The sequence below is a fragment of the Paraburkholderia sp. BR14312 genome, assembly GCF_040948675.1.
Taxonomy (GTDB): domain Bacteria; phylum Pseudomonadota; class Gammaproteobacteria; order Burkholderiales; family Burkholderiaceae; genus Paraburkholderia; species Paraburkholderia nodosa_A.
This window is the reverse complement of the sequence record NZ_JBFPKI010000006.1, coordinates 56,006-112,709: the sequence shown is the minus strand read 5'-3', so window position 1 is coordinate 112,709 and position 56,704 is coordinate 56,006. Positions and strand designations below refer to the sequence as shown.

52 protein-coding genes (2 of these 52 cut by a window edge) are annotated in these 56,704 nt (G+C 65.6%); 29 read left to right on the top strand and 23 right to left on the bottom strand.

Annotated elements, in window-relative coordinates; translation table 11 throughout:
- Together AB3X98_RS18140 and AB3X98_RS18135 are read left to right on the top strand one after the other, a co-directional pair.
- A protein-coding gene (locus AB3X98_RS18140) for a diguanylate cyclase (protein ID WP_368602401.1) crosses the window boundary here: on the top strand, positions 1–734 show its end. Its footprint begins 997 nt before the window's first position; the window shows 734 of its 1,731 coding nt (coding positions 998–1,731); the start codon falls outside the window, past its left edge; it ends in the stop codon at positions 732–734.
- A gap of 193 nt (positions 735–927) precedes the next feature.
- Positions 928–2,499: an EAL domain-containing protein gene (locus AB3X98_RS18135; RefSeq protein ID WP_368602400.1), complete on the top strand. Its 1,572-nt coding sequence runs from the start codon at positions 928–930 to the stop codon at positions 2,497–2,499.
- A 13-nt stretch (positions 2,500–2,512) separates the two neighbouring features.
- Here the strand turns inward: AB3X98_RS18135 and AB3X98_RS18130 are convergent, their stop codons facing one another.
- Both AB3X98_RS18130 and AB3X98_RS18125 read right to left on the bottom strand, forming a co-directional pair.
- Entirely contained in the window at positions 2,513–3,154 is a 642-nt protein-coding gene (locus AB3X98_RS18130; RefSeq protein ID WP_368602399.1) for a GNAT family N-acetyltransferase, read from the bottom strand.
- A 111-nt stretch (positions 3,155–3,265) separates the two neighbouring features.
- Positions 3,266–3,919, bottom strand: a complete 654-nt coding sequence (locus tag AB3X98_RS18125) for a GntR family transcriptional regulator (RefSeq protein ID WP_176732910.1) — start codon at positions 3,917–3,919, stop codon at positions 3,266–3,268.
- Between the two features lie 119 nt (positions 3,920–4,038).
- Between AB3X98_RS18125 and AB3X98_RS18120 the strand changes: the two genes are divergently transcribed.
- The 6 genes from AB3X98_RS18120 to AB3X98_RS18095 all read left to right on the top strand — a co-directional run bounded on the left by AB3X98_RS18120 (position 4,039) and on the right by AB3X98_RS18095 (position 9,218).
- Positions 4,039–4,512: an OsmC family protein gene (locus AB3X98_RS18120; RefSeq protein WP_266229397.1), complete on the top strand. Its 474-nt coding sequence runs from the start codon at positions 4,039–4,041 to the stop codon at positions 4,510–4,512.
- Between the two features lie 269 nt (positions 4,513–4,781).
- On the top strand, positions 4,782–5,228 hold the full coding sequence (locus AB3X98_RS18115) for an Ohr family peroxiredoxin (RefSeq protein WP_368602398.1): 447 nt from the start codon (positions 4,782–4,784) through the stop codon (positions 5,226–5,228).
- A 68-nt stretch (positions 5,229–5,296) separates the two neighbouring features.
- A complete protein-coding gene (locus tag AB3X98_RS18110; RefSeq protein WP_368602397.1) occupies positions 5,297–5,566 on the top strand; it encodes a hypothetical protein in 270 nt (89 codons plus the stop codon).
- A 139-nt stretch (positions 5,567–5,705) separates the two neighbouring features.
- Complete coding sequence (locus tag AB3X98_RS18105) at positions 5,706–6,173, top strand: MarR family winged helix-turn-helix transcriptional regulator (protein ID WP_254315907.1); 468 nt, start codon at positions 5,706–5,708, stop codon at positions 6,171–6,173.
- Between the two features lie 145 nt (positions 6,174–6,318).
- Positions 6,319–7,653: an epoxide hydrolase family protein gene (locus AB3X98_RS18100; RefSeq protein WP_368602396.1), complete on the top strand. Its 1,335-nt coding sequence runs from the start codon at positions 6,319–6,321 to the stop codon at positions 7,651–7,653.
- A gap of 323 nt (positions 7,654–7,976) precedes the next feature.
- Complete coding sequence (locus AB3X98_RS18095) at positions 7,977–9,218, top strand: sensor histidine kinase (protein ID WP_368602395.1); 1,242 nt, start codon at positions 7,977–7,979, stop codon at positions 9,216–9,218.
- A 15-nt stretch (positions 9,219–9,233) separates the two neighbouring features.
- Here the strand turns inward: AB3X98_RS18095 and AB3X98_RS18090 are convergent, their stop codons facing one another.
- Both AB3X98_RS18090 and AB3X98_RS18085 read right to left on the bottom strand, forming a co-directional pair.
- Positions 9,234–10,352 (bottom strand): succinylglutamate desuccinylase/aspartoacylase family protein, encoded by a 1,119-nt coding sequence (locus AB3X98_RS18090; RefSeq protein WP_368602394.1) that lies wholly within the window; start codon positions 10,350–10,352, stop codon positions 9,234–9,236.
- 46 nt (positions 10,353–10,398) lie between these two features.
- Complete coding sequence (locus AB3X98_RS18085) at positions 10,399–11,169, bottom strand: transporter substrate-binding domain-containing protein (protein WP_368602393.1); 771 nt, start codon at positions 11,167–11,169, stop codon at positions 10,399–10,401.
- A 133-nt stretch (positions 11,170–11,302) separates the two neighbouring features.
- Between AB3X98_RS18085 and AB3X98_RS18080 the strand changes: the two genes are divergently transcribed.
- Positions 11,303–12,226: a LysR family transcriptional regulator gene (locus AB3X98_RS18080; RefSeq protein WP_368602593.1), complete on the top strand. Its 924-nt coding sequence runs from the start codon at positions 11,303–11,305 to the stop codon at positions 12,224–12,226.
- Between the two features lie 8 nt (positions 12,227–12,234).
- Here AB3X98_RS18080 and AB3X98_RS18075 read toward each other — a convergent pair whose 3' ends face one another.
- Positions 12,235–13,131: a LysR family transcriptional regulator gene (locus tag AB3X98_RS18075; RefSeq protein ID WP_368602392.1), complete on the bottom strand. Its 897-nt coding sequence runs from the start codon at positions 13,129–13,131 to the stop codon at positions 12,235–12,237.
- Between the two features lie 130 nt (positions 13,132–13,261).
- On the opposite strand from AB3X98_RS18075, the gene AB3X98_RS18070 reads away from it, so the two are divergent.
- Positions 13,262–14,269 carry an NAD-dependent epimerase/dehydratase family protein gene (locus tag AB3X98_RS18070; protein WP_368602391.1) on the top strand — a complete coding sequence of 336 codons (1,008 nt, stop codon included), beginning with the start codon at positions 13,262–13,264 and terminating at the stop codon, positions 14,267–14,269.
- 46 nt (positions 14,270–14,315) lie between these two features.
- On the opposite strand, the gene AB3X98_RS18065 is transcribed toward AB3X98_RS18070, so the two are convergent.
- Complete coding sequence (locus AB3X98_RS18065; RefSeq protein ID WP_368602390.1) at positions 14,316–16,058, bottom strand: IlvD/Edd family dehydratase; 1,743 nt, start codon at positions 16,056–16,058, stop codon at positions 14,316–14,318.
- Positions 16,059–16,326: 268 nt separating this feature from the next.
- Here AB3X98_RS18065 and AB3X98_RS18060 point away from each other — a divergent pair, with 268 nt between their 5' ends.
- The 8 genes from AB3X98_RS18060 (at position 16,327) to AB3X98_RS18025 (ending at position 25,088) form a co-directional block, all read left to right on the top strand.
- Entirely contained in the window at positions 16,327–17,295 is a 969-nt protein-coding gene (locus AB3X98_RS18060; protein ID WP_069265841.1) for an ABC transporter substrate-binding protein, read from the top strand.
- Positions 17,296–17,390: 95 nt separating this feature from the next.
- The gene (locus tag AB3X98_RS18055; protein ID WP_069265840.1) at positions 17,391–18,914 is read left to right on the top strand and encodes a sugar ABC transporter ATP-binding protein; all 1,524 of its coding nucleotides are present in this window, start codon (positions 17,391–17,393) and stop codon (positions 18,912–18,914) included.
- Positions 18,911–19,948: an ABC transporter permease gene (locus AB3X98_RS18050; protein WP_342949028.1), complete on the top strand. Its 1,038-nt coding sequence runs from the start codon at positions 18,911–18,913 to the stop codon at positions 19,946–19,948. Before AB3X98_RS18055 ends, AB3X98_RS18050 begins: the two co-directional genes overlap by 4 nt.
- A 32-nt stretch (positions 19,949–19,980) precedes the next feature.
- On the top strand, positions 19,981–21,120 hold the full coding sequence (yjfF, locus tag AB3X98_RS18045; protein WP_083245333.1) for a galactofuranose ABC transporter, permease protein YjfF: 1,140 nt from the start codon (positions 19,981–19,983) through the stop codon (positions 21,118–21,120).
- 233 nt (positions 21,121–21,353) lie between these two features.
- Positions 21,354–22,457 carry a sugar ABC transporter substrate-binding protein gene (locus tag AB3X98_RS18040; RefSeq protein ID WP_342949029.1) on the top strand — a complete coding sequence of 368 codons (1,104 nt, stop codon included), beginning with the start codon at positions 21,354–21,356 and terminating at the stop codon, positions 22,455–22,457.
- Between the two features lie 27 nt (positions 22,458–22,484).
- Positions 22,485–23,498 carry an ABC transporter permease gene (locus tag AB3X98_RS18035; protein WP_069265837.1) on the top strand — a complete coding sequence of 338 codons (1,014 nt, stop codon included), beginning with the start codon at positions 22,485–22,487 and terminating at the stop codon, positions 23,496–23,498.
- On the top strand, positions 23,498–24,307 hold the full coding sequence (locus tag AB3X98_RS18030) for an ATP-binding cassette domain-containing protein (protein ID WP_368602592.1): 810 nt from the start codon (positions 23,498–23,500) through the stop codon (positions 24,305–24,307). Before AB3X98_RS18035 ends, AB3X98_RS18030 begins: the two co-directional genes overlap by 1 nt.
- 55 nt (positions 24,308–24,362) lie before the next feature.
- The gene (locus AB3X98_RS18025; protein ID WP_069265835.1) at positions 24,363–25,088 is read left to right on the top strand and encodes a FadR/GntR family transcriptional regulator; all 726 of its coding nucleotides are present in this window, start codon (positions 24,363–24,365) and stop codon (positions 25,086–25,088) included.
- Positions 25,089–25,153: 65 nt separating this feature from the next.
- Here AB3X98_RS18025 and araH read toward each other — a convergent pair whose 3' ends face one another.
- The 7 genes from araH to AB3X98_RS17990 form a co-directional block, all read right to left on the bottom strand.
- Positions 25,154–26,164 (bottom strand): L-arabinose ABC transporter permease AraH, encoded by a 1,011-nt coding sequence (gene araH, locus AB3X98_RS18020; protein ID WP_069265834.1) that lies wholly within the window; start codon positions 26,162–26,164, stop codon positions 25,154–25,156.
- A 27-nt stretch (positions 26,165–26,191) separates the two neighbouring features.
- A complete protein-coding gene (araG, locus tag AB3X98_RS18015) occupies positions 26,192–27,730 on the bottom strand; it encodes an L-arabinose ABC transporter ATP-binding protein AraG (protein WP_368602389.1) in 1,539 nt (512 codons plus the stop codon).
- A gap of 55 nt (positions 27,731–27,785) precedes the next feature.
- A complete protein-coding gene (locus AB3X98_RS18010) occupies positions 27,786–28,790 on the bottom strand; it encodes an arabinose ABC transporter substrate-binding protein (RefSeq protein WP_069265832.1) in 1,005 nt (334 codons plus the stop codon).
- Positions 28,791–28,846: 56 nt separating this feature from the next.
- Positions 28,847–29,776, bottom strand: a complete 930-nt coding sequence (locus tag AB3X98_RS18005; RefSeq protein ID WP_069265831.1) for a Gfo/Idh/MocA family protein — start codon at positions 29,774–29,776, stop codon at positions 28,847–28,849.
- Between the two features lie 56 nt (positions 29,777–29,832).
- Positions 29,833–30,762 carry a dihydrodipicolinate synthase family protein gene (locus AB3X98_RS18000; RefSeq protein WP_069265830.1) on the bottom strand — a complete coding sequence of 310 codons (930 nt, stop codon included), beginning with the start codon at positions 30,760–30,762 and terminating at the stop codon, positions 29,833–29,835.
- Between the two features lie 40 nt (positions 30,763–30,802).
- A complete protein-coding gene (locus AB3X98_RS17995; protein ID WP_368602388.1) occupies positions 30,803–32,158 on the bottom strand; it encodes an MFS transporter in 1,356 nt (451 codons plus the stop codon).
- A gap of 75 nt (positions 32,159–32,233) precedes the next feature.
- On the bottom strand, positions 32,234–33,985 hold the full coding sequence (locus tag AB3X98_RS17990; RefSeq protein WP_069265828.1) for an IlvD/Edd family dehydratase: 1,752 nt from the start codon (positions 33,983–33,985) through the stop codon (positions 32,234–32,236).
- Between the two features lie 166 nt (positions 33,986–34,151).
- On the opposite strand from AB3X98_RS17990, the gene AB3X98_RS17985 reads away from it, so the two are divergent.
- A complete protein-coding gene (locus tag AB3X98_RS17985) occupies positions 34,152–35,135 on the top strand; it encodes a LysR substrate-binding domain-containing protein (protein WP_069265827.1) in 984 nt (327 codons plus the stop codon).
- Positions 35,136–35,169: 34 nt separating this feature from the next.
- Positions 35,170–36,030, top strand: coding sequence for a class I SAM-dependent methyltransferase (locus tag AB3X98_RS17980; protein WP_368602387.1), 861 nt, complete (start codon positions 35,170–35,172; stop codon positions 36,028–36,030).
- A gap of 79 nt (positions 36,031–36,109) precedes the next feature.
- Here the strand turns inward: AB3X98_RS17980 and AB3X98_RS17975 are convergent, their stop codons facing one another.
- From AB3X98_RS17975 to AB3X98_RS17945, 7 genes are all read right to left on the bottom strand, one after another.
- Positions 36,110–36,949 (bottom strand): tetratricopeptide repeat protein, encoded by an 840-nt coding sequence (locus AB3X98_RS17975; protein ID WP_368602386.1) that lies wholly within the window; start codon positions 36,947–36,949, stop codon positions 36,110–36,112.
- A complete protein-coding gene (locus tag AB3X98_RS17970) occupies positions 36,946–37,872 on the bottom strand; it encodes a Ku protein (protein ID WP_342949034.1) in 927 nt (308 codons plus the stop codon). Before AB3X98_RS17970 ends, AB3X98_RS17975 begins: the two co-directional genes overlap by 4 nt.
- Before the next feature lie 76 nt (positions 37,873–37,948).
- Positions 37,949–40,465, bottom strand: a complete 2,517-nt coding sequence (gene ligD / locus AB3X98_RS17965) for a DNA ligase D (protein WP_368602385.1) — start codon at positions 40,463–40,465, stop codon at positions 37,949–37,951.
- Between the two features lie 221 nt (positions 40,466–40,686).
- Positions 40,687–41,427 carry a 3-ketoacyl-ACP reductase gene (locus AB3X98_RS17960; protein WP_069265823.1) on the bottom strand — a complete coding sequence of 247 codons (741 nt, stop codon included), beginning with the start codon at positions 41,425–41,427 and terminating at the stop codon, positions 40,687–40,689.
- A gap of 364 nt (positions 41,428–41,791) precedes the next feature.
- A complete protein-coding gene (locus tag AB3X98_RS17955; RefSeq protein WP_256094801.1) occupies positions 41,792–42,043 on the bottom strand; it encodes a hypothetical protein in 252 nt (83 codons plus the stop codon).
- Positions 42,044–42,127: 84 nt separating this feature from the next.
- On the bottom strand, positions 42,128–44,083 hold the full coding sequence (locus AB3X98_RS17950) for an AI-2E family transporter (protein ID WP_342949036.1): 1,956 nt from the start codon (positions 44,081–44,083) through the stop codon (positions 42,128–42,130).
- A 170-nt stretch (positions 44,084–44,253) separates the two neighbouring features.
- The gene (locus AB3X98_RS17945) at positions 44,254–44,904 is read right to left on the bottom strand and encodes a phospholipid-binding protein MlaC (RefSeq protein WP_069265821.1); all 651 of its coding nucleotides are present in this window, start codon (positions 44,902–44,904) and stop codon (positions 44,254–44,256) included.
- Positions 44,905–45,437: 533 nt separating this feature from the next.
- Between AB3X98_RS17945 and AB3X98_RS17940 the strand changes: the two genes are divergently transcribed.
- From AB3X98_RS17940 to AB3X98_RS17900, 9 genes are all read left to right on the top strand, one after another.
- A complete protein-coding gene (locus AB3X98_RS17940; protein WP_342949037.1) occupies positions 45,438–46,304 on the top strand; it encodes an STAS domain-containing protein in 867 nt (288 codons plus the stop codon).
- A gap of 40 nt (positions 46,305–46,344) precedes the next feature.
- Positions 46,345–46,704, top strand: coding sequence for an STAS domain-containing protein (locus tag AB3X98_RS17935; protein ID WP_069265819.1), 360 nt, complete (start codon positions 46,345–46,347; stop codon positions 46,702–46,704).
- A 42-nt stretch (positions 46,705–46,746) separates the two neighbouring features.
- The gene (locus AB3X98_RS17930) at positions 46,747–47,172 is read left to right on the top strand and encodes an ATP-binding protein (protein WP_069265818.1); all 426 of its coding nucleotides are present in this window, start codon (positions 46,747–46,749) and stop codon (positions 47,170–47,172) included.
- Positions 47,157–48,284 carry an ATP-binding protein gene (locus AB3X98_RS17925; RefSeq protein ID WP_069265817.1) on the top strand — a complete coding sequence of 376 codons (1,128 nt, stop codon included), beginning with the start codon at positions 47,157–47,159 and terminating at the stop codon, positions 48,282–48,284. The genes AB3X98_RS17930 and AB3X98_RS17925 overlap by 16 nt, the downstream gene beginning before the upstream one ends.
- Positions 48,277–49,686: a sensor histidine kinase gene (locus AB3X98_RS17920; protein WP_368602384.1), complete on the top strand. Its 1,410-nt coding sequence runs from the start codon at positions 48,277–48,279 to the stop codon at positions 49,684–49,686. Before AB3X98_RS17925 ends, AB3X98_RS17920 begins: the two co-directional genes overlap by 8 nt.
- Positions 49,683–51,206 carry a response regulator gene (locus AB3X98_RS17915; protein WP_368602383.1) on the top strand — a complete coding sequence of 508 codons (1,524 nt, stop codon included), beginning with the start codon at positions 49,683–49,685 and terminating at the stop codon, positions 51,204–51,206. Before AB3X98_RS17920 ends, AB3X98_RS17915 begins: the two co-directional genes overlap by 4 nt.
- Before the next feature lie 154 nt (positions 51,207–51,360).
- On the top strand, positions 51,361–51,738 hold the full coding sequence (locus AB3X98_RS17910) for a DUF2306 domain-containing protein (protein ID WP_069265814.1): 378 nt from the start codon (positions 51,361–51,363) through the stop codon (positions 51,736–51,738).
- Positions 51,735–52,877, top strand: coding sequence for a histidine kinase (locus AB3X98_RS17905; RefSeq protein ID WP_342949042.1), 1,143 nt, complete (start codon positions 51,735–51,737; stop codon positions 52,875–52,877). The genes AB3X98_RS17910 and AB3X98_RS17905 overlap by 4 nt, the downstream gene beginning before the upstream one ends.
- Positions 52,874–53,773, top strand: a complete 900-nt coding sequence (locus tag AB3X98_RS17900) for a LytR/AlgR family response regulator transcription factor (protein ID WP_368602382.1) — start codon at positions 52,874–52,876, stop codon at positions 53,771–53,773. The genes AB3X98_RS17905 and AB3X98_RS17900 overlap by 4 nt, the downstream gene beginning before the upstream one ends.
- Positions 53,774–53,800: 27 nt before the next feature.
- Here AB3X98_RS17900 and AB3X98_RS17895 read toward each other — a convergent pair whose 3' ends face one another.
- The 3 genes from AB3X98_RS17895 to AB3X98_RS17885 form a co-directional block, all read right to left on the bottom strand.
- Complete coding sequence (locus AB3X98_RS17895) at positions 53,801–54,589, bottom strand: helix-turn-helix domain-containing protein (RefSeq protein ID WP_368602381.1); 789 nt, start codon at positions 54,587–54,589, stop codon at positions 53,801–53,803.
- A gap of 176 nt (positions 54,590–54,765) precedes the next feature.
- On the bottom strand, positions 54,766–55,527 hold the full coding sequence (locus tag AB3X98_RS17890; protein ID WP_342949045.1) for an ABC transporter ATP-binding protein: 762 nt from the start codon (positions 55,525–55,527) through the stop codon (positions 54,766–54,768).
- Positions 55,518–56,704: the 3' portion of an ATP-binding cassette domain-containing protein gene (locus AB3X98_RS17885; protein WP_069265810.1), read on the bottom strand. Its footprint extends 673 nt past the window's final position; 1,187 of the gene's 1,860 nt are visible here — the last part of the coding sequence; its start codon lies off the right edge, out of view — the gene reads right to left on this strand; its stop codon occupies positions 55,518–55,520. Before AB3X98_RS17885 ends, AB3X98_RS17890 begins: the two co-directional genes overlap by 10 nt.

Below are 56,704 nucleotides of genomic sequence, written 5' to 3'. Positions count from 1 at the left end.
ACACGGACGACTCAGAACTCACGCTCGCAGCAGCGCGCCGCGTGTTCAACAGCCCGCTGATCGTCGCCTGGCTGGCGATCGCGGTGCTGCTCGTCGGCACGCTGCGCATCGTCAAGCACATATTCGGCCAGTACGTCGAAGCGAGTACGCGGCTTGAAACGCTCGCGCGCAGCGATCCGCTCACCGGCCTCGCGAACCGCCGGCGCTTCCAGGAAGTATTCGACGAAACACTGGAACGCGTCGCCCGCGAGGGCGGTGAAACGGCGGCGCCCGCCGTGGCGATGCTGATGCTCGATATCGACTACTTCAAGCGCGTGAACGACCGCTTCGGCCACGCGGCCGGCGACCGCGTGCTGGTGATCTTCGCGGACATCCTGCGCAACAACCTGCGCAGCGCGGAAATGCCTGCGCGCGTGGGCGGCGAGGAATTCGCGGCGCTGCTTCCCGGCGCCGATCTCACGACGGCCGCGAGCGTTGCCGAGCGCATCCGCCGGGCGGTCGAAGCGCACGCGGCAGACTCGGCGCATGGCGCCAGTGTGCCGGGCGAAGCCGTGAACCCGGATGCGATTGCGTTCACCGTCTCGATTGGAGTGGCGGCCAGTCCCGCCGACTGCCCCGCCCACTACGAAGCACTCATGCAGGTCGCCGACCGGCGGCTCTATGCCGCGAAGACAGGCGGCCGCAATCGCGTCGTTGCAGAGGATTCCCGATCGATCGATCCAGCGCGTGCCTGACGTGGGTTTGCCGATCCCGGTGGCCGCATTCATGCGCCACGCATGAGCCGGAACCCCGTCGGCCGCTGCGATTGCGCTTGCGCGCCGGACAGCAGCGCGTCGCCGCCAGCGGAAAGACGCTACCATCGGCAGCGGCGATCGACGAAGGCCGCGCGTCGCCTTCGTCCGCGACGCCGGAGCCCGACCGTACGCCATGAGCAGCCGACTCACCGCCCTGACGACCTATTGTGTCGTGGCGTTCGCCGTCCTGGCAACGCTCACGGCGGCAGTGTATGCGTCGGACGCCGTCAACGAACGCCAGCAGCGCCAACAGGTGGACGTCTTTTCGAATCGCGCGCTGCTGCGCGCCGAACTGGTCACCTCCGAAGCCGACTCCGCGCTGCGCCAGCTCATGTCGTACCCCGACACGCCGTGCACGAACGACCACATGCAGCGCCTGCGGCAGGTCGAGGAGCAGTTTCGATACATTCGCGAAGTCGCCTCGACCCATGACATGCGGCTGCGCTGCAGTTCGCTGCACGGCGCTGTCGACATCGCGTTGCCGCCGCCCGAATGGACCTATGCAGGCGGCTTCACCGCCTGGCATACCGAAGTCGGCAAGCGCGGCAACGAGCGGCAGATGCTCAACGTGCGCCTGGGCAACCACGTCGTGGTGATCGATCCGCGCTTCTACCTCGACATCGTGCCGCTCGACGACACCATCAAGCTCACCGTGCTCGAAACGCAGCACGGCGCCGTGATTTCAAGCTGGCCGCACACGGACGACGCCCTCGTACGCGCCGCGCTCCAGCGCACCGGCAGCCCGTATTTCGAAGGCCGCTATTACGTCGTCGAGCGCTCGAGCCGTTATCCCATTGCGGTGGTCGCATACGAGCCCGAGGACCGCATGCGCCGCGACGTGCCGGCGCAGCTCAGAACGCTGCTACCGCCCGCGCTCGTCCTGAGCGCCATCGGCACGTGGCTCGTCCTGCGCTGGCGCCGCACGCTGCGCACGCCGCGCAACGCGATGCTGCAGGGCATCCGTCGGCGCCAGTTCGTGGCGTGGCTGCAGCCGCTCGTCTCGCTGGAGAGCGGGCGCTGCGTCGGCGCCGAAGCGCTCGTGCGCTGGAAGCTCGAAGACGGCACCCTTGTCGCGCCCGACACGTTCATTCCGATGGCGGAGTCGCTCGATCTCATCGAGCCCATCACCGATCAGGTCATACGGTCCGTGTTCGAGGGCGTCGGCGCGATGCTCGCGCGTCGCCGCGATCTGCACGTCTCGCTCAATCTTGCCGGCAAGGATCTCGCCGGCACACGCGTGCTCCAAACCCTCAAGGCGAGCCTCGCGAAATATGGCGTGCGCCCCGAACAAATCTGGTTCGAAGCGATCGAGCGCACGCTCATGGATACGGCCAGCTCCGCACCCGTTCTCGAAGCGTTTCGCGCAGCCGGTCACCGCATCTTCATCGACGATTTCGGCACGGGATATTCGAGTCTCTCGTATCTGCAGGCATTGCCCGTGGATGGCATCAAGATCGACCGCTCGTTCCTCCTCTCGCTGGCGAGCGGCGAGGAAACGAACAAGATCGTGCCGCACATCATCGAAATGGCGCGCAGCCTCGACCTGCTGATGGTCGCCGAGGGGGTGGAAACCGAGGCGCAAGCGCAATATCTGCGCGAGCGCGGCGTGCAGTTCGCGCAGGGCTGGCTCTATGCGAAGGCCATGCCCGCCGACGAATTCCTGCGCTACCTGGAGCGTGAAGCGGCGCGCACGCGCGAGACGTGAGCGTGGCGCACGCTCAGGCGAACTGACCCGGCGACGCGGCGTGCGGCACCTCGCCAGGCGAATGCGGGAGTGCCACGCCGCCGCACCGTGCCGCAGCCGCCTTGCTGAGCACGGCGCTGTCGTAGCCACGGCCGGCAAAACGCACGACATCGACGAGACTGAAGCCTTGTGCGCGATAGAACGCGATGAGGTGGTCGGCGGGAAACGGCGTGTCGAGCGCGAGCTGCGTGTAGCCGCGCGCAGCCGCCCAACGCCCCGCGAAAGCAAGCAGCGCGCGGCCGATACCGCGGCTTTGCCATTTTGGCTCGATGCCGAACTGATGGACCGAAGCCACACTGCGCTGGCGATAATGTTCGCACTGCGAATGGCTATCGTGACCTTCCACCGTGAGCGTGCCGATGATCCTGCCATTGCAGACAGCGACGAAACAATCTCCAGCCAGCGCGCGTTCACGCGTGAGGCTCGCCGCCTGATCGGCACATGAGCAGTGCAATCCAAGCGACGCGAGCCGCGAAAACGCGCGATGCAGCAGACCCGTCAGCGCTTCCCATGAGTCGTGGCGTGGATCGAAGCGCCTCAGCACGAGCCGGCCGAGGCCGGGCTGCACGGAACTGATCTGCTCTTGCGGGCGCTGGGTTGCACGCGAGATCGACATGGCGTCTCCAGTCGTTTCGATGCCTCCAGTCTAGGGTTGCCCGGTAAGGGCCACAAGAAAAAATCTCGTAAAAACCGGCGCGATGGTTGTGAATGCAGTGGTGTATGCGCGCTAGCCTTGCTCGGCCATACGCTCCACCACGGCGAGCACGATGCGTCGTGCCGAGTCGATATGCGCCACGGTCAAGGCGCGCGCGCCGCGTGCGTTGCGCGCGAGGCACGCTTCCAGGATGGCCTCGTGTTCGTGCTGAAACGAGGGTGTATCGGCAAGGAGCGTATTTTGCAGCCGCTCATAGCGCTCCACCTGAGCGCGCAGTTCGCGTATCGCCGCCAGTTGCCTGGCGTTGCCGCAGGCGCCGTAAATCAGTTCGTGAAATTCACGGTTGAGTTCGCCCTGCTTCTGCGTGGTGACTGCTTCGCCCAGCAGCCGGTGAACGAGTTCCGCGCGTGCAAGCGTTTCGTCGTCGATGCGCTTGACCCCGCGAAAGACCGCGTCGCCTTCGAGCAGCGCGCGCAGGCCGTAGATCTCCTCCACGTCCTGCACCGTGAGCATGCGCACGACCGCGCCGCGATTGCGGAAAATCTCGACGAGCCCCTCGCGCGCGAGCCGCTGGATCGCTTCGCGCAACGGAATGCGGCTCACCTCGAAACGCTCCGCGAGATCGCGCTCGACAAGGCGCTCGCCGCTGCCCAGTTCACCGCTGACGATCAGGTCGCGCAACCCGGACGCAACCGCGTCCGCCGTGGAGTCGAATTTTGTTTCCATGCATGTCATGCCCGGTTAGTGCCCGGTTCGTTTTCGGGCCCGTTCGGCATAATGGTATACCAAAATTCCGAATGCGGTCATAATGGCGTATCCCCTTTTCGATCGAACGGAGACTCAGCATGGCGCATGGCGAACACACCTACCGAGTTTCGGTGCAATGGACGGGCAATCGCGGCAGCGGCACCTCGGGTTATCGCGACTACGACCGCGATCACGTGATCCGCGCGAACGGTAAGCCGGACATTCCGGGCTCTTCGGATCCGGCCTTTCGCGGCGACGCTTCGCGCTGGAATCCGGAAGATCTGCTCGTGGCCTCGGCTTGTGCGTGCCACAAGCTCTGGTATCTGCACCTGTGCGCCGAGGCGGGCATCGCCGTGCTCGCCTATGAAGACGAGGCCGAAGGCACGATGGCCGATACGCCGCAGCGCGGCGCCTTCACGAAGATCGTGCTGCGCCCGCGCGTCACGATCCGCGCGAGCGACAACCGCAGCCTCGCCGAGCGGCTGCATCACGCAGCGCACGAGCAGTGCTATATCGCCAATTCGGTGAACTTCCCCATCGTGTGCGAGCCGGCCATCGAATTGGCTGCGTAACGCTCGCGAACGCCCCAGGCGGCTCGGGCCGACGTCCCGGCACTCCCGCGAGTGCCGGAAACAAAAGGGCTCGATCCCAAATTCCCGCTGCAACGTTCGTGAACGTCGTCACGACTGACTGCTCCCTCCGAAACAGCCCCATATAAATCGTATGCGATTTAATCTTATGCGCTTGACACGGGGAAATTTCTTGCCCATTATGCATCGCATGCGATTCGATCTTACGCGACGCATATGACCCACCCCTGAATTCCATCAAGGAGCGCAACATGGCAACGATCGACAAAGTGCTGTTCTCGGGCAACACCCACACCACCTTCAATCACGACCCCGCGGCCCAACGCGGTGAATTCGGCGTCGTCGACCTCCACCTGTCGTCTTCGAGCGGCGAAACCCTCGACATCGTCGCGACCGAACCGCATCCGCGCGCCGAGCAGCTGTTCGCCGGCGCATGGTCGGCCTGCTACATCTCCGCGCTCGCCATCGCGGCCTCGCTGAAGAAGGTCGCCCTGCCGGAGGACGCTTCGGTCGACATTCAGGTCGATGCCGGCCAGACCGGCGCCGCCTGGTTCCTGGGCGCGCACTTCACGGTCACGCTGCCGGGCATCGAGCAAAACGTGGCCGAGGCCATCGCGCGCAGCGCCCATCAGATCTGCCCGTACTCGAAGGCCGTGCACGGCAACATCGACGTGAGCCTCACCGTCGTCACCGCATAACCGGCAACCGCAATTCACGCTTTCACCCGAATTCACTGCAATTCACATTTACCTAGCGAGATCCCATCATGAAGACCCAATTCATCGCCAAGCTCCTCATCGCCCTTTCTGTCAGCGCAGCCGCCCCCGCATTCGCCAGCGGCTACGGACCGGCGCCGTCGTATCGGCCCGAAGTCGGCGCACCGGCATCGCAACGCGGCCAGAGCGTGCAAACGCTCGCCGCCGAGCGCGCCGGAAGCGGCACCGCAGCGACGGCATACGGCGGCATGGCCGACGCCACCTCGGGCGCGGGCAGCCGCGTCTCGATGGAGCGAAACAACCTCTTCGCCCACCATTGATTGCACCACCGCGTCGTGGCTGTTTCGGCGGACATCGCAATGGCGAGGTGCGGCGGAACCGGTGTCGGCCTGCGATATAATCGCAAGCGATTTATTCAAGTTTGCGAGCCATTGAGGCCTTTGCCCGAAGAGGATGACCATGAAATCGACGGACCACCCGGCGCAGGGCGCCACGCCCGCGCCGCTCGCAGACTACCTTTGCTTCGCGGTTTACTCGACGAATCTGGCGTTCGGCAAGGCCTACAAGCCGATCCTGGACGAACTCGGGCTGACCTATCCGCAGTACATAGCGATCATCGCGCTCTGGGAGCAGGACAACCAGACGGTGAGCGGCCTGGGCGAGAAACTCTTTCTCGAATCCAACACGCTGACGCCGATGCTAAAAAAGCTCGAAGCGATGGGGTATGTGCAACGGCGGCGCGATCCGGAAGATGAGCGCCAGGTGCGTGTGAGCCTGACCGCGAGCGGCCGGAAGCTGCGCGAAAAGAGCCTGAAAGCCGCGGATCTCACCGACGCGACCGGGCTGGGCCACGACGAATTCATGAAACTGCAAAAGGCGATCGTGAACCTGCGCGCCAATTTGATTCGTTCACTCGACACCGAATAGCCGTCGCAGCCGCGCCCACGTTTTTTGCGGACCGGCTTCGATCATCAATAGTCAGGACTACGACAAATACCGTGGTTGAAGGAAGGCATACGCACGTCCAATGCGTCCTGCTCGCCACGGCCCAACGTCACCATCAGGAATTGATATGTCAAACGAACTTCGTCCCACCCCGCTTTCGCGCCGGCGTTTCATCGGCGCCGCTGCCGTCACGCTTGCCGGCGCCGCAATGAGCCGTTTCGCCTTCGCTGAATCGAAGCCGTCGGCCGGCGGACTCACGCAGATTGCGGCCGGCGATCCGTCTTCGATTCGTCCGCTGCGCGTGCATGTGCCGGAAGCGGCGCTGACCGATCTGCGGCGCCGTATCGTCGCGACGCAATGGCCCGAGCGCGAAACGGTCGACGACGCCTCGCAAGGCGTGCAACTCGCGACCATGCAACGGCTCGCCAGCTACTGGGCCAACGACTACGACTGGCGCAAGGTGGAGGCGAGGCTCAACTCGCTGCCGCAATACGTCACGGAAATCGACGGGCTCGATATTCACTTCATCCACGTGCGCTCGAAGCACGAGAACGCGCTGCCGATCATCGTCACGCACGGCTGGCCCGGCTCGATCATCGAGCAGCTGAAGATCATCGAACCGCTGACCAACCCGACCGCTCATGGCGGGAGCGCATCCGATGCATTCCACGTCGTCATTCCCTCGCTGCCGGGCTACGGTTTCTCAGGCAAGCCGACGAAGACCGGTTGGGACCCCCAGCGTGTCGCTCGCGCCTGGGTCGTGCTGATGGACCGGCTCGGCTACAAGCGCTACGCCGCGCAAGGGGGCGACTGGGGCAATGCCGTGACGGAACAGTTGGCGCTGCTTAAGCCGCCAGGACTCGTGGGCATTCACACCAACATGCCCGCGACCGTGCCCGACGCTGTCGCCAAGTCGCTCAAGGACGGCACGCCGCCCCCTGCCGGGCTTTCGCCGGAAGAGCAGCACGCATACGACCAGCTCGATTACTTTTACAAGCATGGTCTGGGCTACGCCCTCGAAATGGCGAACCGCCCGCAAACGCTCTACGCGATCCAGGATTCGCCAGTCGGCCTCGCTGCGTGGATGCTCGACCACGATGCGAGCGGTCAGGCGATGATTGCGCGCGTGTTCGCAGGCCAACCCGAAGGCCTGACGAAGGATGACGTGCTCGACAACGTCACGCTCTATTGGCTGACGAAGACGGCGGTCTCCTCCGCGCGCCTGTATTGGGAAAACAAGCTCAACTTTTTCGAGCCCAAACATGTGGAGCTGCCGGTTGGCGTGAGTGTCTTCCCGGATGAAATTTACGCCGCGCCAAAGAGCTGGACGGAACACGCCTACCCCAGGCTGGTTCACTACAATCGCCTTCCGAAAGGCGGCCATTTCGCAGCATGGGAACAGCCTGCCGCGTTCACGGAAGAAGTTCGCGCGACCTTCAGAACGCTGCGTCAGCCGGCCTGACGAAATGCCGCAGGCGTGAGCTTTCGGGTGTCCGACGATTTTATCAAGGACTCCGAAGGCTCGCGTCCACCCCCAACTACAAACGGCCCCGTGCGCCGTCCGATGGACTGCAACAACGGGTGCGCCTCCTTCCCAAATACTGCGCTGCGTGGCTGCCAGGATCGCCCAAGCGGAAAAACGGCGCAAATTCCAGTGCTTTTCCACGAATAGAAGATCGCGCACCTCGCGGACAATGCCGGTCATAGCCCGATTTGCGGCTATTTCAAACGTGCGCCGACCGGCGCAAGTCAAACTTCGATGTCAAAAAAAGAAAGGTGATTGTTGTGTTTGCCCGGATATTCCTGCTGTGGATGGCGTCGCTGATGCTGGTGCAAGTCGGTTTTCGATATCTCGATGCAGAGTCGCTGCTCGATTTCGGCGACACGGCATTCGAACCGGCTTCCGCGACGCAGGTCGCCCAGCAGCAGGACGCCGAACTGGAACTGGAACTGGCCGCACAAGGTGCGAGCGTCCGTGGGATCGCGCCGCTAGTGTCGATCAAACCGGACATCGTCAATCTCGGCGCCGAGGTAACGCCTCATCTGCGCGATGCCATCTGGGCGCCGCATGCCGGGACGGCGTCGAACGCCTCCTATCTGCGCGAAGCCTGTTCGTCTGGCTTCACGCGCCTGAAGATGGCCGCCCGCTGGTTCGATGCGCGATTCGCGGCGCTCATGCTGGCGCTCGGGGTGTTGCTGTTCGCGCTGCGCGCCTGGTGGCTGCGGACGGTGCGCCACGATCTGCTCGCCATGATCGCCACCCTGCGCGCCGCGACGAGCGCAAGCGGCCCGGCACCCGCGCTCGCGCTCGTGGACTGCCCGCGCAAGCTGCATGGGCTTGCCCGCGCGATCGGCGATCTGTTGTGCCGCCGCACCGGCGCAGTCGAAGACCAGTCGGCTACCTTCGCCGCTTTCCTGCGGCAGACTGAATCGCGGGTGGCGCGGTTGCGCGCCTATGCGATGAACGTCACGCGCTGGAACTTGCGCGTGGCCCTCGTCGAGGACATCGATCTCTTCCAGGATCTCGCGCGGCAGTTCGTCGACACGGCCGGCCAGGGCGGCGTGAATCATGCGCCCGTGAACGTGGACGCGTATCTGAAGGACCGCTTCGTCTATGGCGCGAACGCGGACGCGAGCATCGTGCTGCGGCTGGAAGCCGGCGAGGCGTTTGCGCTGCCGCGCTCCGCGCTCGTGCGCCTCGTCGACAATCTCGTGGGCAACGCGCACGCGCACGGCAAACCGCCCATCGAGATCTGCACGGCGCGCGGGCCGCGCTCGTGGACCTTGAGCGTGCGGGACCACGGCGAAGGCGTAGCGGCGAGTCTGCCCGAGGGCGGCGCGCCGGCGTCGCCGTTGCCCGCCTCGCGCGCGGCGAGCCTTCGCCTCGACTCGCATTGGGGCATGGGCCTGTCGATCGTCCGGCGCCTCGCGCGCCTGTGCAACGCGAAGCTCAAGATCGGCAATCATCCCGAGGGCGGGCTCTGGGTGCGCGTCATCGTGCCGATGGACAAAGCGCGGCACGCCTGACGCGACACCCTCCCCTCAAGCCCCCAGCAGCACGCCGCTGCGTATCGGCCGCGTGCCCGTCACGCGACCGAGCGGCGCGCCGGCCGTGACGAAGCGAATCGCCCTGCGCATATAGAAAACGCCTTCCGCCGTGCTATTCACCGTCGTCGTTGCCCCCGTCATCGGATCGACGATATCGAAGAGCGGGTCGTTTTCGCGGATCATGTCGCCGATTTTCGCGCGGTGCACGAGAATGCCGCTGCACGGCGCATAGCATTGCGCGCTGCCGGCGAGCGGCGTGGCAGGCATCAGCAACTCCGGCAGCGGCTTCACGTCGCCGCCGGTGAGCGCACCGCGCCAGCGCAGATAGTCGATCAGCGCGTCGGCGTCCTGCTGGGCGGTTTCCCACGACACGTCGCGCTGGCCGCGGCACTCGATCGTCACCGCGGTGGGTCCGGCGGGCACGGGCTGCGTGGCCGGCATCTGTTGACGCAGTTGCCACCACAGCAGGCTATGCGCCTCGTCGAACGCCTGCGCGCCCGAGTCGGTGGCGAGCAGTTGCGCGCGCGAGCCGAGGTAGCGGGCCAGCGGCTCGACATCGGGCCAGCCGGCCTCGCTCGTGTACACGTGCATGACCGCCTCGAGCGAGCAATGCAGGTCGATGATGAGATCGGCGTCGTGCGAGAGCCTGAGCAGCGCCAACTGGAGCGAATCGAATTCCGTGAGCGGCTCCTGTGCGTCGAGCGCTTCGCGCATCAGTTGCCGGATCAGCTCGCGGTTGCGGTCGACGTCCGCGCCGAGCGTCTCCTTTGCGCGCGCGAGCAGCTTCGGAAACGCGTGGAAGTGGCGGTTGAAGTTCCTGCCGCTCGCAAGATCGAACCGGCCGATGAACTGGCCGAGCACGTGCTGGTTCAGGCCCACGGGATTGGCGAGCGGTACGAGCACCACCTGCGCGGCGAGCGCGCCTTGTGCTTCGAGCTCCGCCAGTTGCGCGCGCAACAACACGGCCGTCAGCATGGCGGGCGTTTCGTCGGCGTGCAGCGACGCCTGGATATAGACCTTCTGGGGCGCGTCGGCGGGGCCGAAATGGAAGCTGGTCAGTTCGCGGTGCGTGCCCGGCGTGGCGCTCAGGAGCGGAATCGTTTGCTGGTTCATGAAGTCAATGCGGTTTCAAAAATGTGTGCAGCGGCCCAGTTGCCGCTCAGTTTCCGTACGGATCGAAGTCGAAATAGCGATGCGCAATCTGCGCGTAGGTGCCGTCCTTGAGCATGGACGCAATCGCGTCGTTCATCTGCGCCTGCAGCGCCGCTTCGTCCTTGCGCATGCCGATGCCCGTGCCGCGGTCGCCCATCGAAATCGGGCCGCCGGCAAACGCGAAACCGTTGCCCTGCGGCGTGCGCAGGAAGCCGTAATCCGCTTCGACGTAGCCCAGCAGCGCGGCGTCGAGCCGCCCGTTGACGAGGTCGGCGAACACTTCGTCCTGGCTCTTGTAGGTGACGACGTGCACGCCCGCCGGCGCCCAGTTCGCGAGCGCATAGGTCTCGAACTGCGTGCCCGCCTGCACCCCGACCGACTTGCCGGCCAGCGACTGCGCGGTGGCGCCGAACGGGGCGCCCTTGCGTGCGACGAGCCGCGACTTGAACTGGAACAGCTTCGATGTGAAGAGAATTTGCTGCTCGCGCTTCGCGGTGATCGCCATCGACGACATGATCGCGTCGATCTTGCGCGCCTGCAGCGCCGGGATCATGCCCGAGAACTCCAGCTCGACCCACTGGCAATGCGCGTGAATCCGGCGGCAGATCTCGTTGCCGAGATCGACGTCGAAGCCTTTGAGCGAGCCGTCGGGTGCCTTGGCGTCCATGGGCGGATAGGTCGGATCGATGCCGAGGCGCACGATGTCGCCCTCGCGCGCAAAGGCACTGCTGCTTAGCGTCAGCGCGAGCGAAAGAAGGATCGACGGGATTTTTTTCATGATGAGCGCACGATGAACGGCGAGAGAAGGTGGGGGTCTCCTGCCCGTCCGATGGTAGGACGACGCTGCGTTCGGGAAAAGCTCGAATTCGTCTATCATGATCACTCTTACCGATCGCAGCCAGTCATCGCCCATGAGTCTCACGCTCTCCCAATTGCGCGTCTTCGTCGCCGTCGCCCAGCGCGGCAGTGTGCGGGCAGCTTCGCGCGCGCTCGGCGTGGCGCAAAGCGGCGTGACGCAGCAGTTGCAGAATCTCGAAGTCGAACTGGGCGGCCCGCTGCTCACACGCACGAATCGCGGCGTGACGCTCACGGTGCTCGGGCAGCGCATGCTGGTACGAGCGGCGTCGATTCTCGGCGAGTGCGAGCGCGCGAGCGAAGAGGCGCAGCAACTGCGCGGCGATTACGCGGGCGAAGTGGCGTTCGGCCTGACCACCGATCCGCTCATGGACGCGCTCGTGCCCGTGCTCGGGCAGTACAGCACGCGGTTTCCACGCGTGGCGCTGCGTCTGCGCACGGGCACGTCGCGCATGATGATCTCGTGGATACGCGAAGGCACACTCGATTTCGCGCTCGCCCTCGTTTCTGACCAGACCGATACGACCGATCTCTCGGTGACGGAGCTTTACCCGTCGGACCCGGTGGTCGTCTGCCGCCGCGACCATCCGAAGGCGGGGGCGCGCACGCTGCGCTCGCTCACCCACTGCGACTGGCTCGCGACGCGCTCGCCCAATATCGCGGACGCCTTCGCTTCGAGCCGGCTCACGACGTTCTTCACCGACCATGGCTTGCCGCCGCCGCGCATCGTCGCGACGGTGGAGGGGCTCTTCGAAACGCTGCATTGGGTCAGCGAAACGGATTGCCTCGCGCTGGAGTCGTCGGTGGTCGCCACGCGCGGCCCGTTTGCCAAACGGCTCGCGCGCATCAGGATCGCCGAACGGCCCGCGGCGCAGCAGGTCTGTTTGCTGCAGCGCGCGGCCGTGCCGCTCACGCCTGCCGCACAGCAACTCGCGACCATGCTCGCTTCGTATGCGCGGGCAGGCCGCGCGCCGCGCTGAGGCGATCGTTACGCGCCTTCTATGTAAGCACTAAGCCCCGACGCCAGCGCCGCAAAAGTTACCGTGCAACGCGCGCTCGTGCGCAGATCCTCATGCATGGCGACCCACGTATCCAGGCTCAGCGAGAACTCGTCGCGCAGAACGCGCACCAGCTTCGGGTCTCTTGCCGCCAACGGCGACTGGCACCCGCCGATGCCGAAACCAGCGCGTATCGCGGCCAACTGGGCAAGGTCGCTGTCGGCGCGAAATGCAAAGTTATGACGGCTGTAGGCTGCGAACCTGGGCTGAACCGAACGAATGAACGCGTTCTCGTGATCGAAGCCGATGACCGAATGGCGTGTCAGCTCTTTCATCGACTTCGGCACGCCATGAAGCGCCAAATATCGTTCGTGGGCATGCAGCCCGACGTCGATCGCGCCAATACGTTTGGCGATCAGCGCCTCCTGCACTGGCCGGAACATGCGTATCGCAATGTCCGCTTCACGACGCAGGAGGTCGTCCGCCCTGTTTGACAGCACGAGTTCGATCCTCAGCTCGGGATATTGGTGGCGCAGCGCCGCCAGGATCGGCGGCAAGACCTCGACGCCGATGACTTCGCTCGCCGTCAGCCGCACGGTCCCGCGCACGCCCGAGCCGTGACCGCTCGCCGCGCGGCGCAAGGCGGCCGTCGTCATCGCAAGGCCGACCGCGTACGGCCGCAGTTCATTGGCCGCCTCGGTTGGCGAGAACCCATCGGATGAGCGCGTAAACAGCGTGAGTCCAAGCGCCGCCTCCAGACTTTCGACGTGGCGGCCGACGGTCGGCTGCGTGATGCCCAACGCGCGGGCGGCCGCCGAGAGCGAGCCGCTTTCCAGGACCTGCAGAAAGCTCCGGTACCACTCCCAGTTCGGTTCCTTGTCGGCCATACTTCGTCCCCAATTCAGATCGCAGTCTATACATAAATGTATAGCTTATGGTCTATTTTCGCCAATTTTCTATTGACGGCAAGCGGCGCAGAATGCCCCTCATCACCGCTCACCCGTCAGGAGAACCCGCATGAACGCCACCCCCATCAATCGACAGAACCGCGCACTCGTACTCGGCGCCAGCGGCGGAATCGGCAGCGAAGTCGCGCGCCAGTTGCTCGACGCCGGCTGGCAAGTCCGCGCGCTGCGGCGCGGCGGTGCGCCGGGCACGGCTGCCGCCGGCGCCATCGAGTGGGTCGACGGCGACGCGCTCTCGCGCGAAGCGGTGATACGCGCCGCGCAGGGTTGCGCGGTGATCGTGCACGCCGTGAACCCGCCCGGATACCGGCGCTGGGCGGAAGTCGTGCTGCCGATGATCGACAACACGCTGGCCGCCGCGGCCGCCGTGGGCGCGACCGTCGTGCTGCCGGGCACCATCTACAACTTCGGGCCCGACACCTTCCCGGTACTGCGTGAAGATTCGCCCCAGCAGCCGCTCACGCGCAAGGGCGCGATTCGCGTGGAACTGGAGCGGCGCATGCGGGCCGCGAGCGAGCATGGCGTGCGCTCGATCGTCGTGCGTGCGGGGGACTTTTTCGGGCCGCAGGTGGGCAATAGCTGGTTTGCGCAAGGCATCGTGAAGCGTGACGAGCCGGTGCAGGTCGTGCGCCAGCCGGGGACGCGCGGCGTGGGCCACGCGTGGTCGTACGTGCCCGATGTCGCGCGCACGATGATCGAGCTGATCGAGCGGCGCGACACGCTGCCCGCGTTCGCAGTGTTCCACATGGCCGGCCACTGGGACGCCGATGGCTCGCAGTTCGTCGAAGCGATCTGCCGCGTCGCCCGGGGTCACGGACTGAAGCCGCAGAGCAAGCCCTTCGCCTGGGCCTTCATGCGCGCCATCTCGCCCTTCGTGACGACGCTGCGCGAACTGATGGAGATGCGCTATTTGTGGAGCGAACCGTTGCAGCTCGACAACGCCCGCCTCGTCCGCGAACTCGGGCGCGAGCCGCATACGCCGCTCGACGAAGCCGTCGAGGCGACGCTCATGGGTCTGAATTGCCTCGGCGCCGACGAGCGCGCGCCGAAGGCGGCTTGATGGTTACGCCTTCAGGCGCTGCGCGATTTGATACGGATTCCGAATGTCAATGCGAGTGGCTCGGCACGTCCGAGCCGCGGCAACCCACCAGGAAGTCGAAATCGCAGCCCTCGTCGGCCTGCAACACGTGCTCGACATAAAGCTTGCGATAACCGCTGCGATCGGCGGGGATGGGCGGCTGGTTCGCAGCCCACTCGTCGAGCCGCGCGACGATCGCCTCGTCGCTGATATCCACGCGCAATACGCCCTCCTCGCAGTCCAGCTCGATCCAGTCGCCGTCCCGCACGATCGCGAGCGGGCCGCCCGCACGCGCTTCAGGGGCCACGTGCAGCACCACCGTGCCGTACGCCGTGCCGCTCATGCGCGCGTCCGACACGCGCACCATGTCGGTCACGCCCTGCGCAAGGAGCTTGGGCGGCAAGCCCATGTTGCCCACCTCGGCCATGCCCGGATATCCCTTGGGCCCGCAGTTCTTCAATACGAGCACGGAATCGGCCGTGACGTCGAGATCGGGGTCGCCGATGCGCGCCTTGTAGTCGTCGAAGTTCTCGAACACCACGGCGGGCCCGCGATGCTTTAACAGCTTCTGCGTGGCCGCCGACGGCTTCAACACCGCGCCGTTCGGCGCGAGATTGCCGCGCAGCACGCACAGCGCGCCGTCTTTGACGAGCGGATTGTCGAGCGGGCGAATCACTTCGGCGTTGTGAATGGGGGCTTCGCGCACGTTTTCCCACAGCGTTTTGCCGTTGGCCGTGAGCGCATCGGGATGCGGCAGCAGGTTCGCTTCACCGAGGCGCCGCAGCACGGCGGGCAAGCCGCCCGCGTAATAGAACTCCTCCATCAGAAAGCGGCCCGAAGGCTGCAGGTCGACGAGGGTCGGCGTACCTTGCCCGATGCGCGTCCAGTCGTCGAGTTCGAGCGGCACGCCGATGCGTCCCGCGATCGCTTTCAGGTGGATCGCCGCATTGGTCGAGCCGCCGATCGCCGCGTTCGTGCGAATGGCGTTTTCGAACGCCGCGCGCGTGAGCAGCTTCGAGAGGCGCAGGTCTTCGAGCGCCATCTCCACGATACGCATGCCCGACATGTGCGCGAGCACGTAGCGGCGCGCGTCCACGGCCGGAATCGCCGCGTTGTGCGGGAGCGTGACGCCCAGCGCTTCGGCCATGCACGCCATCGTCGAAGCCGTACCCATGGTGTTGCAGGTGCCCGCCGAGCGCGACATGCCCGACTCCGCCGACATGAACTCGTGGATCGAAATCTTGCCCGCCTTCACCTGCTCGCTCAGTTGCCACACCACCGTGCCCGAACCGATATCGCGCCCTTCGTGCTTGCCGTTGAGCATCGGGCCGCCGGTCACGGCAATCGCAGGGACGTCGCAACTGGCCGCGCCCATCAGCAATGCGGGCGTGGTCTTGTCGCAACCGACCAGCAGCACGACGGCATCGACTGGATTGCCTCGTATGGATTCCTCAACATCCATCGAAGCGAGGTTGCGTGTGAACATGGCCGTGGGCCGCAGGTTCGACTCACCGTTCGAGAACACGGGAAACTCGACCGGAAATCCACCGGCTTCATAGACGCCGCGCTTGACGTGCTCCGCGAGCTTGCGAAAGTGCGCGTTACACGGCGTGAGTTCCGACCACGTATTGCAAATGCCGATAATCGGCTTGCCGGCGAACTCATGATCCGGTATTCCTTGATTCTTCATCCAGCTCCGGTACATGAAGCCGTTCTTATCCGTGGTGCCGAACCACGCGGCCGAGCGAAGCTTGGGCTTACGGGTGTTCATGGCTTTGCCCACTTAGTGAGAAAGTCCTATAAATAGCATGACTATATGGACTGCGATTATCGGGAAAACGCTAATCGAAACCGTTCTGGTCGTTGCATATAGTTTGTCTATTGTGGTCAGCAGGGGCGGCCAACGGTATACCGAGAGGATATAACCGAAGGCCAGGGATGGCGCGATACTTCTCGTGATACTGTCCGGCCGTGATGGACGCGGGTGTAGCGCCATGAATTAAAGAAATACAACGCACAGAGCTACATCGGAGACACGCATGAAACTGGCAACACGCATGGTAAGCGGGTTGGTCGCTGCGGCGGCCGCTTTCTCGTTGGCGGCGGGTGTCGCACACGCCGAAGACAAGCAGATTACGCTGGGTTTTGCGCAGGTCGGCGCGGAAAGCGCCTGGCGCACGGCAAACACGGTGTCGGTCAAACAGGCCGCCAAAGACGCCGGTATCAACCTCAAGTTCTCGGACGCCCAGCAGAAGCAGGAAAACCAGATCAAGGCGATCCGCTCGTATATCGCCCAGAAGGTGGACGTGATCGCGTTCTCGCCCGTGGTCGAATCGGGCTGGGAGCCGGTGCTGCAGGAGGCCAGGCGCGCCAAGATTCCCGTGATCCTCACGGACCGCAACATCGACGTGAAGGATCAGTCGCTCTACGTGACGATGATCGGCTCGGACTTCATGGAAGAAGGCCGCCGCGCGGGCAAGTGGCTTGAAGATCACTACAAGGACAACCCCGGCCCGATCAATATCGTCGAACTGCAAGGCACCGTGGGTTCCGCACCGGCCAACGACCGTCACTCGGGCCTCATGGAAGTGATCAAGAACGATCCGAAGTTCAAGATCATCGCGTCGCAAAGCGGCGACTTCACGCTGGCCGGCGGCAAGCAGGTCATGGAAGCATTCGCGAAGACGTATGGAAACAAGATCAACGTGGTCTACGCGCATAACGACGACATGGCGCTCGGCGCGATCCAGGCCATGGAAGAAGCCGGCATGAAGCCGGGCAAGGACATCAGCGTCGTGTCGTTCGACGCCACCAAGGGCGGCTTCCAGGCGATGATCGCCGGCAAGATGAATGTCGACGTGGAGTGCAGCCCGCTGCTCGGGCCGCAGCTCATGAGCGCCGTGAAGGACGTCGTGGCGGGCAAGCAGTTGCCCAAGCGCATCGTGACGAACGAAACGGTGTTCCCGGAGGACGTGGCGGCACAGGTGCTCCCGTCGCGCAAGTACTAAACTTCGCTGCAAGCGGCGCGGCGTGCTTCGTTGCCCTTAGTATTTAAGGAGTTGACTCAGCACACCGCGCGCTCTGGCCTCTTTCACGGTTGCTTATGAGCGTTGCCCCGATACTCGAAACCGTCGGTCTTACCCGAACCTTCCCCGGCGTGCGTGCGCTCGACCGGGTCGATTTTCGTCTGTACCCCGGCGAAATCCATACGCTGATGGGGCAGAACGGCGCCGGCAAGTCCACGCTCATCAACGTGCTGACCGGCGTGCACCAGCCCGAGGCGGGCGAGATACGCCTCGCGGGCGAGGCAGTGCACTTCCCGACGCCGCAGATGGCGGAAGCCGCCGGCATCCAGACGCTCTACCAGGAGGTCAATCTCTGCCCGAACCTCTCGGTTGCGGAGAACATTTTCGCGGGCCGCCAGCCGCGCAAGCGCGGCCTCGGCCTGATCGACTGGAAAACGATTCATCGCCGCGCAGAAGAAGCGCTCGCGCAACTGAATCTCTCTCTCGACGTCACGCAGTCGCTCGACACCTACCCCATTGCGATGCAGCAGATGGTGGCGATTGCGCGCGCGGTGTCCGTCGATGCCCGCATTCTGATTCTCGACGAACCGACTTCGAGCCTCGACGAAGGCGAAGTCGCGCGCCTGTTCGACGTGCTGCGCAAGCTGAAAGCGTCGGGCATTGCGATCCTGTTCGTCACGCATTTTCTGGAGCAGACCTATGCGATCTCCGATCGCATCACGGTGATGCGCAACGGCGAGCGCGAAGGCGAATATCTCGCCGCCGACCTGCCGGTGCAAACGCTGGTCGCGAAAATGGTGGGCCTGCAGAACGCGGGCGAGCGGCTCACGCAAGCCGAAACGGTGCACGGCGAGACGGCGGCAACGAACGCCGAACCGTATCTTGCGGCGCAAGGCGTGGCGCGCCGCGGCGTGCTCAATCCGCTCGATCTGGAAGTGCAGCCGGGCCAGATTCTCGGCCTCGCTGGCCTGCTCGGCTCGGGCCGCACGGAAACCGCCCGCCTGCTGTTCGGCGCGGACAAAGCCGATGCGGGAACGCTGCATATCAACGGCAAAGCGGTGAAGCTTTCTTCGCCGCGAGACGCCGTGCGCCACGGCATGGCCTACTGTCCCGAAGACCGCAAGAAGGAAGGCATCGTCGCCGATCTGTCGATCCGCGAAAACATCGTGCTTGCGCTGCAGGCGCAACTGGGCTGGTGGCGCATGATACGGCGCTCGCGCCAGCGCGAACTGGCCAACGAATATATCGAGCAACTCGGCATCAAGGCGCGCGACGCCGAACAGCCCATTGGCCTGCTTTCGGGCGGCAACCAGCAGAAGGTGCTGCTCGCGCGCTGGCTCGCGACCAAACCGCGGTTGCTGATACTCGATGAGCCGACGCGCGGCATCGACGTGGCCGCCAAGTTCGAAATCATGGACCGCGTGCGCGCGCTTTGCGCAAAGGGCCTCGGCATCCTGTTCATTTCGTCGGAGATCAGCGAGGTGGTGCGTGTCTCCGACCGCATCGCCGTGCTGCGCGACCGGCGCAAGGTGGCCGAGCTTTCGGGCGCGGCGCGCTCGGAGCACGAAGTCTACGACCTCATTGCCGGAGACCGTCGATGACGCGCCCCGCCCTCCCCGTCTGGCTTTCGCTCGTCATCCGGCATCCGCTGGTGTGGCCCGCGGTGACGCTCATCGCGCTTTTCGTCGTCGACGTCGTGCATCGCGGCAACTTCCTCTCGATCACGATGCTGGGCGGCCACCTGTTCGGCGCGCCCATCGACATCCTCATGCGCGCCGCGCCGCTCGTCGTGGTGTCGCTCGGCATGACGCTCGTGATCGCCACGCGCGGCATCGACATTTCCGTGGGCGCAGTCGTGGCGATCGCGGGTGCGGCGGCCGCCACGGTGCTCGCCGCCGATCCTTCGCGCGTGGGCCTCGCGTTCGGCGCGGCGCTCGCGGTGGGCCTGCTCGCCGGCATCTGGAACGGGCTGCTCGTCGCGTTCGTCGGCATGCAGCCGATCATCGCCACGCTCATCCTGATGGTGGCGGGCCGCGGCGTGGCGCAGCTGCTCACGGGCGGCCAGATCATCCCCATCGGCGCGCCCGGTTATCTCTTCGCGGGCGGCGGCTATTTCGCGCTGATCCCGTGCGCCGTGTGGATCGCGATTGCCGTGACCGCGCTCACCGCGCTGATCGTCAACCGCACGGCGCTCGGCCTGTTCATCCGCTCGATCGGCGTGAATCCGGTGGCCGCGCGACTTGCGGGCCTGTCGTCGCAAGCCGTGGTGTTCGGCGCGTACGCGTTCTGCGGCGTGACCGCCGCGATCGCCGGCATTCTCATCAGTTCGAACGTGCGCAGCGCGGACGGCAACAACGCGGGCCTGCTGCTCGAACTCGACGCCATTCTCGCCGTGACGCTCGGTGGCACGTCGCTGCTGGGCGGGCGCTTCAGTCTCGCGGGCACGGTGCTCGGCGCGCTCATTATCCAGACGCTCACCTACACCACCTATTCGATCGGCGTGCCGCCCGAGGCCACGCTCGTCGTGAAGGCCGTGGTCGTGCTGCTCGTGTGCCTGATCCAGTCGCCCGCCGCGCGCACCTTCGCTTTTCAACAACTCAAGCGCATCGCTCTCGCGCGCCGCGCGCGCGCCTGAGCACGAGCGCACCCATTCGGGGGAAGCCGAGCATGAACCGCCCTGCCCTGTCCTTTTCGAACACGCTCGCAGCGTGCCGGCGCGGCGCCACCCGCTTCGTCGATCCGCGCGTGCTGCCCATCGTCGTGACCGTCGTGCTCTTTGCCGTGCTGTTCGGCTTCGGCTCGGTCATGTACACCGGTTTCTTCTCGCTTCAGGTGGCCTTCGGGCTGCTGGTCGACAACGCGTTCCTGCTGATCGTCGCCATCGGCATGACATTCGTGATCATTTCGGGCGGCATCGATCTTTCGGTGGGCGCCGTGGTCGCGCTCACGACGATTCTCTGCGCCGTAGGCACCGAGAAGCTGCACTGGCCTGTGCTCGTGGTCGTGCCGCTCGTCTTGCTCTGCGGCGCGCTGTACGGCGCGGCGATGGGCGCGCTGATCCACTTCTTCCGGCTGCAGCCTTTCATCATCACACTCGCGGGCATGTTCCTCGCGCGCGGCACCTGCTTTCTCATCACCACCGAATCCATCCAGATCAACGACCCCGGTTTTCACGCGCTCTCCGAATTCAACATTCCGGTGGGCAGCGGCTCGCTCACCACCGGTTCGCTCACGGCCATCGCCATGCTCGTTGCGGGCATCGTCATCGCGCACTTCACGCGCTTTGGGCGCAACGTCTACGCGATCGGCGGCAACGAGCGCTCCGCGCTGCTCATGGGCCTGCCGGTGGCGCGCACCAAGATCGGCGTGTACGCGCTCTCGGGCTTTTGCTCGGCGCTCGGCGGCGTGGTGTTTACGCTCTACGTGCTGTCGGGCTACGGGCTGCAGGCGCAAGGTATGGAACTCGACGCCATCGCCGCGACCGTGATCGGCGGCACGCTGCTTACGGGCGGCGTGGGCTATGTGATCGGCTCGGTGTTCGGCGTGGGCATTCTGGGCACGATCCAGACGCTCATTACCTTCGACGGCACGCTCAGCTCGTGGTGGACGCGCATCGTGATCGGCGCGCTGCTCTGCGCGTTCTGCCTCATGCAGCGCGCAACCGAGCGCCACGCCGCGCGCCGCAAGTCCACCGGCACAGGCCGCGGCGCCCCGCGCACCACGCGGCCGCAAGCCGCCGCGCCGATGGACCAGGCCAAGCTCGCCAGCCCGCCGCCGCACATGCAGGAGGCGAAGGGCGGTGCGTAAGCCGCTTGTCATGGACGATCGTCGCCATGGCAGCGCGTATGGAGTAGTTACGGGTATACATGGATTAGGAGGCCTCATCACGCTGCACTAAGATTTTTGCGGTACCGTCGGCGCCTGGCGAACCCATGTTCGCTGCGGATGTCTAGCGCGTTCCCCCGGTACTGGCCAGTATCTGCACGCTTTTCGACGAAAAGTCGCCTACATCGACCACGATGACAAGACCGGAGGAAAACATGGCGCAGGATCGGGATGACACAAAAGACGGTAAGGGCTTGATCGACACGGGCCGGCGCGGCCTGATGCAGGGTGCGGGACTGGGCGCGGCACTATCGCTGCTCGGTGCGGTGGGCGGCGGCGGATTCATTTCCACGGCGCAGGCCGCCGAATCGGGCTTCCCTTCGCACAAGAAGTGGAAGATCGTGTTCGTCAATCACGTCACCACGAATCCGTTCTTCGTGCCGACGCAATACGGCATTCAGGACGCGTGCTCGCTGCTCAACATGGACTACCAGTGGACCGGCTCGGCCACGTCCGACGCGGGCGAAATGGTGCGCGCCGTGAATTCGGCCATCGCCGCGAAGGCCGACGCGATCGCGGTGCCGATCGTCGACCCCACCGCTTTCGACAAGCCCATTCAGGCGGCGCTCGACGCGGGCATTCCGGTCTTCGCCTATAACGCCGACGCGCCGCGCGGCAAGAAGAACCCGCGGCTTGCCTATATCGGCCAGGACCTGTATCTCTCGGGCTACCAGATGGGCGAGCGTATCGTGAGCCTGATCGACAGCGGCCTCGTCGGCCTCTTCATCGCCACGCCTGGCCAGCTCAACATCCAGCCGCGTCTGGACGGCGCGAGCGACGCCATCAAGAAGTCCGGCAAGAAGATCGACATCCAGACCGTTGCCACGGGCGCGACCGTCAACGAGGAGCTTTCGAAGATCAAGTCGTTCTACCTGGGCCACCAGGACCTGAAGGGCATGTTCGCTGTCGATGCGGGCAGCACGCAGGGCGTCGCGCAGGTGATGAAGGAAAACAACCTGCCCTCGAAGGGCGTGCACGGCGGCGGCTTCGACCTCTTGCCCACCACGGTCCAGCTCATCCACGAAGGCTATCTCGACTTCACGATCGACCAGCAGCCGTACGTGCAGGGCTTCTATACGGTGATGCAGGCGTTCGTGACGCTCGCCTCGGGCGGTCTGGTCGGGCCGGCCGACACGAACACGGGTCTGAAGTTCGTGACGAAGGAAACCGTCGAGCCGTACCTCAATACCTCGACGCGTTTCGAAGGCAAGACCACCAAGCCGCAAATCGTGCCGATGAGCGGTGCGATCAAGTCGTAATGAACCCAGTGCAATGAACTACGAGTGATGAACTCTGTGAACGAAACCGGCAAGGCTGAAGTCTCCGCGCGGGCTGTTGCCCGCCCGCGCGGGCAATGGCTCTCCGCGTGGGCGCCCGAGCTGCGTATTCTGCTCGTGGCGATGATCCTCGCGGCATACTTCGAGTTTTCCAACCGGGATTTCCTGCTCACCAACGCGAGTCTCGTCAACCTCTCGCAGTTCATCGCGCCGGTGGCGATCATCGCGTTCGGCGAAATCATGCTGATGATCGGCGGCGACATCGATCTTTCAGCCGGCATGGTGTTCGCCTTCGCGCCGTTCATGATGGTGTTCGCCAACGACGCAGGCGCGCCCATGTGGCTCGCCGTGATCGCGGGGCTCGTGGCCGCGGGCATCGTCGGCTTCGTGAACGGGGCCGTGACCGTGTGGCTGCGTCTGCCCTCGTTCGTCACGACGCTCGGCACGCTCTTCCTCATCAACGGCATCACGCTCACCGTTTCGCGCGGCACCCCGGTGCAGACGCCGGGTTCGCCCGAATTCGCGGCCTTCATGGGCGCGTGGGGCTATAGCGAGATCCTCTGGACTATCGTCATCGCGTTTGCCATGCACGTGCTGCTGCGCCACACGCGCTGGGGCCTGCATACGCAGGCGGCCGGCGCGAATCCGCTAGGCGCGAGCGAGGCTGGTATTCACGTGAACCGGCTGCGCCTCGGCAATTTCATCATTGCTGCCGTGCTCGCGGGCTTCACCGGAATTCTGGAAGGCTTTCGCATCACCTCGATCGACCCGCAGGCGGGCGGCAACCAGATCATGTTCCTCGCCGTGGCTTCGGCCGTGATCGGCGGCACGCCGCTCACGGGCGGCTCGGGCACGATCGTGGGCGGCCTGATCGGCGCAGCGGTGCTCGGCATTCTCAACGACGGCTTCACGCTCATCGGCATCAACGCGTTCACCTTCAACATCATCCTCGGCGCCGCGATTCTCGCCGCCATGGTCTTCAACATCCACGTTGGGCGCCTGCGCCGCAAAGGGAGCCGATGATGGACGAATCGCAAGCCTCCCCCGGCGGCGCAACCGCCACGGCCAACGCCCCGCTCGCGGTGCGCGGCGAGAACATCGTCAAGCGCTTCGGCGCGGTCACGGCGCTCGACGGCGTTTCGCTCACGCTCGGCCGCGGCGAAATCCTCGGCATTCTCGGCGACAACGGCGCGGGCAAGTCCACGCTCGTGAAAATCCTCACGGGTTTTCATCAGCAAACGAGCGGCACACTGCAGATCGACGGCAGCGAGACGCTGCTGCGCTCGGTGGACCATGCGCGCTCGCTCGGCATCGAATGTGTTTATCAGGACCTCGCGCTGGCGAATTCGCTGAGCATTTACCACAACATGTTCCTGAACCGCGAGATTGTGCGGCGCGGGCCCTTCAAACTGCTCGATCACAAGCAGATGCGCCAGCGCGCGGCGCAACTGCTCGACGACATCGGTGTCCACGTGCCCTCCGTGGACCTGCCTGTGGAACGGCTTTCGGGTGGTCAGCGCCAGGCGATCGCGGTGGCGCGCGCCGTGCATTCGAACGCAAAAATCCTGTTGCTCGATGAGCCGCTCGCCGCGATGGGCGCGCGCGAAGCGGGTCTGATCATCGATCTCATCATGCGTTTGAAGGAAAAAGGCGGCCTATCGATTATCATGATCATGCACAACTATGCGCAGACGCTCGATATTGCGGATCGCATCATGTTGATGCAGCGAGGCCGCGTGACATACGAGCAGCACAGCGCCAATACATCGGTGGCTGAACTGATGGATATCGTGCGGCGGGAATATCGGGCCATGCGCGCCACCAGCGCGTAATGGTTCCCACATACAGGGGGGACGCTCCGATCGGGTAGCCCCCGGCCGGACAATCATGGATTACCGCAATCTAGAGAAACGCAAGAGCATGCACGCGCGCATCGTGCAGGAGCTCGGCATGCAGATCGTAGGCGGCACGCTCGCCCCCGGGCAGCGCCTGCCGCCCGAACCCACGCTGTGCGAAACCTACGGCGTGAGCCGGCCCGTGCTGCGCGAGGCCACGCGCGTGCTGGTCGCCAAGGGTCTCGTGGTGTCGAAGCCGCGCGTGGGCAGTGTCGTACGCCCGCGCGAAGAATGGCACATGCTCGACCCCGACGTGCTGTACTGGACTGTCAACAGCATTCCCGAAGGCGAGTTCTTCCGCTCGCTCATGACCGTGCGGCAGATCATCGAACCCGCCGCCGCGGCACTTGCCGCGATTTCAGCAAACGACGAAGACCGCGCCCGCATTACCGCGGCCTACGCCCGCATGGAGCAGGCGGAGACTGCCGCCGACCTGCTCGAACCCGATCTGGAATTCCACCGCGCGATCATGGCCGCCACGCATAACAACATGCTGGCGTACATCGGCAACATGCTCTCGCTCGCGCTTTCCGAGTCGATCAAGCTCACGAGCCGCCATCCCAACACACACGCCCTTTCGTTGCCGCGCCACAAGGCGATTCTCACGGCCATCGAGCACGGCGACGCGCTTGCGGCGCGGCAGGCGAGCGTCGTGCAACTCGACAATGCGCGCGCCGACGCCAAGTCGATTCTGGGCGGGGCGGGGCTGGAAACCTGAGGCTTGCAGACTGAAGCGCCGCCGCACCTGGGCCGCATTGCGCGGCCCATTGACGTGCGCTTGCCTCACACCGCCCGCTTGCTGCGGCGGAACTGGTCGAACAGCACCGCGAGCAGCAGGATGCCGCCGCGAATCAGGTACTGATAGAACGTCGGCACGTTCATGAGGCTCATGGCGTCCTGCACCGCGCCCATGATGAGCACGCCCACCAGGACGCCCGAGATCGTCGCCACGCCGCCCGTGAGCGACACGCCGCCCAGCACGCAGGCCGAGATCACGCCGAGTTCGAGGCCCACCGAAGTCTTCGGGTCGCCGAGGCTCATGCGCGAGGCCAGCATCACGCCCGCGAAGCCCGTAATGAGCCCTTGCAGCACGAACACCGTGATCTTGATGCGCGTGACCGGCAGGCCGGCCAGGCGCGCCGCTTCGCTATTGCCGCCCACCGCGAGCACGTTCTTTCCGAACACGGTTTTCTTGAGCAGGAAACCGAAAACCACGAAGCCGATGATGTTGCTCCAGATCGGGTACGAGATGCCCAGGAACGAGCCGCCGCCCAGATCGAAGAAGCGCTCTTCCGAGATCATCACGGCGTCGCCGTTCGAGGTGAGGAAGGCGAGGCCGCGCACCGCTTCCATCATCGCGAGCGTGGCGATCAGCGAGTTGATCTTGAAGCGCGCGATCAGCACGCCGTTCACGAGCCCGACCGCGCCGCCCGCGAGCACGCCGGCCGTAATGCCGAGCAGCACGCTATGCGACTGCGTGATGACCGTGGAGGCCACCACGCCCGCGAACGCCACGATCGAGGCGACCGAAAGATCGACCTCGCCCAGCGCGAGCACGAACATCATCGTGACGGCAATCGAGCCGATCAGCGTGACGGAGAGCAGCAGGCCCTGAATGTTGCGGGTCGTGAGGAAGTCGGGCACCGTGGCGGATAGCACCGCGAACAGCACCACGAACACCACCACGATGCCCGATTTGTTGATCATGTCCCACGCCCGCGCGCGCTGGGGGGTAATCGGCGCGGCGGCTTCGTTGACGGTAGGCGTGCCCTGTGGCTGCATGGCTTCACTCATTTCTGGTTCATCGTTACAAAAAGGATTTCAGCGCGGCAGCGCCATCTTGATCAGTTCGTCGGGCGAAGCTTCGGCCTTCGGCAGGCTGCCGGCAATCCGGCCTTCGCGCATGACGATGATGCGGTCCGACACGCCGATCACTTCGGCCAGGTCGCTCGACACCATGATCACGGTCTTGCCCGCTTCGGCGAGCTCGTACAGCAGGTTGTAGATCTCGGCGCGCGCGCCCACGTCGATGCCGCGCGTGGGCTCGTCCATCAGGAACACCTCGATGCGCTCGGCGAGCCAGCGCGACAGAATCACCTTCTGCTGGTTGCCGCCCGAGAGCGTGCCGATGGCCGTGTCGCCGTTGCGCGTCTTGATCGCGAGCTTCTTGATGTAGTCCTGCGCGAGATCGCGCTCGCGCCGCGCGTCGAGGAGGAAGCGCGCGGGGCTGAAGTGGCGGCGCGCGCTGATGTTCAGGTTGTCGGCCACCGAGGCGATCGCGACGATGCCTTCCTGCTTGCGGTCCTCGGGGCATAGTGCGAGGCCCGCGCGCACGGCGTCGCGGGGGCTCGCGAAATTGACGCGCTTGCCGTCGAGTTCGACATGCCCCGCGCTGGCGCGCGTCGCGCCGTAAATCAGCTTCATGAGTTCCGAGCGCCCGGCGCCCACGAGCCCGAAGAAGCCGACGATTTCGCCGCGCCGCGCCGTAAACGATACCGGCTCGGCCAGGCCGGGACCCAACAGGCCCTTCGCTTCGATCAGCACGTCTCCCGCCTGGCGCGGACGATAGCCGTACACGTCCTCGATCGAGCGGCCCACCATCGCCGCAATGAGGCGATTGCGGTCGAGATCGGCCACCGAGTCGAACGTCTCGATGCGCTTGCCGTCGCGGAACACCGTCACGCGGTCGCAGAGCTCATAGACTTCGTCCATGCGGTGCGTGACGTAGATGATCGCGCGGCCATCCGCTCGCAGCGCGTTGATGATGCGAAAGAGGTTCTCCGTCTCGCGCGCCGAGAGCGAGCTGGTCGGTTCGTCGAAGGCGATCACGCGCGCGTCGCGCATGAGCGCCTTGCCGATCTCGATCATCTGGCGCTGGCCGATGGAGAGATTCTTCACCGGCGTGCGCGGATCGATGCGCTCGCCAAGCCGCTTGAGTTCATCCATCGCGCGCTTGACGAGCGTGCCGTCGTCGAGCACGCCGAGTCGATTGGGCAACTGCCCGAGCATCAGGTTTTCCGCCACCGTCAGCTCGGGCACGAGATGCAGTTCCTGATAGATGATCGCGATACCCGCTTCGAGCGCCGCCTTCGTGGTCGTGAAGCGGTGCTCCACGCCATTCAGCTCGAGCGTGCCTTCCTGCGGCTGGTTCACGCCCGAGAGCACCTTGAGCAGCGTGGATTTGCCCGCGCCGTTCTCGCCCATCAAGCCGTGCACTTCGCCGGCACGCACTTCCAGCGCCACGCGGTCGAGCGCACGCACGCCCGGGAAGCTCACGGTAATGCCGTCGAGCTCCAGGTACGCGCGATTCCCCTGTTGAGCGCCCTTCACCGCGTTCGCTTGCGCGTTCGCATCAGTCATCGTTTCAGTCATTGCATCCCTGCCCTTTGCTTCGCCTCAGTCTTCTACGCAGTCCTTAGATACCCAGCTCGCTGCGCACGGCCGTCCAGTTGTCGCGCGTCATCAGCTTGCCGGTGGTCTGCGTGTCGGCGGCCGGCTGCTTGCCGTCGCGGATCCACTCGACGAGGTTCTCGGCGCTTTCCTTGCCGTGGTTCGTCGAGCTCACGGCGATCGTGCCGTAGAAGCCCGTAGGCTGCTTCTTCTGGAACTCGGCGAACGCTTCGCCTGCGCCGTTGATGCCCACGCCGATCACGTCGGCCGACGGAATGTGCAGCTGTTCGGTCGCGCGCACGGCGCCCAGCACGCTTTCCTCGTTGAGCGCGAACACCACCCACTTCTTGATGTTCGGATGCTGGGCGAGCACCGGCGACGCCGCATTGAAGCCACCTTCGTCGTCGGTGGTCTTTTGCGGGGCGTCGAAGATGTTTTCCTTCTTGAAGCCGCCAGCCAGCAGCGATTGCGTCGCGCCGTCCGTGCGCAGCTTCGCCGTGGGCAGTTCATAGTCGGTGATACGCAGCGCACCCACTTCTTCCGGCTTCCAGCCGCGGCGCTTCATTTCGTCGGTGATCGCCTGGCCGACCTGATTGCCGATCTTGAGCGCCGACATGCCGAGGTGCGGCACGCTGGCGATCGGCTTGCCCGACGAGTCGACGAGCTGGTCGTCCACCGTCACGAACTTCATGTTGTAGCGCTTGGCGCGCGCCTGGATGGCCGGTCCGAGACGCACGTCCGGCGCGCAGATCACGAAGCCTTGTGCGCCTTGCGCGCCGAGGTTGTCGATCGCGGCGAGCACCTTCTCGCCGTCCGGCGTGCCGATGTTCACCACCGAGAAGTTCTCTTTCTGGCCGAGTGCCGTAGCGGCCTTCTGCTCGTTGATGAACCATGCCTGTTCCGGCATCTTCACGAGGAAGCCGATCTTCACGGGCGAGTCGGCGTGCGCCGCCACGTTCATCCCGAGCGGGGCGATGCACATCGCCGCGAATGCGGCACGAAGGGTCAAACGGCGGATCTTGCTGGTCATGCTCCTGTCTCCTCAGGTGTGGTGTGCTGCGTGTGTAATGCTTGAAAGAAGCGTCTTTAATGCCCGAAGGCCTCGACTTCGACGTGCCTGCCGAGCAGGAACGCGTCCGCCACGAGGCGCAGCGGGCGCACGTCCACGTCGTCGGTGCCGTGGGCGATCAACCAGTGAAAACGCTCATAGAGCGCCGCATATTCCCGTTCCGCGTCGAGCGCGACCGGCTCGCCCGCAATCGCGAGGCGCTTGCCGCCTTGCGCGATCGAGAGCAGGCCGTCCGTGGTCTCCACATCGATTTCCCATTGCTCGACCGGACCGTGGCGCCAGTCGAACTCGGCGCGCACGGGCACGCCATCGGTGTCGATGCAATCGAGTTCGGCTGCGATCGGCGTCGAGCAATCGCTCGGCACATGCAGCGTCGCGCCCTGCAGCAGCACTTCGCGCGGCAGGATGCGCGTGACGATGGAAAGCGCGTTGATGCCCGGATCGAACACGCCCAAGCCGCCCGGTTCCCAGATCCACTGCTGACCCGGATGCCAGCGGCGCACGTCTTCCTTCCAGCGCACGTGCACGGCGCGAATGGTGCGCTCGGCGAGCCACGCGCGCGCGGGTTCGACGGCGCTCGCGCAACGCGAATGCCACGTGGTGAACAGCGTGCGGCCGCGCTTTTGCGCGAGTTCGCGCAGCGCCTCGACTTCGCTCACGCTCGCGCCAGGCGGCTTTTCGAGCATGACGTGCTTGCCCGCTTCGAGCGCGGCGCGCGCCTGCGCGTAGCGCACCTGCGGCGGCGCGCACAGCGACACCGCGTCGAGATCGGACTCGGCGGCCAGCAGCGCACCGATGTCCTTGTAGTTGCGCACGTTCTCGACCTGCGCGTTGCGGCTCGCGCTCGCGACGAGTTCGAAGCCGGGATTGCCCGCGATGGCGGGCAGATGCTGGTCGCGCGCAATCTTGCCCACGCCGACGATACCCAACGTATAGGACGCTTTCATGACGTATCTCCGCCCCTTCTTTTCAGGGAGATTTTTTATTCTGCATGACGAATGATTTATTTACCCCAGCGCAACACGAGCGGATCGAGGCGGCGCGCAATGTCGATCAGTTCGGCGCGCGTCGCGGGATGCATCGCGGGCAGCGGGTGGCGCGGCAGTTCGCACTCGATTACGCCGCCTTCCTTCATCAGCGACTTGCAGGCGAGCATGCCCGCCTGGCGGTTTTCGTGATTGATGAGCGGCAGCCACTTCTGGTAGAGCGCGAATGCGTCGTCGGTGCGGCCTTCGCGGTGGGCTACGATAATCGGGCGAATACCGTCCGGGAAGCCGCCGCCCGTCATCGAGCCGGTCGCGCCGGCGTTCAGGTCCGCGAGCAACGTAATAGCCTCTTCGCCGTCCCACGGGCCTTCGACGGCCTCGCCCGCCAGCTTGATCAGCTCGCGCAGCTTGTTTGCCGCGCCCGGCGTTTCGATCTTGAAGTACGAAACCTGCTCGATCTCGCGCGCCATGCGCGCGAGGAACGGGGCGGAGAGCACCGTGCCGCTCGCAGGCGCGTCCTGGATCATGATCGGAATGTCGATCGCATCGGACACGCGCGCGTAGAAGTCGTAAATCTGCTGCTCGGGCACGCGGAAGGTCGCGCCGTGGTACGGCGGCATGAGCATCACCATCGCCGCGCCCTGCTCCTGCGCGCGCTTGCTGCGTGCGGCGGCAACCGGCGTGCCGTAGTGCGTGGTCGTCACGATCACGGGCACGCGGCCTGCCACGTGCTCGAGCACGGTACGCGTGATGACTTCGCGCTCGTCGTCGGAGAGCGAGAACTGCTCCGAGAAGTTCGCGAGAATGCACAGGCCGTCCGAGCCCGCGTCGATCATGAAATCGACGGCGCGCTTCTGGCTTGCCAGATCCAGTTCGCCCGTTTCGGTGAACGTGGTCGGCACGACGGGGAAAATGCCCCTGAATCGGGGCGTACGGCTCGTAGTCATGTCTTCAGTCCTGCTTGAGAAAGAGTGTCAGGCCGCGCCTTCACGATTCGCTCGCCAGCTCTCCCGTGCTGCGGCGAGGCGTGCGCAGCACCGCGCGCACGGCGAACGTCACGAGCACCGCGAACACCAGCGTGGCCGCGAGAAAGTAAAGCCCGGCCGCCAGGCTGCCCGTCGCGTCCTTGATGAGCCCGATGCCATAGGGGCCGAGATAGCCGCCGAGATTCGCGAGCGAGTTGATCGTCGCGATCCCCACGGCCGCGCTCGCGCCGGTGAGGAACTCGCCGGGCAGCGCCCAGACCACGGCCTGAATCGAGTAGATCGAAAAAGCGGTCAGGCAGATGAACAGCAGTTGCAGCGCCGGCGCGTGAAACCACGCGCTCGCGGCCATCGTCAGCGCCGCGACGCCCGAGACCACGACGATGTGGCCGTAGCGTTCGCGATGCTTGTCCGAATGGCGCGGCACGATCAGCAAGCCCACCACCGCGAACAGATACGGCACCGCGGAAAGCAGGCCCGCCATGGAATCGCTCACGCCGAACGCCTTGATAATGGTAGGCAACCAGAGCGACAAACCATAGATGCACAGCGGAAACGGCAGGAACAGCAGCGCAAGCAGCAGCACGCGGCGGTCCTTGAGCGCGCTGAATGGGTTGCGATGCGTGTCGAGGCAGTAGGTGCGCTGGTCGGCGGCAAGTTCGCGCGCGATCCAGCGGCGCTCAGTGTCGTCGAGCCAGCGGGCATGCGCGGGCGATTCGGGCAACAGACGCAGCGTGGGAATGCACAGCAGCACGGCAGGCAGGCCGCTCACGACGAAGAGCGTCTGCCAGCTCGACATGCCGAAAAAGCCGTGCGTTTCGAGCAGCGCGCCCGCGATCGGGCCCGTGACGATGCCGGCGATGGGCTGCGCGAGCACGAGCAGGCCGATCACGCGCGCGCGGTGGCGCATGGGGAACCACTGCGTGAGGAAATACAGAATGCCGGGATAGAGCCCGGCCTCCGCCGCGCCCAGCAGAAAGCGCAACGCGTAAAAGCTCTTCGGGCCGCTCACGAGCGCCATCAGCATCGTGATCACGCCCCACGTGAAGAGGATGCGCGCGAACCACACGCGCGCGCCGAAGCGCGCGAGCGCGAGATTGCTCGGCACTTCGCAGAGGAAATAACCGATGAAGAAGAGGCCCGCGCCCAGGCCGTAGGCGGCGTCGGACAGGCCCACGGCCGCGTTCATGTGCAGCTTCGCGAAGCCGACCACGGTGCGATCGACGTACGCCACCACATAGATCAGCGCGAGAAAAGGCAGCAGCCGGCGCGCGATATGGCCGACGATGTGCTTTTCCTCGCTGCTGGCGCTTACCATTGCAGCGGGGCTTTCGTGTTGCAGCACCTGCGGGTTCGTCATCGTGTCTCCAGGCTCGTTTCTTCTCTTTTGCTGCGCTCAGGGCGCCGGCGCGCCCTGGCTCATTGCGTCAACCGCTCAGTGCGAATGCCGCGGCACCGCCGCCCCGCGCTTGCCCACGAGGAAGTCGAGGTCGCAACCCTCGTCGGCCTGCAGCACGTGATCGACGTAAAGGCGCGCATAACCGCCCTTGCCCAGCTGCTCCGCCACGCCGGGCGCGGCCGCCGGATCGACATCGCTCAGACGGCGCGCGAGTTCCTCGTCGCTGATGTCCAGATGCAGGCGGCCCGATTCGCAGTCCAGCTCGATCCAGTCGCCGTTGCGCACCGCCGCGAGCGGCCCGCCCGCCGCCGCTTCGGGCGCCACGTGCAGGACCACCGTGCCGTAAGCCGTGCCGCTCATGCGCGCATCGGAAATGCGCACCATGTCCTTCACGCCCTGGCGCAGCAGCTTGGGCGGCAGGCCCATGTTGCCGACCTCGGCCATGCCGGGGTAGCCGCGCGGGCCGCAGTTCTTCATCACGAGGATGGAGTCCTTGTCGACATCGAGCGACTCGTCGGCGATCGTCGCCTTGTAGTGGTCGAAGTTTTCGAACACCACGGCGCGGCCCCGATGCTTGAGCAGCTCGGGCGTGGCCGCCGAAGGCTTGAGCACGGCGCCGCGCGGCGCGAGATTGCCGCGCAGGATACAGATGCCGCCGTCTGCGATCAATGGGTTATCGAGTTGACGGATCACTTCATCGTTGTAATTGGGCGCCTCGCGCACGTTGTCCCAGATGGACTTGCCGTTGACCGTGAGCGCATTGGGATGCGGCAGGAGGTTCGCTTCGCCGAGCCGGCGCAGCACCGCCGGCAGGCCGCCCGCGTAATAGAACTCTTCCATCAGGAAGCGGCCCGACGGCTGCAGATCGACGATGGTCGGCGTGTTGCGGCCAATGCGCTGCCAGTCTTCCAGTTCGAGATCGACGCCGATGCGCCCGGCAATCGCCTTCAGGTGAATCACGGCGTTGGTCGAGCCGCCAATCGCGGCGTTGGTGCGGATGGCGTTCTCGAACGCTTCACGCGTGAGGACCTTCGAGAGCTTCAGGTCTTCCAGCGCCATCTGTACGATGCGGATGCCCGACATGTGCGCGAGCACGTAGCGGCGCGAATCGACGGCGGGAATCGCGGCGTTGTGCGGCAGCGAAACGCCGAGCGATTCGGCCATGCAGGCCATCGTCGAGGCAGTGCCCATGGTGTTGCAGGTGCCCGCCGAGCGCGACATGCCCGCTTCGGCCGAAAGGAACTGATGCAGGTTGATCTCGCCCGCCTTCAGCTCCTCGTGCAGCCTCCAGACGACCGTGCCGGAGCCGATGTCACGGCCTTCGTGCTTGCCGTTGAGCATCGGGCCGCCGGTCACGACGATGGCGGGCACGTCCACGCTCGCCGCGCCCATCAGCAGCGCGGGCGTGGTCTTGTCACAGCCGCACAGCAGCACGACGGCGTCGATGGGGTTGCCGCGAATCGCCTCTTCCACGTCCATGGAGGCGAGATTGCGCGTGAGCATGGCCGAGGGACGCAGGTTCGATTCGCCGTTCGAGAACACCGGGAATTCGACGGGGAAGCCGCCCGCTTCATAAATGCCGCGCTTCACGTGCTCGGCGAGCTTGCGGAAATGCGCATTGCAGGGCGTGAGTTCCGACCAGGTGTTGCAGATGCCGATGATCGGGCGACCATCGAATTCGTGATCGGGAATGCCTTGATTCTTCATCCAGCTTCGGTACATGAAGCCGTTCTTGTCCGTGGTGCCGAACCACTGTTGGGAGCGCAGTTTGGGTTTGGTATCCGACATCGTGTTCGTTGTGTAGAGCGAGTAGTTCGCCGATTGCATAGAGCGATGGATTCGGGACAGTCTACGGAGAAGTCTGATAACCTCCTAATGAAATAATGGACGCTTCCGATATCGAAATCGGCATTGGTATAAACACCTAAAACTATTTGGGAAATCAGGCGGAGACATGCTCGATACGAGCCCCTGGTACGTGCGCACGCGGCTGAAAACGCGGCAATTGCTCCTCGTCGTGGCGCTGGCGGAGGAAGGTAACATTCACCGCGCGGCGGCGGCGCTGAACATGACGCAGCCCGCCGCCTCGAAGCTCCTGCGCGAGCTCGAAGACATGCTCGGTGCGGTGCTGTTCGAACGCATGCCGCGCGGCATGCGGCCCACGCTGTACGGCGACGCGCTGATCCGCCACGCGCGCGCCGTGCTCGGCAGCCTGGACCAGGCGCAGGAGGAGCTGAGCGCGCTCAAGGCCGGGCGCCTTGGCCACGTGGCGGTGGGCGCGATCACCTCGCCGGGCGTGCGCGTGCTGCCGGCGGCCGTTGCGGCGGTCAAGCGCACGCATGCGAACCTGCGCGTCTCCGTGGAGATCGACGCCAGCAACGTGCTGCTCGAACACCTGGCGCAAGACAAGCTCGACGTGGTGCTGGGCCGCCTGTCCGCCGAGCACGACAAGCTCCAGTTGCGTTACGAACCGCTCGCGGGCGAGCCCGTGTGCGCCGTGGTCCGGCCGGGGCACCCCATGCTCGTGGCGGCGCAGGACGAAGCCCGACCGATCGCGCTCGCCGACATCGCGCGCGCCACGTGGGTCGTGCCGCCCGTTGGCAGCGTGCTGCGCCACCGCTTCGAGCTGATGTTCCAGCGCGCGAGCCTCGCGCCCCCATCGAACGTGGTCGAGACACCCGCGCTGCTGTTCATCACGCGCGTGCTGGAGCAAAGCGACATGATCGCCGTGCTCACCGAGGACGTGGCGCGCTACTACGCGGCGCACGGCATGGTCGCGATCCTGCCCGTGCCGATGGATTGCCAGATGGACGACTTCGGCATCATCACGCGCGCGGACGGCCTCCTCACGCCCGCGGCGAGCGTGATGATCGAGGCGTTGCGGCAGGTGAGCGCCGACATCTACGGGACACACGGCCGCGAGCCAGGCGCGCGATAATCGTGCGACGAAACCCGCGCGAGAGGACCGAACCATGCCCGCCAGCCATCCCGCCGCTCCCGACAGCACCGCCATTCGCGTCGCGCTGTGGCGCGCGCTGCACGTCCAGGTCGACGATGCGCCCCACGTGCTCGAAGACGAAACCGGCATGCAGATCGCCGCGCCGGAGTCGAACTGGCGCGAGCGGCCCGATATGCACCCTGAAGGGACGCGCGGTTATCGTGCCTCGATCGTCGGGCGCGCGCGCTTTGTCGAAGACCTTGTTGCCGAACAGACCGCTAACGGGCTCGCCCGCCAGTACGTGCTTCTCGGCGCGGGACTCGACACGTTCGCCCAGCGCCACCCCGAAATCGCCTCGCGCCTGCACGTGTACGAAGTGGACAAGCCGGGCACGCAGACATGGAAGCGTCAGCGGCTCATGGAGCTGGGGTATCGCGAGCAGGCGTGGCTGCGCTTCGTGCCGGTGGATTTCGAAGCCGGCGAGACGTGGAGGGAACGGCTCGCCGCGGCTGGGTTCGACGGCGCGAGTCCCGCGGTGATCGCCTCGACGGGCGTTTCCATGTATCTCACGCGCGAGGCGAACCTCGCGACGCTGCGGCAGATCGCGCAACTCGCACCGGGCTCGACGCTCGTCATGACCTTCCTCCTGCCGCTCGAACTCATCGACGAGCCCGAGCGCTCGCAGCATGCCGCCGTGTATGAACGCGCGAAGGCGGCGGGTACGCCGTTCGTGAGCTTTTTCGCGCCCGATGAGATGCTTGCGCTGGCAAGCGAGGCCGGGTTGCGCAATGCGCGTCATGTTTCGACCGCGGATCTCACCGCACTTTACTTCGCAGGACGAAGCGATGGGCTGAGGCCGGCTAGCGGGGAGTCGATTCTGGTGGCGACGGTTTGAGGCGGGGTTGTCGCGGTCTGTGCGGGGGAAAGCTGAGTTTCTGCACGCATTCTGGCCCACTTGCCACCTTCTGCACGGTTTAGGTAGTCAACCGTCGATACGCGCTCAAATGACGAACCAAACCCTGCGGGTCGCCGCGTCTTTCGAGCAGCATGGCCAGATTGTGGTGAGCATCCGCGTACGACGGGTCGAGTTCGAGGCAGCGCATATAACTTCGCTCGGCGTCTTCGAAGCGTCCCAGCTCCTCGAACGCAATCGCGCGATTGAAGTGCAACACGGCATCGTCGGGAAAGTGAGCCAACGCCTCATCGAATACATGCAGCGCATCTTCGCACCGGGATTCGAGTTCACACAGCAGCGCGCCCAGGTCAACGTAGGCAGGATAAAAAGGTTGCGGCGATAGCGCGATAGCCTTCTTGTACGCCCGTTCAGCGCCGTTTACATCGGATGCTCTCAACTGTTCGCCGAGGTCGTACCACTCCTGCGCCTGATGCGCGAGATTCTTTTGCGCAGGCGCCGAGTCGAGAAACACGACATCGCCCTTGATCTGCGCCACTTCGAAATCCAGCAGGAACTGACCGGTGGCGGCATCCCACTGCGAAGGACCCGTTCGCACGGCCACGTCGTTGCCGACTGCCGATACGCGAATCCCCGTAAGCGGTAACTGATCGGGCAACTCGTCTCTGAGCCGCGTGAGCGCCATGATGATCTTGCGCGGTGGAATACGCGCATCGCGCAGCTGCAACGCCGTACGCAGCAGCACGACGTCCTGGAACGTGAAGCGGTAGGCGTTTCGCGGTCCGCGTGACGGGTTCACGAATCCTGCAGCAATGAGGCCCGATACCACCCTCCGGGAAACGCCCAGCATGGCCTGCAACTCGCGCATCGAAATTTCGCGCGCGGCGACTTGTGGCGTCACTTGCGTGCCCGCACCCTGGCAGGCGCTTCAGCGGGCGCCTTGGCGGCACGCGCCGGCGGCTTGCGCGTCCTGGGCGCGACAGGCAGTTCGGTAACGGGCTCCGCGCTCTTGCTACGCTTGGGCGCCGGAGCGGCCTTCGCTTTCGCGCCACCCTTCAAACTCGCCCGCAATGCATCCATCAGGTCGATAACCTGTCCGCCACCCGCAAGCTCTTCGCGAGCCTCGTGAACGACGACCTGCTTGCCTGCGATCTTTTCGTCGATGGCTGCGAGGATGCGCTTCTTCTCTTCGTCTTCGTACGCAGTCGGGTCGTAATTGTCCTCGGAGCCCTGCTCGATAATCTGCAGCGCGAGTTTCATCTCGGTATCGGATACGTCGACATGTTCGACATGGAGATCAGCCAGCGAGCGAACCTCGTCGGCGTACAGCAGTTGCTGAAAGACGAGTCCATCTTCTTCGGGGCGCACCTGCACGATCCGCGTCCGTCCTTTCGACGCCCATTTCGCCAACGCGCAGCGACCGCTCTGCACGAGCGCCTGCTGCAAGAGGCTATACGGCTTGCCGCCGCGCTTGTCGGGTGCAATGTAGTAGGCCTTGTCGTAGAAGACCGGGTTGATCGCCTCTTCCGGGATGAAGGCCATGATTTCGACGACATGGCTCGCAGCGTCTTCCAGCGCCTTTAGCTCGTCGGTGGTGAAGACCACGAAGCGGTCCTTTTCGAATTCGTAGCCCTTGTTCATGCTCGAGCGCTCGACGACATCGCCCGTCTTCTCGGAGACGTATTGCTGCTTCACGCGCGAGCCGTCGGGCGCCAGCATGTGGAACCGGATGTCGGACGAACTCTCGGTAGCGGTATAGAGCTTCACCGGAATCGAAACGAGCCCGAAGGACAGCGTCAGGGAAGCAATTGAGCGGGCGGGCATGGACTTCTCCTCGCGGATTTGCAGGTTCGGCACGTCGCTCACGCAAAGCGCGTGCCGCCGCCGACTGGCGGTCGTTTCATTTTAGGCGCTTTATCGCCGGTGCCAACGATTGCGACCCCGACCAGTAATCGGCCCACGGGTCCTGCTGCTGGAAGCTCAGATACTCGCGGGCCGTTTGTACGGTCCACTGCGCCCCGCTCTTGAGGTCATTCAACTGCTCCCAGGCGACCGGCATCGAGACGCCCATCCCGGGTCGCGCACGCGCGGAAAATGCCGCAGCGGTGGTCTGTGCCTTGCCGTTGCGCAAGTAGTCGACATAGACCTTTCCGACCCGGTTCGAAGCCCCGGCGGTCGCCGAAAAGCGCTCGGGAATCGTCTTCGCCAGATGCCGCACGAATGCCTGAGAGAACGACTTGACCGCATCGTAGTCCAGCCGCGGCGCGAGCGGCACGACGACGTGCAAGCCCTTTCCGCCGCTCGTCTTCAGCCAGGCGTGCAGCCCCAGTTCCGACAACAACGTTTGAACCAGCAGCGCCGCTTCCTGAACGCGTCCCCATTTCACGCCCTCGCCTGGGTCCAGGTCGAAGATGACCCTGTCGGGCTTGTCGAGTCGTCGAACGGTCGAATTCCAGGTGTGAAACTCGACGGCGTTCATCTGTGCCGCCGACAGCAGCGCATCGACCGTGTCGACGCTCAAGAGGGGCGGATGATTCGGCCAGAGACTGCGGTCGTGAGCCGACAATCCGGGCATGCCTGTTCTCTCGGCATGCTTCTGAAAGAACAGGTCTTCGGCGATGCCTGCGGGCGCGCGAACCATCGCAATGGGCCGGGCCTTCAGGTGAGGCAGCATCCGCTCCGCGATACTCGCGTAGTAGCGCACGAGGTCCGCCTTCGTGACACCCGTCGATGGGTCGACGACGCGTTCCGGATGCGTGATTTTCAGCTTCAGTTGCGGCTCCGGCGCCTGCGTCTTCCCCCCCTCCCGGACGACGCCGCCTGGCGGCTTGTCGATGCGCAGACCTCTGAACGAGGCCTGCCGGATGACGCCATCGGCGGTCCAGTCCGCGAATTCGACCTCTGCGACGAGTTCAGGGCGAACCCACCGCTCACTGCCGGCCGAGCGCCGGGCCCACCGGCGCGACCTCGCGACGTCGACTTCAAAGGGTGCCGCATCGACTTCGAGGGGCGTCAGCCGCGCCCACAGGTCCCGCGCGATCCTGGCGTCCCAGCCGGTGCCGACGCTTCCAGCGTCGCGAAGCCTGCCGTCTGCGTAATAGCCAAGCAACAGGCTGCCAATCTCCCCGTCTTTGCCGCCTCGGGCCGTGAACCCGCAGATGACCAGTTCCTGCCGGAGCCGGGATTTTGCCTTGAGCCACGTCTGGGTCCGCCCCGACTCATAAGGCGCGTCGCGGCGCTTGAGCATGAGGCCTTCCAGGCCTAGGCCCGAGGCGGCCTCGAACAGTTGGGTAGGGGGCGCCTCGAAGTCCTCGCTGAACCGGATATGCCCACCGGCATCGTGAAGAAGCTGCGCGAGCAGCATGCGCCTCGACCACAGCGGCACCTTCCTGAGGTCTTTCCCGTCGAGGTACACCAGGTCGAACAGGAAGTAGACGATGTCTTGATTCGCGTTGCCGTCTATCGCATCTTGCAACGCAGCGAAACTGGGAAGGCCGTTTTTGAGGACGGTGATTTCGCCATCCAGCCACGCGCTGTTGAGCGCAAGCGCCTCGACCTCTGCTGCAAGCGCGGGAAACCTCGCTGTCCAGTCATGACCGCCTCGTGTGATGAGTCGCACACGGCCTTTGGCGACGCGGGACAGCATGCGATAGCCGTCGAGCTTGGCTTCCGTTACCCAATCACCGCTTGTGGGAAGTGATGGCGCCAGGGTCGCGAGTTGGGGCTCGAGCCTGGCAGGCAACGGAGCAGACACCGCCGCGCAAAGGTCGATCTCCGACGATTCGCTGCGCGCCGGCCTCGCTGCCCGCGGCGCACGTTCCTCGATGAGCCCGAGCGGCTTCGCCGTCACGCTATCGGGAAGCGCCTTGATGACATCGTATTCGGCAAGCGGCTGCGCCCAGGCATCGCGCTTCTTGAACAGCATCCACTGGTCTTGCCTGTCGCCGGGCTTCGATATGCGGACCAGCTCCCAGAGTCCGGCAAGTTTTTCGCCGTGGAGACGGAAGACCAGCTTGCCCGCAGTCATCCCCTCACGCGGATCACCGACGGGTTCCCAGGTGCCACGGTCCCAGACGATCACGTCGCCGGCGCCGTATTGCTTTGCCGGAATCGTGCCTTCAAAACCCGCGTAGTCGGCAGGATGGTCCTCCACGTGAATGGCCATCCGTTTTTCCTTCGGGTCGTAACACGGACCTTTGGGTACGGCCCATGAGAGCAATACCCCGTCGAGTTCGAGCCGGAAGTCGTAGTGCAGCCGGCTCGCCCAGTGCTTCTGCACGACGAAGCCCAGATGTCCATTTTCAACGGGCGAACTGGCAGCCGGCGGCGCCGGTTCAGGCGTGACACTGAAATCCCGCTTTTTTCCGTAGCGGGAAAGCGGCGGTGATGACGGATTGCGGTCGCGGGTCGAGGCCATGACGATAGTCTAGGAAGAACTCTCGCCTGGTGCGTCGCAAGTGGAACGCGTGGCGCGAGCGCGCCTGCCTCACGTGTCCTGCGCTGCGGTCGCCGGACGCCGATTCCAGACCCAGCACAAAACCGGCGCCCCCAAATACGAGGCGGGAGCCGGCATTTCGCCGCTCCCGCCAGATCACTTCGTTGTGCTCACAAGCACCGCGCAAGAAGCCGCGGCAATGCTCAGCTCATGTGCAGGCCGCCGTTGAGCGAGAAGTCCGCGCCGGTCGAGAAACCTGCTTCGTCGGACGCGAGCCACGCCACGATCGAGGCAATTTCCTGCGGCTCGCCGAGGCGCCGCACCGGAATGCTGTCGACGATCTTCGAGAGCACTTCGGGCTTCACCGCCTTCACCATGTCCGTGCCGATATAGCCGGGAGAAACGGTGTTGACCGTCACGCCCTTGGTCGCCACTTCCTGCGCGAGCGCCATGGTGAAGCCGTGAATGCCGGCCTTGGCCGTAGAGTAATTCGTCTGACCGAACTGGCCTTTCTGCCCGTTGACCGACGAAATATTGATCACCCGCCCAAAGCCCCGCTCGATCATGCCGTCGATCACCTGCTTGGTCACGTTGAAGAGGCTCGTGAGATTGGTGTCGATCACCGCGATCCAGTCTTCGTGCGTCATCTTGCGGAACACGACGTCGCGCGTGATGCCGGCGTTGTTGACGAGGATGTCGATCTCGCCGACGTCCTTCTTCACCTTCTCGAACGCGGCAGCCGTGGAGTCCCAGTCGGCCACGTTGCCTTCGGACGCGACGAACTCGTAGCCCAGCGCCTTCTGCTCGTCGAGCCAGCGCGCCTTGCGCTGCGAGTTCGGGCCGCAGCCCGCGACCACCGTGTAGCCATCCTTGTGCAGACGCTGGCAGATGGCCGTTCCGATGCCGCCCATGCCGCCGGTCACGTAGGCAATACGCTTTGCCATAGATCCTCCTTTTGCTTTAGGGGGTAGGTGAGTTGGGAAAGACTCTGGAGGATGGAGTCAGTTTGACGAGCGCCACCAAGCCGGGCGATGGGGAAATACCCGTACAGGAAAACGCCTGCCGCAATCCTTCCGTAAGACAGCGTGCGCCGGCCTTCGCTCGATACCGCCGGAGAACCGACTCAGCGTAGCAGCGCCCTTTGGGGGACACAAGACGATCACGCCTGCGGGCGTGGGCAAAAGCACACAATTACCTGGCATGCCTCAGTAAATGCAAGCGGGGAAATGTGTTTTGCATAAAGATACGGCCCGGCTCCATTCGAGGCCGGGCCGCGCGCAGGTTCACTGCGGGAGAATCAGACAAGCATCAAAGGCCGGCGGCGAGGCGCTCGTTGCCATACCCCTCGGGCAAACCCGTCACGTATTCCAGCCGCCCCACGGCTTCGAGCAGCGAGCGGCCGGCAATCGTGAGCGACAGCCGGCGGTGGCCTTCCGTCCAATGCTCGAGCGCAACCAGCTGACGCTCGAGCAGCGTGTCCAGTTCCTGGCGATTCATGTCGATCTGGTCCGGCGAATGGCGGACCAGCATCAGCGTGGCGAATTCCTTAGGGCTCAGCAATGTCGTCTCCCAGTAACTTTCATGCCGCAACCAGGGGCACAGGGCCGCATATATTCGAGCCTTAATGTGACACGGGCATGACTGTCACAATTTCGCTCCCGCACTATATTGATCCTGCATATCCGGTGCTGCCGCCCTCTTTTCGCTTTGCGGCGTGTGAGCCGGCACGAGCGCCGCGCCGCATTCCTCCACGAGGTTGCGCAGCGAGGTCGGGAAGAGCGTGCCGGGGTCGTCGGCAATGCCTGCGCCGTCGTCGCGCAGCGCCGCGCCGATGCCCACCACGATGGTCGCGTCGGGCGCACGCTCGCGCAGGCGCCGCACGAGATTGCGCAGGTACGGCGCCGACTCGGGCGCATCGAGCGACACCAGGCAGATGGCCGGCGAGCGCTCGTCGATCATGGCCCCGCGCGTGGCGCGCACTTCGTCGTAGGTGGTAGCCGTGCAGGGAATGTTGCGCCGCATGAGCAACTGGCCGACGATCGCCACCGCCACGTCGTCGAACGCGCCGCGTCCGGGTACGCAGAGCACCTCGCCCGCGTCCGGCGAGAGCGTGAACTCGATTACCTTGGCGCCTTCGTCCGCGCCTTCGACGGACTTCCTGGCGCTCTCCTCCTCGGCTGCGGTGTGGCGAGAATCGTCCACGGATTCGAGATCCTCGACGATATCGAGCAGCGCCTGGTTGATGCGTGCGACCTGCTCGCCGGGCAGCACGCCGCGCAAGGCGTCGTTGCGCGCGAAGCGCAGGCCCTCGAACACCACCTGCTCGTAGTAGTCGATGAGCGGCATGCTCGTGAGCAGCCGGTCCGCCTGCAGCAGCGCTTCATGAGGATCGTCGGCGAGCAGGCGCTGGTAGCAGGTTTGCGCCGGCGTGAGCGCGGGCTGGTCGCCGAGCAGGATCGTGAGGAAGTTCAGCCGGTCCACATAGCGGCCCAGCGTGACGATGCACAGCGTGAGCGGCGTGGAAAGCACCAGCCCCACGGGCCCCCACAGCCAGCTCCAGAAGATCGCCGCCACTACCACGGCCAGCGGCGAAAGGCCCGAGCGCTTGCCATAGACCATCGGCTCGGCGAACTGACCCGCCACCACGTCCACGACGATGAAGAAGATCAGCGTCGTGACGCCCATGGTCCACTGCGGCTGCGTGGCCGCGGCGACGATCGTCGCCATGATCGCGGCGATCCAGATGCCGATGTACGGCACGAAGCGCATGAGCGCCGCCACCGCGCCGAACAACAGCGCGCCCGGCACGCCGATGCCCGCCAGCCCCAGCGCGATCACGCCGCCCACCGTGACGTTCACGCCGACTTGCGCGACGAAGTAGCGCGAGAGCCGCTGCGAGGCGTCGTTGATGGCGGTTGTGGTGCGGTGCAGGTCGTCTGAGCCGAACACGCTGATGAGCCGGTCGCGCAGATCCTCGCGCTGGAACAGGATGAAGATCGTCACCACCAGCACGATGAAGGTCGTCTCGAGCGGCGCGATAGCTGGGGCGAGCGCCTTTTGCGCGAGCGTAAGCGGCGTGGGGGCGGGATTATGGATCTCCACGGGCATGGGCTGCTGCGGCTGATTGCGCGCCGCGCGCCCGCGCGGCTGCGGCGGCGCGGGCGGCGGCGTGGGCGTCACACGCTGCAGCGCGGTGGCGGCTCGCGACATCAGCGAATCGGCGCGGCCTACGGTTTTTTCCTGCACCGTTTGCACTTTCTGCTCGATCTCTTCCTGGTACTGCGGCAGGGAGGCGGAAAGCTGGTAGACCTGCGCGGCGATCAGCGCGCCCACACCGGCAAGCGCGAGCACGGTGGAAAGCACCGCAACGAGGATGGCGAGGAACTGTGGCAGATGAAAGCGCCGCAGCGTGGTCACGAGCGGCGCCAGCAGAAAGCTCAGCAGCACCGAGAGCGTAATGGGAATCAGCACCGCACGCCCAAAGTACAGGCCGCACACCACGACCACGCCGGTAATGACGGAGGCGAGGCTGTGCAGCGTCGGCGGGCTTGGCGGAAACACCCGGTTGCGTCGGCCCTGCGGCGGCAGCGGGAAATTCATGTCGGATCGGATCGGCAAAAAAAGAAACATCGGGGCCGCGCGGGCTCGGGCAAGCGCACGGCCCATCTATACGCACGAGGCGCACCTGGAAATGGTACAGCGCCTCCATACGTGAGGCACAGCCGTCCAGATTTTCGCAGGTCGCGAGAGGCGGACGCAAAAACCGCACGTCACTGCGTCTGCGTCTTGCCCGTGACGAGCTCCTGGTTGCGCGCGGTCAGGAACTGGATGAGCCCGTCCACGCCGCCCTGCTGGATCTTCTCGTTGAACTGCTGGCGATAGGTCTGGATCAGCCACGCACCGAGCACGTTCAGGTCATAAAGGCGCCAGCCCTGCGGCGTCTTGTACAGGCGGTAATCGATTTCAACCGGATTGCTGCTGGTCTGCGCGAGCGTGCGCACGACGACGTCGGTATCTCCTGGCGAACTGCGCATGGGCGGGTACTCGATCTTCTGGTCAGGCTTGAGTTGCGCGATGGCGCCCGAGTAGAGATGGATCAGCAGCAGCTGGAACTGCTGCTCGATCTGCGCTTGTTGCTCGGGCGTCGTGGTGCGCCAGTGCGGCCCCATGGCGAGGCGCGTGGTGCGGCGAAAATCGACGTACGGAAGAATGTCGCGGTTGACGATATCCTGGATGCGCGCGATATCGTCGGGCGCGATGGCCTTCGTGCGGACTTCGTCGAGGATCTGCTGCGTGGCGGTCTTGATGAGCGCCTGCGGGTCCGACTGGTCCACCTGGGCCGATTGAGCGAATGCCGCCGTAGCGGGCAGGAACGACAGACACCACGCAAGCAGCGCGGTCATGCGGAATAACCTGGTCATCGATATCTCTGGGCAATGGCGGGAGAGGCGAGCGGGCGCGAAATCGACAAACCGCACGCTTCGCGCAAGCGCACGCCAGCGCTCAGTCTAGCGGGTCGGGCGGGGTCCGGTCGGATCGCTGTGCGGCTCGTGCGTTCATGCCTTCACGCGCGGGGCGTGCGAGCCCGCGCACCGGCTTCCGAGGAACGCCTCCAGCCCGAAAGGCGCTACGGTAAAGCAAGTTACATACCATTCCATGACATAGCGGGCCACCCGAAAACAAGGCTCACTCAGCTGCACATAACGACCGCCCTGAAAAAACTACAAGCGCGTCATGGCAAAGCGGATGGTGCCGCGCGCTGCAGGCCCAGCAGTCGTTGCGCGGACCAGCGGGCACGAAAAACGCATGCAGCCCCACGCCCGCCCGTTCGCTCGCCTTGACTGACCGCGTAATCGGTTCAATTGCCATGCAATTGGGATCGAATCGATACGAGGGTGCAAGGTTCAGCGGTTCGTCCCGAAAGGAGGCGTGGCCCCATCGCTCAGGAGATCGCATGAACACACCGGAACAGGTTCGCATTGCGGACATCCTCGGCCAGCATCGCGACACGCTGCTCGCGGAATGGCTGCGCCTGCATCTGCCGATCGCGCTGCGCCGCGGCCTTGCGATGGAGGGGGAAATTCGCGAGCAGTTTTCGGCGTTCCTGAATGTCTTTCTCGACACGCTGCCAAACACCGGAACCTTCGATTCGGGCAGCCCGGACTGGGAGCCGGTGCGCGCATTCCTCGCGGACATGTCGGCGCATCGCGCACGTCAGGGCTACACGCCTGTCGAGACGGCCACCTTCGTGTTCTCGTTCAAGGAGCCGCTCTATGCGCGGCTGCGCGAGGCGTATGCGAACAACGCCGCCGAGCTTGCCCATGTGAGCTGGCAGGTCAACCTGCTGCTCGATGGCTTCGGCATCTACACCACCGACATTTTCCAGAAGAGCCGCGAAGCGATCATCGCGCGCCAGCAGGAAGAACTGCTCGAGCTTTCCACGCCCGTCGTGCAGCTTTGGGAAGGCATCCTCGCGCTGCCGCTCATCGGCACGCTCGATTCCGCGCGCACCCAGGTCGTCATGGAGAGCCTGCTGCAGAAGATCGTCGACACGGGTGCGGGCCTCGCGATCATCGACATCACGGGCGTGCCCACCGTCGACACGCTCGTCGCGCAGCATCTGCTCAAGACCGTGGCCGCCGCGCGCCTCATGGGCGCGGACTGCATCATCAGCGGCATCCGCCCGCAGATCGCGCAGACCATCGTGCATCTGGGCGTCGATCTCACCAACGTCACGACCAAGTCCACGCTCGCCGACGCCTTCGTCATCGCGTTGCAGCGCATCGGCGCGACCATCATCTCGCCGAAGGCCACGACCTGAACGCCACTCAGCGCCACTGAAGCACGGGGAACCGCACACGATGGAACGCATTCCGATTCTGCGCCTCGGCGACTGCCTGATCGTCACGATCCAGGTGGACATGCACGACCGCCTCGCGATCGCACTGCAGGACGACCTTACCGAGCGCATCGTGAAAGAGTCGGCCAAGGGCGTGCTGATCGACATCTCGACGCTCGACGTGGTCGACTCGTTCATCGGCCGCATGATCAGCAACACGGCCGCCATGGCGATGGTGCTCGACGCGCAGACCGTGGTTGTCGGCATGCAGCCGTCCGTCGCGATCACGCTGGTCGAGCTCGGTCTCACGCTGTCGGGCGTGCGCACCGCGCTGAACGTCGAAAAAGGCATGGCGCTGCTCAAGCAGCGGCAGCTCCGTTGAGTCCGATGACTCCGTTAGCTAGCACGTCTCTTGCGTTCAATCATGAATAGCAACGACACGACCGGAAGGCTTGCGGCCCAGGTGAGCCTGAGATCGGACGAGGAAATCGTCCGGCTGCGACAGATCGTGCGCGACGCCGCGATCGCGCAGGGTTTCTCGCTCATCGAACAGACCAAGTTCGTGACGGCGGCGAGCGAGCTCGCACGCAACACGCTGCAGCATGGCGGCGGCGGCGATGCGCGGCTCGACGTGCTGGAAAAAGGCGTGCGCGTGGGACTGCGGCTCTCGTTCGTCGATCAGGGTCCGGGTATTGCTGATATCGGGCGCGCGCTGCAGGACGGCTTCACGAGCGGCAATGGCCTGGGACTCGGCCTCGGCGGCTCGCGGCGACTGTGCGACGAGTTCACGATCGAATCGACTCCGGGCAGCGGTACAACGGTCACCATCACGAAATGGAAAGTACGCTAGACGGCGCGGCCGGTTCTGCCGGCGGCACCCACCGCTCCTTCGAGATCGGCGACGCCAGCGGCGTCGCCTTTGCACGCCGCGGCGCCAGCGAAGCCGCGCGCTTTGCGGCGCTCAGCGAGACCGACGCCGGCCGCCTCGCGATCGTGCTCACGGAAGCGGCCACCAATATCCTCAAGCATGCCGGCCACGGCGAACTGCTCGTGCGCGCGCTGGAGGGCGCGGTGGAGCTGATCGCGCTCGACAGCGGCCCCGGCATGGCCGACGTGGGCATCGCCCTCGCCGACGGCCACTCCACGACCGGGACGCCCGGCACCGGGCTCGGCGCGATCCGGCGGCTCTCGAACCAGTTCGCCATTTACTCGCAGCCGGGCGCGGGCACGGTGTTGCGCGTGCTCGTGCAGAAAAGCGGCGTCAACGCAGCGCTCGCGGCATTCACCCGACCCGAGATCGGCGGGGTCTGCGTGCCTTACCCCGGCGAGGAAGTCTGCGGCGACGGCTGGCAGGCGCAGGCCGACCAGAGCGGCCTCACGCTCGCACTCGCCGATGGGCTCGGCCACGGTGCCGAAGCCCACGTGGCCGCCGTGGCCGCGCTCGACGTGCTGCGCCGCCGCGCCGGCCTCGCGCCCGCCGCACTCATGGAACTCTCGCACGCGGCCCTGCGCCCCACGCGCGGCGCGGCGCTCGCGCTCGTGCGCATCGATCTGGCGCGCGGCGCGCTCGCGTTTTGCGGCACGGGCAACATCTCGGCGGTCGCGTATGGCGCGGGCCGCCCCATCGATAACCGCGCTTCAACCGGCCACGCGCAGCGCTCCGCCGGCGCAGGCACACCACCCGCGCGCGAGTGCTACCAGCTCGTCTCGCGCAACGGCATCGTGGGCCACACGATGCGCGGCACCCAGGAGTTCGAGCTGACGTGGAGCGAGAACGCGCTGCTCGTCCTGCATTCGGACGGCATCGGCACCCGCTGGGACCTCGCCGCCTGGCCCGGCCTCGCCAACCAGCCCGCCGCCGTGATCGCGGCCGTCCTCTACCGAGACTTCGCGCGCCGGCGCGACGACGCCACCGTCGTCGTCGTGCGCGCCCGCCCCGGAGTACAGTTGAATCATGAATAAGCCCCTGCTGCGCATCCGGCTGCAAACCGCCCAGGACGTCGTCGCCGCGCGTCGCCGCGCGCGCGAGCTGGCCGCCGGACTCGGCTTCTCGCCGCTCGACCAGACGCGCATTGCGAGCGCCGTCTCCGAAATCGCCCGCAACGCGTTCGAATATGCGGGCGGCGGCGAAGTCGCCTTCGCGCTGGAAGGCGCGCGGCCGCGCGAAGCGCTCGCCGTGCAGGTCAGCGACCAGGGCCCCGGCGTGCGCGAACTCGAAGCCGTGCTCGACGGCACTTATCGCTCGCCGGGCGGCATGGGCCTCGGCATCACGGGCAGCCGCCGCCTCATGGACCGCTTCGAGATTCGTTCGTCGACTGGCGGCACGACCGTCACCATGACGCGCGACTTGCCGCACGAGCGCGGCGAGGCGAGCGGCCCGGAACTCGAGCGCATCGTGCACGAACTCGCCGCACGCAGTCCGCAGGAAGGCGTACACGGCGACTCCCTCGAAGAACTGCAGCAGCAGAACCGCGAACTCGTGACGGCGCTCGACGAACTGCGCGAACGCCAGGAAGAACTCTCGCGCCTCACGCAGGAGCTGGAGGCGACCAACCGCGGCGTGGTGGCGCTCTACGCCGAACTCGACGAGCGCGCCGAGGAGTTGCGCCGCGCCGACATGATGAAGACGCGCTTTCTCTCGAACATGAGCCACGAATTGCGCACACCGCTCAGTTCGATCCGCGCGCTCGCCAACCTGCTGCTCAACCGGCTCGATGGCGACCTGAGCGTGGAGCAGGAACGCCAAGTCAAGCTGATTCTTTCGTCGGCGGAAAGCCTGGGCGAGACCGTGAACGACCTGCTCGACCTCGCGAAGATCGAAGCCGGCAAGACCGAAGTCGTGCCCACGTGGTTCGATGCCGCCGACCTCTTCGCCGCGCTGCGCACCATGCTCATGCCGCTGCTCGATACGCCGGAGGTCACGCTCGAGTTCGGTTCCACGGCAGGCCTGCCGCAGCTTTACACCGACGAACCCAAACTCACGCAGATCCTGCGCAATTTCGTCTCGAACGCGCTCAAGTACACCGAGCGCGGGCAGATTCGCGTGGGCGCCCAGTGCATGCCCGGCGACGGCGACGAAGCGCGCATCACCTTCTTCGTCGCGGACACGGGCATCGGAATTGCTCCCGAACACCACCAGATCATTTTCGAGGAGTTCGGCCAGGTGCAGAACCGCCTCCAGCAGCGCGTGAAGGGAACGGGTCTTGGCCTGCCGCTGTGCCGCAAGCTTGCGGCGCTGCTGGGCGGCGAAGTGGGCGTGGAAAGCGAGCCCGGCGTGGGCTCGACGTTCCGCCTGAACGTGCCGGTGTGCCTCGCGACGTCCGTCGAGGACGAACCCGAGACCTCCGGGGACGCGGCGCCATGAACGCGCAGGCCACGCTGATCCTCAACGTCGACGACAACGAAGGCGCGCGCTACGTGAAGTCGCGCGTGCTGCGCCACGCCGGCTACGCCGTGATCGAAGCCGCGACGGGCCAGGCCGCGCTCGAAGCCGTGCGCGAACAGGCGCCTGCGATCGTGCTGCTCGACGTCAAGCTGCCCGACATCAGCGGCATCGAAGTGTGCCGCCTCATCAAGGCAGACCCGGAAACGAACTCCACGCTCGTGCTGCAGACCTCCGCCGCCGCGGTGCAGACGCGCGACAAGATTCTCGCGCTCGACGGCGGCGCCGACAGCTACCTCACCGAGCCCGTCGAGCCCGCCGAGCTGGTGGCGAACGTGCGCGCGCTCCTGCGCCTCTACGCGGCCGAAAAAGCGCTGCGCGACGCCGACCGCCGCAAGGACCGCTTCCTCGCGACACTTGCGCACGAACTGCGCAATCCGCTCGCGCCGATTCGCAACGCCATCGCGCTACTCGACCCGCGCCATGGCGCGAGCGATGTCATGCGCGCCGACGCGCGGCAGATCGCGAGCCGCCAGGTCGAGCATCTCGGCCGCCTCGTCGACGACCTGCTCGACGTCTCGCGCATCTCGCACGGCAAGATCGCGCTGCAGATGAGCACGCTCGACCTGCGCGAGATCGTCCAGACCGCCGTGGAAACGAGCCGGCCCTTCCTCGACGCGAAATCGCAAACGCTCACGGTCGAGATCGACTGCGAGCCGTGCCATGTGACCGGCGACGCGATACGCGTGGCGCAGATCATGAGCAACCTGCTTTCCAACGCCGCGAAGTACACGGTCGAAGGCGGCCAGATCGCGTTGCGGCTCGAACAGGACGTCTACGAGATCCTGATTCGCGTGCGCGACAACGGCATCGGCATCGCGCCCGACGAGCTGCCCTACGTGTTCGAGCTCTTCATGCAGTCGCGCGAAGCCGTGAAGCGCGCCGACGGCGGCCTCGGCATCGGCCTCGCACTCGTGCGCGAACTCGCGGAACTGCATGGCGGCTCGGTGAGCGCCCATTCGGACGGGCTTGGACACGGCTCGGAATTCGTCGTGCGTCTGCCGCTCGCGCGGGCGTCGCAGTGCGAAGCGCCGCGCGACGAAGCGCCGGGCGCAGGGGAACAAATCGCGCCGCCGCGCCGCCGCGTGCTGATCGCCGACGACAACGTCGATTCCGCTACTTCGCTGCTCATGCTGCTGGAACTCGAAGGCCACGAGGTGCGCGTGGCGCACGACGGACCGAGCGCACTCGCGCTCGCGCAGAGCTTCCTGCCCAACGTCGCGATTCTCGACATCGGCTTGCCCGGCATGGACGGTCACGCGCTGGCGAAGGCGCTGCGCGCCGGGCCGGCCACTGCGCACGTGCAATTGATCGCGCTGACGGGCTACGGCCAGGAGCGCGACCGCCAGGCAGCGAGCGAGGCAGGCTTCGACCGGCATCTCGTCAAGCCCGCGCCGTTCGAAGAGATTCTGCGGGAAATCGACAACGCGCCGCCGGATTGAGTGGCGCCGCGCGGTCCGCCCGCCGACCGTTCGCGCCACCCAGGCCCCGTTCGCGCCCGTTTCCCCACACTTCGTCGCATCCCCCTCGCCCGCCCCGCCCCCACTCACCACACTGCAGACATCGCCCCCGCTCGACCCGCCATGGAGAGCCAGCATGTCTGCCATCATTGCTGCGCACGTCGTCGCCGCAACACTTTCTGTCATACTCGGAACCGCCGTCATGCTGGCCGAAAAGGGCAGCGCGCGGCACAAGTGGCTCGGCCGCCTCTGGGCACTGACGATGTTTACCGCCGCGCTCAGCTCGTTCGATATCCGCGAGCTGCATCCGGGGCATCTGTCCTGGGTGCACGGCCTGTCGCTGCTGACGTTCGTAAGCGTCGGGCGCGCCATCTGGGCGATCCGCCACGGCAACGTCCGCGGCCATCGCCTCGCCATGCGCGGTTCGTTCTTCAGCCTCATCGCGGCCGGTCTTGCCGCCGTTGCGACGCCGCACCGGTTGCTCAACCTCATCGTCACGAGCTGGTTCGCATGATTCCTGGCATGCACGTCGAGTTTCCGAACGCCGCCGCCCGCCTCCCCGCGCCGACGGCCAATGTCCTGCTCGCCGGGTTCGCGCGCGAGGGCGTGATCGTCGTCATAGGCAATGCGCTGATTGCGGTCGCGCTCACCGCTGCTGGCGTTCACGAGCGCTTCATCGACAACCTCGTCTTCAGCCAGGCGATCGGGCTTTCGATCATGCTGCTGCTCGACGTCGCCCGCTTCTTTCTGCAACGCCACAATGCGCTCACGGGCCCGCGCCTCGCGTTGGCGATGGTGCTCGCCATCGTGCTCGGCGCGTCGCTCGGGCGCGGCATCGCGAGCGTGGTGCTCGGAATCGGCTTGCATAACGCGTTCGCGACGAAGGATCTCGCGCTCACCGGCTGGATCGCGCTGACCGCCACGCTGCTGGTCACCTGGTATGGCTGGTCGCGCACGCGCATTGCCGAGCTGAGCGAACAGGTCGCGCGCACGGCATGGCAAAAGGAAGCCGCAGAGCGCACGGCGCTCAGCGCGCGCCTGCAGGCGCTGCAGGCCCAGATCGAGCCGCACTTTCTCTTCAACACGCTGGCGACGCTCGACAGCCTGATCGCGTCCGACCCGCCGCGTGCGCGCGAACTGCTCGCAAGCCTCAACCGCTTCCTGCGCGCGACGCTCGAGGCCTCGCGCGCGCAAAGCGAAACGCTCGCGGTGCAGTTCAAGGTGCTCGACTCGATGCTCGCCGTGCATGCCATGCGTATCGGCCCGCGCCTTGCCTACGCGCTCGACCTGCCGCACGATTGCGCCGACCTCCCGGTGCCGCCCATGCTGTTGCAGCCGCTCGTGGAGAACGCGCTCAAGCATGGCATCCAGGGTGCGCTCGAGGGCGGCAGAATCGACGTTGCCGCACGGCGCGACGGTGACCATGTCGAGCTGAGCGTGACCGATACGGGCCCGGGTTTTGGCGCGACGCCGGGCACCCAGGGCGCGGGCGTCGGGCTAGTGAACGTGCGCGAGCGGCTCGCGGCGCTCTATGGCGAGCAGGCAGCGCTCACGCTGATCGAGAACGTGCCGCATGGCCTCGTTGCGCGGGTGCGGCTGCCGCTGCCGCTGCGCGATACGGTTGGTGCAAGCGTGCAGGAGTCCCGATCATGAAACGCCACGCGCCCGCAGATACGGCGCAACACGGCGACGCCTCGCACCGCTCGCCCGACACCCCGACCGCACTGATCGCCGAGGACGAGCCGCTGATCGCCGCCGCCCTGGAACGCGAACTGGCCGCCGCGTGGCCGGAACTGCGCATCGTGGCAACGGCCGGCAACGGCCAGGAAGCCATCGAACGCATCGGCGCGCTGACGCCCGACGTCGCGTTCCTCGACATCGCCATGCCGGGCGCGACCGGCCTCGATGTCGCGCGCGCGTGCGCGAATCTCGCCGCGCCGCCGCAAATCGTGTTCGTGACCGCCTACGACGCCTATGCCCTCGAAGCCTTCGAGGCCGCGGCCATCGACTATCTGCTCAAGCCCGTGGAGACCGCGCGGCTCGCGCGGACGGTGGAGCGCCTGCGCGCCCGGCTCGCGCGATCGGCGGCAAACGACGCCGAGGCGCCGCAGATGCAGGCCGATCTGCAACGCGTGCTGCGCCAGCTCGAAACGATCACCCAGGACGTTCGCGAAGCGCGCGCCGGTGCACGAGCGGGCAATGCGGAAAGCGCCCCGCGCGGGGCCCCGCTGCGATATCTGCGCGCCTCGAGCGGCAACGACATCCGCATGGTGCCGGTGGAAGATGTTTTGTACTTCGAAGCAGCCGACAAATATGTCGTGGTCACGACGCACAGCGGCGAATTGCTGATCCGCACGAGCCTGCGAGAGTTATCCGCGCAACTGGACCCGGCGCGCTTCTGGCAGGTTCACCGCGGCACGGTGGTCAACGTGGATCAGGTGGAATGCGCCTCGGTCAGCGCGATCGGGAAGATGACGTTGAGGCTGCGCGGCCACGCGGGCGCTCTCGATGTAAGCCGCCAGTACGCACACCTGTTCAAGCAGATGTGACGCGCGCCACGAGAACGGCAAACGCCTTCAACGCGGCTCGCTTTTCAAATACCGCTGGGGCGGCTCGCCCATCGTCTTGCGGAACATGGAGATGAACGCGCTCGAATTCGCATAGCCGAGCTCGGCCGCGATCTCCGCCACGCGCACGCCCTGGGCGAGCCTCGACACGGCCTCGACGATGCGCAGCTGCTGGCGCCAGTGGCCGAACGTCAACCCGGTCTCGTCCTTGAAGCGCCTCGCGAGCGTGCGTTCACTTGCCCCCACGCGCTCGCCCCAGGTCGCGAGCGAGTCGCCGTTGGCAGGCGCCGCCAGCAGGAAATCGCAAATCTGCCGCAAGCGCCGGTCGAGCGGCAGCGGCAACCCGCCGCCTAAGGCCTCGCGCGCATTGCGCATTTCGCTGAGCAACAGCGGCGTAATGAGCGCGTAGCGGCACTCCGGGCCGCGCTCGCGGTCTTCGACCAGCGCGGCCACCAGTTCGCGCAACAGCGGTGAAACCCGCATCGCATGGCATGCGGATTCCGGCCACGGCGACGCCTGCGGCTCGAACGACACACTATGCAGGCTCACCGCGCTCGTCGCGATCAATTCGTGGCGCACGCGCGGCGCGATCCACAGCCCGCGCTGCGGCCCGAGCGTCCACATGCCGCTGGGCGTCGTCACACGTAGCACCCCGCTCTCCGTAAAGACGAACCGCCCCTGATCGTGCGATAGCCACGATCCCTTATGGGCAGCGTCGTACTGGTAGCTTGCCGCCACGAGTGGCCGTTCGAGCTTGCGGTGCGGGATTTCAAGCGGTCGCCGCCATATTTGATCCACGATCGAATATTCCTTCGCTCATTTTCCAGAAAAATGTCCGTTTTGCGCAATTTATGCCCGATGCGTCGGCCATCGCTGTGTCTCGTATTTTGCATCGGATGATAACTAATTGCTAATGCGAACGATAATGATTCTCTCTATGTAGAATGAATATTCCAGAGAACCGATCTGGTGCCCTAGACGGCCCCGCCCTCCTGCGCCGCCGCGCTGCCGCCGAGATAGGTGGCGCGCACGCGGTTGTCGTCGGCCAGTTCATGGGCCGAACCCGCGAGCGCCACGCGGCCGCCTTCCAGCACATAGGCGCGGTTCGCGATGCGCAGCGCCTGCCGCGCATTCTGCTCTACGAGCAGCACCGCCGTGCCCGCGCGGCTGATGCGCGCGATCACTTCGAAGATCGCGCGCACGAGCTTGGGCGCGAGCCCCATGGAAGGCTCGTCGAGCAGCACGAGTTTGGGCTTGAGCATGAGCGCGCGCGCAATCGCGAGCATTTGCTGCTCGCCGCCGCTGAGCGTGCCGGCAAGCTGGTCCTTGCGCTCGCGCAGCCGGCTGAATGTTTCGTATGCCTGAGCAATGCCCTGATCGAGCGCGCCGGCATCGCGCCGCAACAGGTAGCCGCCCAGGCGCAGGTTCTCCTCGACCGTCAACCCGCCGAAAATACGGCGCCCCTCCGGCACGTGCCCGATCCCGAGCGCGACGATGCGATGCGACGGCAGCCCGACGAGCGCCTGCCCCTCGAACCCGATGCTGCCGCCGCGCGGACGCAGCAGTCCGGAGATGGTGCGCAGCGTCGTGGTCTTGCCCGCGCCGTTGGCCCCGAGCAGCGCGACGATCTCGCCCGGCTCGACATCGAGCGAAACGCCGTGCAGCGCTTCGATGTTGCCGTAGTTCACGCGCAGGTCGCGAACGTCGAGGAGTTTGTCGGACGTCTCTACCCCCATAGCGACTTCTCCCCGTCCGTGGCGTCGGGTCCGTCGTCTTCCTCCGCCGTGCCCAGGTAGGCGTCGATCACCACCGGGTCGTTCTGGATTTGCGCGGGCGTGCCCTGAGCAATGATCTCGCCATGGTCCATCACGATGATGCGGTCGGACACGCCCATCACGAGCGCCATGTCGTGTTCGATCAGCAGCACGGTCACGCCCAGGTCGCGGATGCGGCGGATCTGCGCCATCAACGCGTGCTTTTCGGTTGGGTTCATGCCGGCGGCGGGCTCGTCGAGCAGCAACAAGCGTGGCTGGCTCGCCAGCGCGCGGGCGATTTCCAGCCTGCGCTGATCGCCATAGGGAAGGTCCGAGGCATATTCGCTCGCCCGCGCGCCGAGCCCCACCAGATCGAGCCAGCGCTGCCCGAGCGCGCCGTGCTCGGCCGCCTCGGCGCGCGCGGCGCGCGTGCCCACCAGTTCCGCTACAAGGGCCGTGTGCAGGCGATGATCCATGCCGATCAGCACGTTCTCGAATGCGCTCATATGGTTAAACAGGCGAATGCCCTGAAACGTACGCGCAATGCCGCGATGCACGTTGCGATGGGGCGCGCCGCCGCCAAGCGGCTCGCCGCGCCAGACGAGGCGTCCGCCGCTCGGCCGGATTACGCCCGTCAGGCAGTTGAACACCGTGGTCTTGCCGGCGCCGTTCGGGCCGATCAACGCGAGAATTTCGCCGCTGCGCACCTGGAAGGTAATGCCGCCAATCGCGCGCACGCCGCCAAAGCGGCGCTCGAGGTCATGCACCTCGAGCAGGGTTTCGCGCGCGGCGGCGGCTTCGAGGCCGCCGCTATCGGCGAGGGAAACGGCCGCCTCGGTTTCCTTGCCCGCCGCTTCCGCGGCTTCCGCTTCGTGCGCCACCGTTTCCTCTTCGGGCCGCGGCGCGGCACGCCTCACGCGCGCCGGCCACAATCCTTGCGGACGCAACAACATGAGCACGACGAGCGCCACGGCAAAGCCGAAAATGCGCCACAGGTTCAAAAAGCGCAGCATTTCCGGCAGCCCCGCGACGATCAGCGCGCCGAGTATCACGCCGGGAATGCTGCCGCGCCCCCCCATCACGACGACGATGAGAATCGTCACCGACTGCAGATAGGTGAACGCCGTGGGGTCGATCGTGCCGAAGCGCGCGGCGAACA

Excerpts from the sequence above, each read along its gene's own strand:
- AB3X98_RS18100 (WP_368602396.1), top strand. The coding sequence starts at position 6,319 with ATGTCAAACGAACTTCGTCCCACCCCGCTTTCGCGCCGGCGTTTCATC.
- AB3X98_RS18105 (WP_254315907.1), top strand. The coding sequence starts at position 5,706 with ATGAAATCGACGGACCACCCGGCGCAGGGCGCCACGCCCGCGCCGCTC.
- ligD (WP_368602385.1), bottom strand. The coding sequence starts at position 40,465 with ATGGCCTCGACCCGCGACCGCAATCCGTCATCACCGCCGCTTTCCCGC.
- AB3X98_RS18070 (WP_368602391.1), top strand. The coding sequence starts at position 13,262 with ATGAACGCCACCCCCATCAATCGACAGAACCGCGCACTCGTACTCGGC.
- AB3X98_RS18090 (WP_368602394.1), bottom strand. The coding sequence starts at position 10,352 with ATGAACCAGCAAACGATTCCGCTCCTGAGCGCCACGCCGGGCACGCAC.
- AB3X98_RS18055 (WP_069265840.1), top strand. The coding sequence starts at position 17,391 with ATGAGCGTTGCCCCGATACTCGAAACCGTCGGTCTTACCCGAACCTTC.
- AB3X98_RS18005 (WP_069265831.1), bottom strand. The coding sequence starts at position 29,776 with ATGAAAGCGTCCTATACGTTGGGTATCGTCGGCGTGGGCAAGATTGCG.
- AB3X98_RS17890 (WP_342949045.1), bottom strand. The coding sequence starts at position 55,527 with ATGGGGGTAGAGACGTCCGACAAACTCCTCGACGTTCGCGACCTGCGC.
- AB3X98_RS17910 (WP_069265814.1), top strand. The coding sequence starts at position 51,361 with ATGTCTGCCATCATTGCTGCGCACGTCGTCGCCGCAACACTTTCTGTC.
- AB3X98_RS17925 (WP_069265817.1), top strand. The coding sequence starts at position 47,157 with ATGGAAAGTACGCTAGACGGCGCGGCCGGTTCTGCCGGCGGCACCCAC.
- AB3X98_RS18025 (WP_069265835.1), top strand. The coding sequence starts at position 24,363 with ATGGATTACCGCAATCTAGAGAAACGCAAGAGCATGCACGCGCGCATC.
- AB3X98_RS17995 (WP_368602388.1), bottom strand. The coding sequence starts at position 32,158 with ATGACGAACCCGCAGGTGCTGCAACACGAAAGCCCCGCTGCAATGGTA.
- AB3X98_RS18135 (WP_368602400.1), top strand. The coding sequence starts at position 928 with ATGAGCAGCCGACTCACCGCCCTGACGACCTATTGTGTCGTGGCGTTC.
- AB3X98_RS18040 (WP_342949029.1), top strand. The coding sequence starts at position 21,354 with ATGGCGCAGGATCGGGATGACACAAAAGACGGTAAGGGCTTGATCGAC.
- AB3X98_RS18125 (WP_176732910.1), bottom strand. The coding sequence starts at position 3,919 with ATGGAAACAAAATTCGACTCCACGGCGGACGCGGTTGCGTCCGGGTTG.
- AB3X98_RS17950 (WP_342949036.1), bottom strand. The coding sequence starts at position 44,083 with ATGAATTTCCCGCTGCCGCCGCAGGGCCGACGCAACCGGGTGTTTCCG.
- AB3X98_RS17930 (WP_069265818.1), top strand. The coding sequence starts at position 46,747 with ATGAATAGCAACGACACGACCGGAAGGCTTGCGGCCCAGGTGAGCCTG.
- AB3X98_RS17960 (WP_069265823.1), bottom strand. The coding sequence starts at position 41,427 with ATGGCAAAGCGTATTGCCTACGTGACCGGCGGCATGGGCGGCATCGGA.
- AB3X98_RS18110 (WP_368602397.1), top strand. The coding sequence starts at position 5,297 with ATGAAGACCCAATTCATCGCCAAGCTCCTCATCGCCCTTTCTGTCAGC.
- AB3X98_RS17980 (WP_368602387.1), top strand. The coding sequence starts at position 35,170 with ATGCCCGCCAGCCATCCCGCCGCTCCCGACAGCACCGCCATTCGCGTC.
- AB3X98_RS17985 (WP_069265827.1), top strand. The coding sequence starts at position 34,152 with ATGCTCGATACGAGCCCCTGGTACGTGCGCACGCGGCTGAAAACGCGG.
- AB3X98_RS17970 (WP_342949034.1), bottom strand. The coding sequence starts at position 37,872 with ATGCCCGCCCGCTCAATTGCTTCCCTGACGCTGTCCTTCGGGCTCGTT.
- AB3X98_RS18000 (WP_069265830.1), bottom strand. The coding sequence starts at position 30,762 with ATGACTACGAGCCGTACGCCCCGATTCAGGGGCATTTTCCCCGTCGTG.
- araH (WP_069265834.1), bottom strand. The coding sequence starts at position 26,164 with ATGAGTGAAGCCATGCAGCCACAGGGCACGCCTACCGTCAACGAAGCC.
- AB3X98_RS17900 (WP_368602382.1), top strand. The coding sequence starts at position 52,874 with ATGAAACGCCACGCGCCCGCAGATACGGCGCAACACGGCGACGCCTCG.
- AB3X98_RS18130 (WP_368602399.1), bottom strand. The coding sequence starts at position 3,154 with ATGTCGATCTCGCGTGCAACCCAGCGCCCGCAAGAGCAGATCAGTTCC.
- AB3X98_RS18085 (WP_368602393.1), bottom strand. The coding sequence starts at position 11,169 with ATGAAAAAAATCCCGTCGATCCTTCTTTCGCTCGCGCTGACGCTAAGC.
- AB3X98_RS18120 (WP_266229397.1), top strand. The coding sequence starts at position 4,039 with ATGGCGCATGGCGAACACACCTACCGAGTTTCGGTGCAATGGACGGGC.
- AB3X98_RS18035 (WP_069265837.1), top strand. The coding sequence starts at position 22,485 with ATGAACTCTGTGAACGAAACCGGCAAGGCTGAAGTCTCCGCGCGGGCT.
- AB3X98_RS17940 (WP_342949037.1), top strand. The coding sequence starts at position 45,438 with ATGAACACACCGGAACAGGTTCGCATTGCGGACATCCTCGGCCAGCAT.
- AB3X98_RS17935 (WP_069265819.1), top strand. The coding sequence starts at position 46,345 with ATGGAACGCATTCCGATTCTGCGCCTCGGCGACTGCCTGATCGTCACG.
- AB3X98_RS18050 (WP_342949028.1), top strand. The coding sequence starts at position 18,911 with ATGACGCGCCCCGCCCTCCCCGTCTGGCTTTCGCTCGTCATCCGGCAT.
- AB3X98_RS18060 (WP_069265841.1), top strand. The coding sequence starts at position 16,327 with ATGAAACTGGCAACACGCATGGTAAGCGGGTTGGTCGCTGCGGCGGCC.
- araG (WP_368602389.1), bottom strand. The coding sequence starts at position 27,730 with ATGACTGATGCGAACGCGCAAGCGAACGCGGTGAAGGGCGCTCAACAG.
- AB3X98_RS17905 (WP_342949042.1), top strand. The coding sequence starts at position 51,735 with ATGATTCCTGGCATGCACGTCGAGTTTCCGAACGCCGCCGCCCGCCTC.
- AB3X98_RS18115 (WP_368602398.1), top strand. The coding sequence starts at position 4,782 with ATGGCAACGATCGACAAAGTGCTGTTCTCGGGCAACACCCACACCACC.
- AB3X98_RS17945 (WP_069265821.1), bottom strand. The coding sequence starts at position 44,904 with ATGACCAGGTTATTCCGCATGACCGCGCTGCTTGCGTGGTGTCTGTCG.
- AB3X98_RS17990 (WP_069265828.1), bottom strand. The coding sequence starts at position 33,985 with ATGTCGGATACCAAACCCAAACTGCGCTCCCAACAGTGGTTCGGCACC.
- AB3X98_RS18080 (WP_368602593.1), top strand. The coding sequence starts at position 11,303 with ATGAGTCTCACGCTCTCCCAATTGCGCGTCTTCGTCGCCGTCGCCCAG.
- AB3X98_RS18030 (WP_368602592.1), top strand. The coding sequence starts at position 23,498 with ATGGACGAATCGCAAGCCTCCCCCGGCGGCGCAACCGCCACGGCCAAC.
- AB3X98_RS18065 (WP_368602390.1), bottom strand. The coding sequence starts at position 16,058 with ATGAACACCCGTAAGCCCAAGCTTCGCTCGGCCGCGTGGTTCGGCACC.
- AB3X98_RS18075 (WP_368602392.1), bottom strand. The coding sequence starts at position 13,131 with ATGGCCGACAAGGAACCGAACTGGGAGTGGTACCGGAGCTTTCTGCAG.
- AB3X98_RS17920 (WP_368602384.1), top strand. The coding sequence starts at position 48,277 with ATGAATAAGCCCCTGCTGCGCATCCGGCTGCAAACCGCCCAGGACGTC.
- AB3X98_RS17915 (WP_368602383.1), top strand. The coding sequence starts at position 49,683 with ATGAACGCGCAGGCCACGCTGATCCTCAACGTCGACGACAACGAAGGC.
- yjfF (WP_083245333.1), top strand. The coding sequence starts at position 19,981 with ATGAACCGCCCTGCCCTGTCCTTTTCGAACACGCTCGCAGCGTGCCGG.
- AB3X98_RS18010 (WP_069265832.1), bottom strand. The coding sequence starts at position 28,790 with ATGACCAGCAAGATCCGCCGTTTGACCCTTCGTGCCGCATTCGCGGCG.